Below are 57,008 nucleotides of genomic sequence, written 5' to 3'. Positions count from 1 at the left end.
CTGAGTGTGCTGTTGATCCTGTTTTCAACGTCAGTGGTATTCTCAATCGCCATTGCCTGATTGAGGATTATCTGTTTACAACTGTCGGCCAGGGCCTGAGACTTTATCCCTTCCTGTTCCTCGCTGCATACGCTGAATGATTTGTATTTACTGTAAAGGTTTTGCAGTTCAGAAGAATATGAACTGTTTTGCGTGGTCAGCAGATCATCCAGTGAAATACTGCTCTTACGGAGATTATCAATATCGGTTTTCAGGCTTCGGGCATCGCTGAGAAAACCCTGAATATCCCGCACGCCGGTTGCAGTAGCTAACTGTTTTTTATACGCATCAAGTTCACTTTTATAATGGGTAACCGTATCCTCCCATTGCTGTAATTTCTGCATCCACTGGTTAATGGATTCGGTATTCTGCACGGCGTCGAAAACCGGTATTCCGGCGCTGAACGTCTGCGTCGGGAAAAATAACGATAATGCCAGAAAGGTATATCTGGTACGCATATCAACGACCTCCGTATTAATATCAGATTGCCCGCTCAAGGAAGGTTTCTTTCCATTCATCAGGTCGCATACCGTCCTGATAGATGGCATCGAATATTTTCAGGTTGTCCTCACTGCCGCTGAGGAGCCGGGTGAGTTTACCCAGCCCGGACAGATCCATTTTTGCCAACGCCACAAACGGGCGGGTTTCCCCGGCCCGCAACGGTGTTTTCAGGATGACCATATAATGCTCGCCCGGATCAAGGTTCCTGACAGTCTCATAAACGCTGTCCGGCACTTTCATTTTCTCCACGTAATCCGCATGACTGGCCTTCGGGTTGGCGAGGAAAATCTGGGTGCCGCACTGTTCAATAATCGCCGGGGCGATGGGATGTCTGACGATTTCATCCGGTGACTGTGTTGCGGGGACGAATATGCCGTTCAGCTTGCGGATAACTTTCAGCATATTGAGCGAGAAACGGGAAAATTCGACATCGGACAGCCAGCGCCAGAACTCATCCATAAACATCACCAGGCGGCGACCGTCCAGCAGGCTGGTCACGCGATACAGCAGGTAAAAGGTCACGGGGCCGCGAATATCGTCATCATCCAGAAATTCGGTGCCGTCGATACCAACGTTATCGACATCGCTGATGGTGAAAGTATCAGCCTCGTTATCAAACACCCAGCCGAACTCGCCCCCCTGTGCCCACTGTTTCAGGCGGATACGCAGCCCGTTGGTGCGGGCGTCTGTGGTCGGCGGCTCCGGCAGCACTTCCAGCAGCCGGGTGATTCCGAACCGGCGGTACTCCGGCGGATAGTCCAGCATGATGGTGTCAACGGCGGCACTGATCCGCTCCTCATCGCGCGGATCGAGCGGCTTACCGTTGCGGCGGCACAGCATGCGCACCAGCCGTTTGATGAAACTGATGTTCCGGCGGGTTGGCTCCAGCGCAAACGGGTTGAAGCCGGTGGGCTCGCCGGTACGGATGCGGAAATAACGCCCGCCCGCCTGGCGGATCGCCATCTCCGCCGCCCGGTCCTTATCGAAATACACCGTGGTCAGCCGTTTGAGGGTGGCAGAAGGCGCAAACGACGCCGGGTTACGGTACTTCTGCATCAGTTGTTGCAGGATGGTCATCAGCAGGGTTTTGCCGGAGCCGGTTTTCCCGATAATCGCCGTATTTCCCGGCGTTTTCTCACCGGTGTCATCCCGTCCGGCCTGGCTGTCGTGAAGGTTCAGGTAATACCCGCCACCGCCGGGCGATGTGAGGATGGCGATGGCTTCCCCCCACGGATTGCCGCTGCGTTTGTGGGGATGGAAGTTATGCAGGCAGGCCATATCGGCAAAATTCTGGCTGCTGACGGCCACCAGTCGGGGACGCAGCGTATAGACGCCCGGCAGTTGCGCCAGATATGCGGCGGGCAGTGACAGGGTGGAGAGCGTCGTCATAATACCCAGATCGGCGAAGGGCTGGGCCAGAACGTTAGTGTCCTTCACCACCTGCCCGGCACTGTCTGAGGAGATCAGCAGGGAAAAGTGGAATTTACCGCACGACACATGCCCGGACTGGAGCAGGTCGCGCAGGACAATCAGCTCTTCGCGCTGGGAAATCGCGTCGTCGTCCGCTGAGTTCAGCCGTTTTTCCGCCAGCCGGATATGATCCTGCGCTTCATCCCGCGCCATGCAGGTAAAGGACTGCGTCAGAACATACTCGCTTTCGGCGTACAGCAGTGCGTCCAGCATACCGGTATGGGTTTCCGGGGAATAATCCTTAATCTCGAGGCTGCGGAAGAAGCGGGAACCGCTGACCGTCTGGCATTCACCGGTGTCGGTGGTGAAAAAGACGTCTGGCGTACTGAGCGTTTCATAAAATGGTGAGCGCGTTACGGCCACTTTCTGCCACTGGCCGGTAAGCAGACGATGAAAGAACGCCAGTTGTGAGGAATACACCCGCTCGTTTTCTTCATATATCCCCAGCGGCATTGCCATATAGCGGGATAACGCAGACTCCAGCGCGTCGCGGTATTCCAGCATGATTTTGAGCGCGTCCTCCAGTGCTGGCTGGCGTTTACCGGGCGGCTGCGCTTTCATGGTTTTTTTCTCAATCGCAGAGAACGGCGCGTAGCAGACGGTAAAAAACAGCCGGTGCCGCCAGAACGGTTTTTCTTTTACCGGCTGGTAATACCGCCGTGTTACCTCATCGGAAAAGGGAATACCCGAACGGGCTTCAAAAGTATCATGGTATTTTTCACGGAGCCGGTGAATATAGAATGTTACCGGCAGCCCCTCATACGAACGAATAACGTTATTCAGGTGCGTGGCCATCAGGGTCAGGTGATGTTCGTCTTCACATTCAAAGACTGTGCCGCCCAGCTCCCAGGTGGCAACAAAATCACGGTGACGATTTCTGATGACGTAGGGGTGAATATGGGAGGAATACGGAATATATTTATCCAGCGTAATACGCTCGTTTAATTTCATTTTCTGAATAAACTCCGAGACATCAACATTATCGTACTGGTTTGCCAGAAGGGCATTCGCGCCAAAATGGGTATTGGTGAAAAGCCGTCCACGGGTTTTAAACGCCAGCCAGAGCAGGCTGAAATAATGAATATCCTTTCGGGCTTTATTTTTCATTTCCGCCCAGGCAGGAATGAGCAGAACCGCCAGGTAATAGCTGACATAGACCGCCAGCAGGACGATGGCCCCGCTGACAAGAACGAACGGCACAAGAGGAATACCCATAATGGCGGCAGGCCGCGTAAGCGCTTTATTCAGCGTAGCCATCGTTGCCTCCCTTATGACGCCCAGTAGGCACCGAAGCCGGATGCACCGACAATCAGGATCGCGCCGATGATGACGTTACGCATGTCGTGCAGGCTCTTGCCGTCGAACAGCACCTTGTAGCCCACCCACATGGTCGCCAGCGTGATGGTGACGGCGGCCAGTCCCAGCAGGCCGGTCGAGGTATTGCTCAGTGTTTCATTGGCCTTGTTAAAACCACTGTCCGCCGCCAGCACCGGGGAAGACAGCAGCACGGAAACAACAGCGGAGTAACGGCGTTTACGCATGATCATTTCTCCTCATCAGGGATAACAGGGATAGCGCCGCGAATGACGGAACCGGGATAATGCAGGGAAGTCAGGATCGGCGCAGTGGCACCGGCAGGCTCGCCGCGCAGCACAACGGCGGGATAACGGACAGACGGCTGTGCGTTCCGGTCAGGGGCACGCTGCCGGTCTTTCCGCGTGGACGGGACGACATAGCCAATGCGCTGCACGTAGCTGGTCTGGTTAAAGGCGGATTCCGGCCGCTGGCCGGTTTCAAAGTTGCCGGAGTAGTAACAACTGAGCGCCCGTTTCAGTGTTCCGCCGCGCCGGTAACAGTCGGCGAGAATGCGCTCAAATACCGACAGATTGATGCAAGGGTTAAGCAGGTCGCTGGCCGTGACGCCGTAATGGCGGAAATTGATGCTGGTGATTTGCATCAGGCCGACCGAATAGCGTCGGCCCTGTGCAGCCAGCTGTCTGGTAAGGAGGATCGCCTCCGGCAGGCTCGAGGGGAAATGTGAAATCACGCCCCGGCTGTCTGGCAGGATTTCAGCAATGGCGTAGGGGTGGAAGCCGGATTCGACCCGTGCGACATCAAGTGACGTGGACGGGTGAATACTGGCGGCGCACTGCACCGCCAGTGCCAGAAAGGCAGTGGTGGAAAGCATGCTGGCCTCGCAACAGAGAGACCGGCGGCTTACAGAAAAGTACGCCGCCGGGTGAGAAGAAGAGAAAATGGATTAAGTGGCAGCGGCATCCTGTGAAATGTCGCTTTCTTCTCTCGGTTCGAGCAGTACCAGCCTGCCGGAAACCGCAATACCGGGTATCAGCACGATATTCAGACCGGGCTTGCCGTTATGCGCGAAGGCCACGCCAACTTTTGTCCAGTACGTGTTTGTTTCGCCCTGCACATCGGGCTGGCTTTCCTGGGTAACAAAGACGTGATAAGCGGGTTTTCTCATGGAATTTCCTTTGATCAAAAACAGTAAATGAAATAAACCAGTCACATCCCGGTTCTGCATTCCGGTTTTAACGGGTCAGCGAGAACATTCAGCGGCACCCTGAATTGTGGTTACGTGACAGCCCGATCCATTTTGTTAAAGAGCAATACCCTGTCAGGACGAATTAATGTCCATAGGGGCGACTAATGCTGTAATGGCGTTCTCAGATTCGAATATCTGGTGAGGGATATAAATGAGAAACTCAAAACAAAAAGAAGAGAGAAAAATAGTGGAGTATTTAAGATGCAGTGAGAATAATGAGGATTTAAAAAACACGAGAGAGTGGTATTAACATTCACCGTGAATAATAAAGACATGCAGAGATATAACATCTCTACACGTCCTTTTTATCCTGTCAGCGGCTACTACGTTCAAGTTTTTCCTGACATTCCGTACAGGTGGTTACACCCGGCAGTGCTTGCCGTCGCTTTTCTGGAATGGGTTTACCACATACACGACAGTGAAATAATGATGGTGTCGACCCCGGCTTAAAACGACTCTGTTCAATCATCTCCTCCAGGCGCTGCTCATTAAATTCCTGATCGCGATCGATCTCATCCGGCATGTGGTGCCCTCCTGTTAGCGGCAACTTCCTTTTCACAAAGCGTGATACGTCTCCATACCATGGTGAGTGATAGTCCCAGGGAACTTGGTAGCAGGAGTTCAGTAACCTGCATCATGGCCATCAGCGCGTCGGGGGATTCAAGGCTTTCCACCCGGCACTTCTGCCATTGCCGCCAGATCTCGGCATCTGTCTCTTCATCCGGCTCAGGTGTACGTCCATATGGCACGCTGACACCAAGCAGCCGTCGGCGAAGGCAGACATCATTAGACGTCAAGCCAAAGTAGTGGTTGAGCAACGCGATAGAACCGCCCAGCCGGATAGCCCGGTTAATCTGCTGCTGTTGTCGGTATTCCTGTCGGGCCTGCGCCAGTAAATGATGCAGGACATCATGGCGGACACTGACCGAAACAAAGGGAGCCGTCGCCCGGCTGACAGCAAACAGTTCATCGAGTGATAACTGATTAAGAGCATTCATTTCGTCGAAAGTGAATCCGAGGGACTCGCAGTGACGAATATCCCCAACTTTCAGAGCGTGCAACGCATCAGTTAAGATGGTGTAATTAATTAATGGAATCATTCTGTTATCTCCTCAATCTATATGGAAAAGTTGAGCAAATAAACGGACATTTTTAACTGTTTGAACGTCCGGCCAATTTAAGGCTGATCCATTCATCAATTTCCGATTCGAGCCAGGCCACACTGGCCGGGCCAATTTTTATTGAACGTGGAAAGGTTCCATTTTTCATATACAGGTAAATTTGAGAGCGTTTCAAACCGGTTTTTTCTTCGACCTGTTTTAAACGTAATAACTGATGTGATGTCATTGTATTCTCCTATTGTGGAATGACTGGTGCATGTCCAGAGAAAATAAAAGAACACAGCAGTAAGCTTAGGAAAAGCCGATAGCACCTTATTACTGATGGGAAGATCCTTAGTACGGTTTTGTAGTGAATAAATAATAAGTTATTAGTTGTATAAGGATGTGGAGAAGGATAGTTGTGCTGCTGTGTAGTTTTCAGCGTTTCGCTGGTGCAATGGTGTCATGACTTAGCGTGATAATGAGGACAATAAAAAGATGCGGTTAAATACATTCATTGTGAATTTCAGTCAGGGGGGGCGTTACCACTCTGGCGGTAATGCGCTATGAAGCATCGCCATAGAAGTGTTCTGTGTGGTCGAAACATATATGCTCAACTACTTCCTTAACACAATGCTGAATTGATTGTGCTTCCCGATCATGTATAGACCGATCCAACAGATATAATAAAGTCCTTTGATTCTTGTTATCGTTAAGGCGGCTGAGGCAATATAGTCTTGGCTGGAGGTTCCATGCCGTAAAGATTCTGTAGTGTGATCCCCCGCACAGGGAGACGGATATGGCAGCTCTATGACTCACCTATGGTTTTTTGGATAACCTGATGTCGCTAAATATCGGTTAAGTGTGCGCTTGTTTTCCGTTCGGCAAAATAGTGCGCGGGTGTACTTCCCATTGTTTTTTTGAACATGGTGATAAACGCATTAACCGATTCATACCCCAGATTAGCTGCAACATTCTGAACCGAAACGCCGCTAGCCAGTTCCCGGAGAGCAATTATCAGTTGCAGTTGCTGACGCCAGCGTCCGAACGTCAACCCGGTTTCGCGCAGCATTAAACGCGCGAGAGAACGCTCGCTAAGCGCCAGTCTTTTTGCCCATGTTTTGAATGTGCTTCGGTCATCAGGTTGACTGACCAGAGCATCGGCCATGGCGCGGATTTTAGGATGCGACGACACAGGGAGGCTCAGTTTCTGCTGAGGCATGGTGGCTAATTCATCAAGTGTTACTCTGGTCAGTCTGGCGAGATGGCTTTCTGGTGGGTATCCGACGCCCTCGCGGGTTAAACGGGCAACAAGTTCTTTAATCAGACTGGAAATTGCCAGAGTACAGCATCGCTCCGGCAACGCGGCGGCTCCGGGTTCGATAAACAGATAGTTGAGATGCGCATTCCAGGTAGCTTTGGCGCTGTGCGGCACTCCCCCAGGGATCCAGACGGCACAATCAGGCGGCACGATCCAGATATCATTTTCGGCGCGACAAATGACCGCCCCATAGAGGGCAATAATCAATTGCCCTTTGCGGTGCGTATGCACAGGCACTTCGGCCGCGTAATCGACAAAATCCAGATGACGCGCGACTGCGGGACAGGGGGTGGCATCCGGATCAAACAGCGTATTGGCGAGTGGGGGTAACATAGATTGGCAACATTTAGGTATTTTTTGACAGAATAGAGTATTTAAGTGGATATGCAAGCCGGTAATAATTTCCGGCATGAAAAAAATTAACGCGAGTTACTTTCATTTTTTACACACGATATGCCAACGTCTTCGCGGTATGGCTTCTCCTTCACTACTGAATGATGCGAACGCTCTGCTCTATTCCGCGAAGAGTTTTGCCGCAGCGATGCTCGCATACTACATTGCACTGTCAATTGGCCTGGAGCGGCCTTCCTGGGCAATTATCACCGTGTATATTGTTTCCCAAACCTCCGTCGGAGCATCGCTGAGCAGAAGTCTGTATCGTCTGGTGGGAACGGTAGTCGGCGCGGGCATAACGGTATTAATTGTACCCACGTTCGCGAATTCCTCCGTATTTTGCAGCGTGATATTGACAGGCTGGATTACCTTCTGCCTCTATTTATCCTTGCTGGAACGCACGCCCCGGGCCTATGGTTTTGTCCTGGCTGGTTACACTGCGAGTCTGATTGGCTTCCCTGCGGTATCCGATCCTGGCGCGATTTTTGACATCGCTATCACTCGGATACAGGAAATCATGATCGGTATCTTCTGCGCGGCACTTATTCATCGCTATGTATTGCCCGCGCGCATCTCAGGCCAGTTCAACAGTAAATTGTCGCAGACGCTACTCGCGGCGCGACAGCGTATCGCAGAGACTTTAGCAGGCAAACCCGACGCTGCTTCCGGGCCGCTGCATATGGCACTGGCATTACAGTTCCTGCAGGGTATCAGCCATCATGTCCCTTATGATTTTGCGTTCTCTGTACCGGTCCGGCAAGCGAGAAAAAGGCTTCATGACAGGCTTGCGCGATTAGTCATTGTTAACTGTGAGTTACGCGACCGTTTAGCGCTGATAGCGACGATACCTGTCGATGTGCAAATTCTGCTGGGTGATGTTGAGGTCTGGTTGGCCTGCAAAGATGAAGGAAAATTCAAAAGCGAGGGTGAAGCGCTCAAAAAAAGCAGTGAAAAATTACTGCAGCGCTATTCAGTGTATGAGCTGACGCTTGAAGAAGCGCTGCGTGTAAGTTTTATGCGCTACCTGTTAGAGGCCATTGTCCTTGTGCAGCAGTGCTATCGTCTTTCGGACGCCATTCATCACGCGAAGCAGACGCCTGCGCAATCGGAAAAGAATACCGTGAGAGGGTATGTATTCCACCGCGATTCTCTCACTGCTGCCCGCACCGCTCTGGGCGCTTTCACCATCATTCTGAGCGGCTGCATGGTGTGGATTTTCTCGGCATGGCCTGATGGCGGTACGGCGGTTTCTATCCTTGGCGTTTGTTGCACACTGTTTGGCGGCTTCGATACGCCTGCCCCGCATATTGTGAAATACATTATCGGCTCCTTCTGGGGCGTTGTGATAAGCCTGATCTACAGTTTCGTTCTACTACCACAAGTCAGTGATTTTATCGTGCTGGTAACGGTTTTAGCTCCGATCTATCTGCTGGCTGGATCGCTCCAGGCCAGACCGCCTACCACGTTTATGGCGATGGGGATCACACTGACGCTGCCTATTTTGTGCGAGCTGGGTGCCCACTACAGCGGGGATTTTGCCGTGGCGGTGAATACCGCAATCGCACTATTTTCTGCAACTGGCTTTGCGGTATTCAGCATGGGCTTTCTGCAAACTGTACAGGCAGATGCGGCAATAAATCGCCTGCTTCAATTATGTCAGCGCGATATTAACCGCAGCGTGAAAGGTGTGCTGAATACTGATGAAACTCTCTGGATCAACCTGATGATCGATCGGGCTGCGTTGATACTGCCGCGTTTGCAGCGCAGCGGACAGTCACCGGAACGGGCACATCATTTGTTGTACGCCCTGCGCATAGGGCTGTGTGTAATGCGATTACGCCGATGTGATGCGCATGCGAACAAAGAAATAAAAGAAGTACTCACCCTTCTTACACACTCGACAGATATTGACACCTTACTTCAACGGATCGCCATTCTGACTGAGCGCAGCTTGAGCGTAACAGATGAACTATCGCGACATTATGTCGATCAACTGGTTGATCTTTACTGCGCATTAAGCGTTCAGAAAATGGAGCCTGCTAATGATCAATGATTTCAATATTGAGGGCGTTTTTGTACCCGGTCTGTTGGTAATTGCCCTCATTGCACTGACATGTACGCTATTTATCGTACATATCTTGTCATTCAGCAAGGGTTACCGCCGCTTGCCCTTTAGACCGATGATCGATTTTTCCGTCTTCATTATTACTTTTTACCTGCTGCTGCAGGGGCTGACCGAACTGGGGTTTTTTAAATGAAATCGTTACTTTCTCTACTGGGCCGCTACGTGCTGACGCTCAGCGCTGTGGCGGTGGCTACGCTTTTGGCTTTTATTCTCTGGAAACATTATGCGCAAACCCCCTGGACCCGCGATGGTCGAGTTCGTGCGGATGTGGTACAGATTGCGCCGGATGTCTCCGGACCGGTGCTGAATGTGGCCGTCCGCGATAATCAGTGGGTTAATCGGGGCGATGTGCTCTATTCCATTGACCCGCACTGGTTGAGGTTGGCCGTGGTCAGCGCACAGGCTGATGTTGAGGCGAAACGTCATGAAATGCTGATGCGCCAGGATGCGGCGAGACGACGCTCTCAGATTAAAGGGGTAATTTCCAGCGAGGATTTACAACAAACAGCCAGCGCAGCCAGCGTCGCTGCGGCTAATTACCACGGTGCACTGGCTGCGCTGGACCTTGCAGAGCTTAACTTATCGCATGCTATTGTTCGGTCTCCGGTTACGGGCTATGTCACACATTTGCGGCTTCGCCCTGGTGACTATGCCACAGCGGGAGAAACTAAAGTTTCCATCATTGATGCCCATAGTTTTTGGGTGGTTGGCTATTTTGAAGAGACTAAGTTGCAACATATCCGCACGGGAAATACTGCACACATTACGCTGATGGGATTTAAGCCGGTGATCACGGGTCATGTTGAGAGCATCGGACGCGGAATAGATGATAACAATGACGAGACCGGGGGGCTTGGCCTGCCTAATGTCGAGCCAACCTTTAGCTGGGTGCGGCTCGCGCAGCGTATCCCGGTTCGGATTCATATTGACAGATTGCCGGAGGGAATTGAATTGGTGGCTGGACTGTCTGCGAGTATATCCATCACACCATAATAAAAAGTATGGTCTCTATTGAGGATTTATGCAGAACTTAGGGATTGTCAGCTCTTGATCTATATGCCTGATGAGAATGTGTTTCTGTTAGAGTAATTCTGAGGTTTCGGTTATGAAAAACAGGAAAGATATTGTAAATGACTTAATTGTTTGGATAAACAAAAATATAGAGATGCCACTAAAAATTGATGATGTGGCTATCAAGTCCGGATATTCAAAATGGCATTTGCAGAGATTGTTTTTTTCTGAAACAGGGCAGAGTCTAGGAGGTTTTATCAGAGAGAAAGAATTATATCTTATTTTAGAAGCTGTTATCACAACAAATGAATCTTTGATAAACATCGCGATGCGATTTGGCTTTGACTCTCAGCAATCATTAACCAGGGCATTTCGAAAAATATATAATGTCCCACCACACCGGTATAGAAAAAATGCCGTAAATATTAAAAGCAAGTCTTCTTTGGAGTAAGGTAATTACTCGTATCATAAGGTGAGCTTTTAAATCTTTAGTAACTATCTGGATTATGGACGGGGTTCATCTGGTAATCATGGTCTTAGTACCTCAGTTATAGATTTATTGAACGAAATGAAATCACTCATTTATTTCATTGAAAAGAATCTAAGTCTTCCTGTGCAATGTATGCTTTCGTGTTTTTGCATGTGTAATGTATTGGTAAGTAAATTCGTATTCATTAATTGGAATATAATTACGAGCCCATGTATGTATTTAATGATTGGATAAATTAAGGTTAATCTATTTCGTGCATTTTGGATTCGATCGAACCTATGCAATTCGACTAAACCCTCCTTTAATAAGGAGTGGCTTTAATGTATATGCGTGGTTGCGAGCATTTAAGTACTGTTTTGCTTTTACTTTTCTAATGCTTGATAATTGATGATATGTATTGATACCAGTAGTACAGAAATACAATGTCCCTTGAGGTGACAAGGAAAAAAGAGTCAAAAAAACTAATTATGTCCGTATTACTGATTTTAGAGTCCTTAATACGGACATTTGGGTTTGGTAAAATTCACTTGCGTCAATCCGACATTGATGTGGGGGAACCGCGTACGAGTGCAGTTTTTAACGTATCACCACTGAGCCTGTCGGTAATGCCTTCGTCAGATGCCCATTGTTCGAAAATAGATAGTAGTTTGTACGGTTTACTAATTAATGGACGGATGACTTCATTGTTTTTACAGGCCAGCCAGAAAAAACGAGATAGTGGTGTTGATATTCGCGTTGCAGATAATGAGGGCACTCTGCTATTGGTTATGATGTCAATGACTTTATCAAGTTCAGCATGTCGAATAACAAACCAGGCATCCCGAGGTAAAATATGAGCCGGGAAATACTCTTTCCCCAGGTAATTATTTATCCTCTTTGAGAATATCTCTTTATGTACATATGGTGAAATGTTTTTAGGGAGTTGCATAATTTTTTGTGTTATTCTTTCTTCCCATGTCATTTTATCGAATAGTTGAAATGGTTCTCCTTGTAAGCTAACTGTTATGCCATGATTAAAATCAATAGCTCCTGTTACAGGTAATGGTATTTTAAGAGATCGGGAAAGTAATTTTTGCACTAGAACATATTCATATCCAATCAATAGAGTGTCAATCACTCTCTCTGTGGGAATGATATATTTGCCAGTAGTGCTAACAATAAAATTATGTCCTTCAATAAACGCTTTTTTGTCAAGAAGGCATAAACGATTTATTGATGACATATCACATGGTCTGAGCCTTACTTTGTAGCTCGATCTCTGTATTTTTCGTAATGTAATTGGCGACTGAAAGTAAATAGAGAGATGAATGCTGCCATGTAATGCATGCCTGTAAATGTCACTTTTTTTTAATTTTCAGTCCTTTTTTATTTATCACTTCGACTGCTTCACGGATAGTCAGCCAGTCAGGCGAACTATAGTTTGTATTTGATAGTGTTTGTTTTTTTGACATAGTGGTTTTCCTCTATTTCTGTTTTTTAAAAAAAATACCATGAATTTTCCAGTGAAATTAATTTCATGGTGCGGGATCTATTACGTTATAATATTTGGATTATATTGATACGGGGGCTTCTTAGCGTTTCAGTCCCCCATATCCGGCCTCATATTTCGCAGTGATTGAAAAGAAGAACAAATATCAGGTTAAACTAATTCAATTCTCAAACATTATTTAAGTTGAATGGAAGACATTACATAAATCTGTCTGCTCCGCCTGATGCTTCAATTGTCTGTCCAGTAACAAACTGATTCCTCCCAGAAAGTAGGAACGTAGCAATTGCAGCAATATCTTCAGGAAGTCCAAAGCGGCCCACAGGCGTTTTCTCTTTACCCAGTAATGCCATTACCTCTTCGTCTGTTCTGTCAGCCAGTTCAGGACGACGATTGCGAACATTCGGTAGCATGTTCTGCGCCCAGTTATCCGTCGCGACAGCACCCACTCCGATCGCATTGACCAGAATGCCATCCGGAGCCACGCTAAGTGCTAAACTACGGGTCAGGTTGTTGATAGCGGCGCTCAGTGCGTGTGAGACGGTAAGTTGCGGATTAGGGTAGATACCGCCAATGGATGAGATATTGACAATACGCCCCCAGTTTTGTCTCTGCATCCCGGGGATGATTACCTTACAAAAACGTCGCATGGCGGAGAATTTGGTCTCAGTCATTATCTGCCAGTCTTCTTCCGAAGTGGTTAACAGCGTGCCCGCATGGGCTCTTCCGGCATTGTTCACCAGTAAATCAATACGCTGAAAAACTTTTTCCGCTTGTTCAACCACTAAAGAAGGTAGTTTGGGATCAGTCACATCCCCGGCAATAGGCAGCACCGAAACACCGTATTTCTCTGAAATTTTTTTCGCAGCAAGAATCAGCTCAGGTTCTCGTCTGGCCACCATGACTAAATGCACACCATTCACGGCCAATTCTTCACAAATGCTGAAACCAAGTCCGGTATGGGCTCCAGTTACCAGAGCCACTTTTCCAGTCAGTTTTAAATCCATTTGTTGCTCCTCAAGTTAAGCACAGTCAATAACATGAGCAGTATTAGTAACAAATCTCTTTTTCAGGAGCTTGTGCATCAGAATTCAGATGTCTGAAAAAAGCGGTCAAAGAGTTGGGTGTCGCCTTTGCTTATACTCCAGACAATATTGAGTTTAGTGCCAGGAGTGGTCAATGCGTTCGGACAATCACGAGCTTTCTTCTACCAGGATTCTTATGCTGGGGATTATTTGTTGTATTGTTGTGGCTAATATTTATTTTAATCAATCTGTCCTGAATTTAATTGCCGGATCCTTTCCCAATGAATGGGGAGCTGTTTCTTTGATCCCCATGGTCACCCAGGTAGGCTATGCGGTGGGCTTATTCTTTCTGATCCCCCTTGGCGATTATATTGAACGTCAGTGGCTTATCCTGCGTCAAGCGCAGGTGCTTTTCCTGGCAATGATCGGCATGATGTTATCCCCAACGGCGACAGTGTTGGTGTTCTTCTCCTTCCTTACCGGGATGGCTGCAACAGTAGCTCAACAGATAGTGCCGCTTGCCGCCTCGCTCTCAAGAACTTCTGCACGAGGTAAAACCGTTGGTACGGTGATGAGCGGTGTCCTGGCAGGTATCCTTGCTGGCCGGGCTATCGGAGGCCTTATTGGTCAGTATTTCGGCTGGCGTGGCGTCTTTTTATCCGGCGCGATCATGACATTGCTGGCTATATTTTTCATCTTACGCATTTTGCCTACTCAGTCGTTGTCAACGCCAAAGTTTAACTATCTGGCGGTATTACGTTCATTAGGACTGCTGTGGAAAAACGAGCCGCAGGTGCGTGGTGCAACTCTTACACAAGCAATGCTGTTTGCCTCCTTCAGCGTGCTGTAGACCGTGCTCCCTTTCTGGTTAGCTCATCGCTACGATTACGGTGCAGGGATAACCGGCGCCCTAGCTGCTTTGGGGTTAATCGGTATTCTGTGTGCGCCTCTGGCGGGAAGTTTCAGCGATCGTCAGGGACCATTCCGAATGGTTGTTTTTGGTGTGATACTCATGCTGCTAGCCTGGACTGTTTTTTGGAGATGGAACAGTATTGTGGGTATGGTGGTGGGCATTCTACTACTGGATGCGGGTGAGCAATGTGTACTGATAGCTAATCAGCACACGATTTATTCTTTGCGTCCGGATGCCAGAAACCGTCTTAATACATTATTTATGTGCGTTATGTTTATTGGCGGAGCATGTGGCTCACTGACTGCCACCTGGTTATGGGAGACAACTCATAGCTGGGCGCTGATTTCTTCAGCAGGGGGCGGACTCGTGATCATGGGGATGTTGATAGCCGTAAAACGTAAATATTCAGGCCCCTATTCGGGCACATAGCGCAATAGCACTTCTTACATCCGTCGCATTGTCTGAGTCATCAACATCATGTAAAGCGTCCTGTATCAATTGTTTAGCAGCCCATTTTTCCCCGGCTTCAGCCTGCAATGTCGCCAATGAATAAGCAATACGGAGGGCCCAGCCATGAGCCTGTTGCTGACGCGCTTTGTCCAGGGCCTTCTCCAACAGCAGGCGTTGCTTCTGAGGAGGTAATTGAGTGGCAGAAAGACGCATCAGCTCAGGCGTGCACCAGTTTTCATGATCCTGGCGGGTGGCTCTCAGCGATAACCCGGTATCAATTTCTGACAACAAGGGGGAATATTGCCAATCTAATCCCATCGCCCGCAACGAGCTAAACAGTGTGGTTTGACTAACATCGGTATGACTGAACTGTTTGGCCCAAACAAGAAACAGCTCGCCGTATGTCTTCCAGAAATATAAATCATGCCTTTTTGCCAGATGAATAAGCCAGTTTGCGGCCTTTATAACCCAACGCGGATTACGATCCAGTGCTGCTGTCATACAAGCGCCTTCAGCCAGTGCACAGCAAAGAGAACAGACATGCTGCAAACGAGCGGCTTTTTTAACACCGCGCCATGCCATCTGTTTCGCGGCCTTATACTCACCCTGTAACCAGAGTAAACGAGACAGAAAGGCCTGACCGGCGCTCTCTTGATCAAGACCAAAACGGAAAGAGTGACTTAATTCGCCATGTTCATACCAGTCAAGAGATTGCTGGAGATAATCACGCCCGACATAATGACGCCCCAAAAAATGCAGGGATACACCGAGAATACGCAGCCCGGTTGCCATCGCCTCCTCGTCACTAATGGACCGTGCCAGCTCGCACATAGATTGCGCATGCTCAAGCGCTTTATCCAACTCGCCAGTACGCAGATAATACAACCATAATCCGTAATGAGCCTGTAAACGTATTTCTTTGTCGTCGAGCTTTTCTGCAAGTGCAAGCGCGGTTTTCCAGGCTGAATGTGTTTCAGGCGTAGGGCCTTTTGCCCAGGTTGACGCCTTACCTGCTACAGCGCTGAGATTCATTCTCTGGCGTAGCGTTAATACTACCCGAGAAGTATTTTCATAAAGCAAAGGATAGATATGGCGCTGACATTCATCGTAGAGTGAATATTCAATCCAAAAAGGGGTCATCGCTTGTAAGATCTCAAGCCCCTTAGAGGGAGCGGCCCCTTCAGCCAACGTTTGCTGTAATATGCTCCGCAAATCATTAAGCATATGGCTATAACGTTCACGCCACTGTCCCGTTGGCAGCATAAACCAATCACCTTGGGCCTCTTCTACCAGAACTTTATAATAACCGGTAAAACGGGCTTCAAGAACAGTATATTCACCCTGTTGCCTGAGTTTATCGCATGCGAACTGGCGCATGGTTTCCAGCAGGCGGAAACGGGTCTCTGGTACCTGAGTACTGACCTGAATCAGGGATAAAGACAGCAATCTTTGCAGATCGTCAACAACCTGCCAGCGATGCTTGTCTTTAATCAGCAGAAGGTCACTTACTGATTTCACACTGAACATATCGGTATAGATCCCCAGAGAGCAAAATAATCTTTGTTCACGAGTGTTGAGTAACTGATAAGTCCACTCCAGCGTGGTCAGTATTTTCTGATGTCTGGGCACCAGAGAGCTGTGCGTATTGCTCAATAGCTGGAAACGGTCTTCCAGTCGGCTATAGATCTCTTTGACACTCATGACTGGCAGACGGGAGGCCGCAAGTTCAATCGCCAACGGCAGACCGTCAAGATGACGGCATAACTCGCCAATCAACGACAGTTCGCTGGCTGATGGATGGAAATTATGTCGGTTGGCCTGCCCACGTTCGATAAAGAGGCGGACACTGTCAAAAGTCAGTAACTCGTGGGTATCAGCCTCTTCGCTCTCAGGAACTTGTAATGGCGGTAGTAGATATTGTTGCTCGCCGGCAACCTGTAACGCTACCTGGCTGGTCAACAACAGTTTTATATGGGGAGCCAGGCGCAGGAGCAACGTAATCACTGGTTCCAGTTCACTAATTACATGTTCACAGTTATCAATCAGCAGTAAACATCGACGCCGTGCAAGCTGTTGCCGTAAATCGGCATCATTATGAATGGCAGCTAATGGAAGATGGAGCGCTTGTGAAATAACAGATAGCAAGCTGGATGCTTCGGTGATATGCGCCAGTTCAGCCACACATATTCCATCAGGAAAATGCGAGTGTGTAAGGCTGACGACTTCCCATGCCAAACGAGTCTTACCCACGCCCCCTGAGCCTGTAACCGTCACCAGACGGTATTGATCCAATAAGGTGCATAATTCCTGCACAGCTTTATCACGCCCCAGAATCGATGCGAGAAAAGGGGTAACAGCGGGCTCAGGTATTTCTGATTTAGAGAGCGGTTTAGTTGGCAATTTGTTGATATTAAAGCGATAACCACAACCAAATTCAGTAATCAGTAGATGGCGGTCATGTCCCAGTATGCGGCGTATAGCAGAAATTTGTGCCTGAAGATTATTTTCTTCGACGATTTCATTTCCCCACACTTGAGTAAGTAAAGATTCTTTACTTACCGCTTTACCTCCAGCACTCACCAGAACAACCAGAACATCAAAAGCTCTGGCAGAAATTCTTACTGGCTTACCCCGATGTAACAGAATCCTTAGCTGTGGCCAGATTTGCCAGTCAGCAAAGTGAATCTCATCAATTGATATCATGGTGTTGAGATCTTCTGTTTTGAGCATCACGAACTCTCGGTATGGAGTAAGCCATTTCTAACGAAAGTGGTCATCAGAATCAGGCTACATGTTGAATGTGCTGCATCGGCGTATAACTATTCAATACCACTTTTACCGTTAATGATTATAAAGCCAATAGTGCTATGTGGCATAGCTTTGCGATCAAGCTGGTGATGAAAACTGAATTTCGACGAACGATCCACGCTGACAATAAGACGACGATTGGCATCCAACGAAGCGATCAAAGGCTAATTATTGCGATGCCGGTCAGCACCACCACTGCACCGGCAATCCGGCGTGCCAGATGATTTTCACGAAAAAGCCAGTACGAAAGAAGGGAGCCGACAATAATGGATGTTTCCCTGAGAGGAGCGACGAGTGCCAGTGGCATGCTCTGCATGGCTGTCAGTACAAGGATATAGGCAAGGGGAGAGCATACAGCAATGATAAGGATTGGGATGATATCCACACGTACAGCAGTTGGAATGCGATTTCGTCGCCGCATCGCACCAGGGGTAAGAATCAGACTCTGTAGCAGGAGTGTGCTGGCGTAGTAGCGCACTGGATCCAGGTGCAGAGAGATTACCGAATAACCGTCCCAGAGTGTATAGCCAGCGATGGCGGTGCCTGTCGCTGCCCCCCAAAGCATTCCCTGTAGTGGTCGGCTTCCGCTCCTGAACGGATTGCCGGTGACAACGAAAATACCAGCGATAACGATAAAAGCGCCGAGTAAAGCGCCTGGTGAAATCCGTTCTCCCATGAGAAGGGTTGCAAACAGTATCGTCAGAACTGGTCCACTTCCTCGGGCAATCGGATAAACAACACCCAGTTCGGCGCGCTCGTAGCCAGCCTGCAAGATTAGAGAATAAGCGATATGAAGTGCAGACGAGATAACTGCGCCGACAGCGAGTCTCCAGTCGAGTTCCTGTTGTCCCTCAACTATCAGAATGAGGCTGAACGGGACCCACAGCAATGATGAGGCACAGCTGTACGCCCAGACGAACACAAGAGTGTCTTCCCTCTTGTATTTTGAGGCTATATTCCATACTGCATGAGCTACCGCAGCAGTAAGAATCATTGCTACCGTGCTGAACTGCATCAGGACATATCGGGCAAATCAATACCCGCCCGTTCAGCCCGGCGACTTTGTTCTTTATCCCGCAGAGTGAGAGCAGCGACCAGCGTATCAATAACGACGAGCTGGGCCAGTCGACTCCCGGCAGCGGCCATCTGTGCCGGGAGTGGCATTCCGCCAACAACGAGCGAAACGTTGGCGAGTGTCGCCAGTGGGGTATCGTACTGGTTAGTTATTGCAATAAGCGATGCTCCTGCCGAGGATGCTGCATCAGCGATGGAGAGTGTGGATGATGTGCGCCCTGTTGAACTGACGACGATGATGACATCGCCTGGACCGAGTAGACGAGCAGCAATCATCGCTGATAAATAATCCTGGATACTGACGGTTATCACACCCGCCGTCCGCAAACGAAAGACCGCATCAGCGGCAACCGTCGCAGAGGGACCAGCACCAAATGCAAATACCTGGCGTGCGCTCTGGATTAAATCGACCGCCTCATCAAGTGCGGAGATTTCGATAGCACCGCTGAGCGCAGTCAGTGCGTCTACACCAGCACGAATTGATGTTTCCAGCACTGATGCCAGCGTCGCATCCGCTGTAAGAACTTCAGGCGGGGCAAAGAATTGGGCAGTGCCACGAGCCCGGGCAATCTCTATCTTAAGTTCAGTGAACCCGGTGAACCCGATCGCTCGTGCAGCGCGTATTACTGTCGGCGGTGATACACCAGCACGGGTGGCAACCTGTGCTGCCGTGCTTGTACCGACAAATAAAGGATCGACAAGCAGGAGATCGACAACTTTAGCCTCACTTGCAGCGAGGTCGCCGCTTCGGGCGTGAATGCTGCCAAGCCATTGCTGTAACCGCTGCTCACCTTCTGAAATTCTATTACCATTTTCTTTATTCATATGTAATATATTACATGTCCTTTGGGAAGGGCACAACCACCACGTAATTAGATTCTGTTGCAAGGAGTCCACATTCATGAACACTGAAATCAATACAGTTGTTGCTGTTTTAGGTCCAGGTGCCATCGGCACAACAGTCGCGGCGGCGTTACACGAAGTCGGCCGCACACCATTGCTGTGTGGACGTACTCCCCGCGATCGCCTGACCTTGCAAGATGGCAACCGCTTTATCACCGTACCCGGTCCGGTACAGACGAATCCGGCACAAATCACTCGCACGGTTGATCTTATCTTTCTGGCAGTCAAGTCCACACAAATCGACGCGGCAGCAGAATGGCTCAGGGCGTTGACTGGCCCGGAGACGGTTATATGCGTGCTCCAGAATGGGGTCGAACAGTTGGACAGGCTCGCTACGTACTCTCTGCCCGGACAGATCGTTCCCGCTGTCGTGTGGTTCCCTGCTCAAGCGCAGTCCGATGGCTCGGTACGCTTGCGTGGTGAGGCGCGCCTCAGCGTGCCAGACGCACCAGCTTCCCGTGTAGTGGCCGCAGCGCTGCAAGGCACGTGGTGCTCCGTAGATCTGGCCGCGAATTTCAGCTCCCTGGCCTGGCGCAAGCTGATGCAGAATGCGGTGGCTGGACTCATGGCACTCACGCACCGCCGCTCAGGCATGTTTGGCCGTGCTGATATCGCCAGGCTTACGCTGGCTTATCTGCAGGAATGCCTGGCCGTGGCACGTGCAGAGGGCGCTGAACTCGGAGACGAAGTGCCGCAGGAGATCCTCGATAAGTTCCGGGCGGCTCCTGCAGACATGAGCACCTCCATCCTCACGGATCGAGAAGCTGGCCGACCGCTTGAATGGGATATCCGCAACGGCGTCATTGCGCGTCGCGGCCGGGTTCACAGCATTCCAACGCCGATCAGCGACATCCTGGTACCGCTTCTTGCGGCTGCGAGCGATGGCCCTGGTTGATCTTAAAGCCGATGATTGCACTCTTACTTCTCTTCTTCGTCGCTCTCGGTGCCGGAGTACTCAGCGGTGTCGTCGGCACTGGCTCGTCGTTAATCATGCTGCCCGTCCTCGTCGCCACGTACGGGCCACGGATTGCTGTGCCTGTTATGGCGATCGCCTCCCTTTTCGGCAACATCGGACGGGTGATTGTCTGGTGGCATGAGATTCGTTGGCGACCGGTGTTTGCCTATTCGTTGGCGGGAGTTCCTGCGGCTGTTCTCGGGGCGCACACGTTACTTACGATTTCTCCTGGCACAGTGGAGGTATTCCTGGCAGCTTTCTTCCTTGCGATGATCCCGCTGCGCCGTCTCATCAGACGATCGAACCTCCACTTGAATCTCTGGCACATGAGTTTTGCCGGGGCGATTGTCGGGTTTCTGACCGGATTCGTGCTGTCCACCGGGCCGCTCAGCGTGCCGGTATTTACCGGGTACGGAATGAGTGGAGGCGTATTTTTGGGATCAGAGGCGGCAAGCGCAATCCTGCTCTACGCTGGCAAGCTAGCTACGTTCGGTATATCGGGCGCACTCGCGCAGCCTGTCCTCACACATGGACTTGCCATCGGCATCGCATTGTTCGTCGGTTCGATGATTGCGAAACGTCTCGTCCAGAAACTCCAGACGCATACGTTCGAGCTTCTCATTGATGCCGTTCTCGTCGCTGGGGCAGTAGGGATGATCCTTGCTCTCAAATGAAATGGCACGCCAGGGCTGACGGCGCAAGCGTGTTGTTGTTGTGTAACAGCTTTCTACAGGCAGCGACGGGTCGGGGTGGAGGGGTTGGCAAGCCATCAGAAATGAATAAAGCCGTACCAGGGTATGCTGATACAGCTTTTTGTTATTGGTCATGCAGCTTCGTTGTTTTTATCCCGCCCTGTGTTAAAAGGTGGTACGTATGCGACCCGGCATGTATCGATATAATCTGACCACCACTGCATCATCGCCTTGCGGGCTTCCAGATGCTCAGCCTTATGAATGTAAGCCAGACGCACGGTGTTGCGCTCCTGGTGACTCATCTGGCGTTCCACTGCATCCTGCGACCATAAGCCAGACTCCATCAGGGCACTGCATGCCATTGCCCGAAAGCCATGTCCGCAGATGTCCTGTTTCGTGTCGAATCCCATAAGGCGCAGTGCTTTATTAACCGCGTTTTCGCACATCGGCCTGTACGGGTTATGGTCGCCGGGGAAGACCAGTTCGTAAGCCCCGGATATTTCCTTAATCCGTTTCAGAATAGCTATAGCCTGCTGTGAGAGGGGCACGATATGAGCAGTGCGCATTTTTGCACCGCGCCCTGAATAACGCACACCCACAATGGCTTCGCGTGTGGCGGGTATCGTCCAAATTCTGTTTATGAAATCAATTTCTGACCAGCGTGCAAAGCGCAGCTCACTGGAGCGAATGAACAGATGCAGCGTCAGCAGGACAGCAAGCCGGGTCAGTTCACGGCCCTGATGATATGCTTCAATGTGTTCAATCAATTCAGGCAGCCGCTCCAGCGGCAGGGCGGGATAGTGGTGTCTCATGGGGGGAGCCGTCACGCCATCAAGATTTGCTGCCGGGTTGGTGTCGATAAATCCCTGATGGACCGCATGGCGCATGATGTTACTGAGGTGCTGCCGCGTGCGGGACGCGACTTCCAGCAGGCCCTTTTCCTCAATACCTTTCAGCAGGTCAATGAAATGATGGGGTTTAAGCTCCGTGACGGACAGATGACCAATTACAGGAAAGATATGGTTGTTCATGCTGGCAAGCAGACGGTCAGCGGTGTTCTGCGACCACTTTTTATTGTTTTTATGCCATGCCAGCGCCACTGTTTTAAACACCTTCTCTGGTGTGCAGGCTCTGCGTTCAGCAGCCCTCTGCTGTGCCGGGTTGATGTTCAGCGCCAGCATCTTACGGATACCTTCGCGCTGCTGGCGGGCATCAGACAGGGAGACGGCAGGATAGGCACCCAGTGCAATGCGGGATTCTTTGCCGTTTATACGATATTTAAGATACCAGTGACGTGAGCCGCCTGGTTTGATAAGAAGGTACAGACCGTTAGAATCAGAAACTTTGAAGGGTTTTGCGGATGGTTTTAAAGTGCGGATTTTTGAGTCGTTAAGGGACATTTGGGGGTCACTCCGTCATCGAACTAACCTGACCCCAGATTTGACCACCAATTTTTCCCGATGCGGAGGGTAAAATCAAAATGCACCGGGAAGAGTTTTCACGCTAACCTCTTGAATCAATATCAGATAAGGATTCGCAAAGATGCATGCAAACAGGAAATTGGCTCCTCTGACTGGGTCGCATTTGCGAGCATGGGGCTATTACAAAAACCAATATGACTAACTAGCAGTAATCCTTAGTTCTCGGGCGGAAGACGAAATGTCATGCTGTTTCGGCAGCAATCCATATAGATTCATAAATTGACATTTTAGCCTCCACGTCGGCAGCGGTGTTGGGAGCAGAGGTTCTACATCTTAAACTGAAGCATTTAAGAAACATTGGCTTCTGGCTGAGTCATTGCCACCGATAAATACCACAATGAGTAGCTACGCTACTTGTGACGTTTTCTACCCCCCCAGGCTTCAACGCATAACGGTAGTCGCGTTACACCCATGGTTATGTCTATCTACAGAAGGGCGAACTGAAGCTTAAATTTTAGAATAACAATGTAGCTCTTAACTATGGCGCAAATATTGCATATTAAAATTAGATAGAATGAGACTATTTAGAATGTTAACGCGAAGATATTTTATAAAGGTTTTTTCATGACACATTTCACACTCAAGCAACTTAAATATTTCGTCACTGTGGTTGAGACCGAAAGCATCGCCGAAGCGTCACGCCAGCTGCATATCGCCCAGCCTTCGATTTCGGTCGCCATCAAAAACCTTGAGGACGCTTTTGAACAGCAGCTGTTCATTCGCCATCATGCACAGGGCGTATCGCTCACCTCCAGTGGGAGACGGTTCTACGAAAAAGCAAAGGAGTTGCTGCGGTTGTCCTATGAGTTTGAGCAAAGTTCACGCGCAGAAAATGAGCTGGTTTGCGGCACCATCGCCGTGGGTTGTTTTGAATCGGCGGCTCCGCTGTATATGCCCAAGCTGATTGCAGGTTTCAAAAAACTCTATCCGGAAATCAATATTCAGCTGTACGACGGTGAACAGCATGAGCTGATGCACGGTTTACATCGTGGCCGTTTTGACATGGCATTTCTCTACGATCTTGACCTGGACAACGCGATTCAGAAAGAACCGCTGAATGCGCCGCATAAACCCTATGCGCTGCTACCGGCGGCGCATCCGCTGGCGAAAAAAAGTGCGGTGACATTACAGGAACTGGCAAGCGAACCGATGATCCTGTTGGATGCGGTACCCAGCAAAAATTACTTTATCAGCATTTTCAAAGAGAATGGTTATTACCCTGAAGTGGCCTATAGCTCTCCGTCAATTGAAATGGTGCGGTGCATGGTCGGGCAGGGGCTGGGCTTTTCGGTGCTGGTGACCCGGCCCTGTTCGGATATGACATACGATGGGCAGCGCTTGGTGCAACTGGATATTATCGATGAAATGGCGGCATCGACGCTGATTATGGCTTATCTGCAAAATAATGAACCCACGCGGCCCACGCGGTTATTTATGGATTATTGCCGCAGTGTTGAATTAACTCCGGCCGTCAGCAGCCATTAAATTGTTACTCTACCCGTTGCGGGTAGAGCAAACGTCAGTTGTATTTAACGTAATTCAAGCCAGGTGGTTTTTAATTTGGTGAATTTATCAAAGGCATGTAAAGACAGGTCGCGGCCAAAACCCGATTGCTGATTGCCACCAAAAGGAACGGTCACATCCAGCGCATCAACGGTGTTGACCGACACCGTTCCGGCGTTCAGTTTGCGCGCCACACGATGTGCCTGATTCAGGTCGTCCGACCATACAGACGCAGCAAGGGCGTAAATATGATTATTCGCCAGTTCGATGGCTTCCGACTCATCATCAAAGACTTTTACCGCGAGCACCGGACCGAATACTTCATCACGCCATAAGTTAACGTTTTCGCTTTCAATCTCAATCACCGTCGGCAGGATGTAGTTAGCGACTGTCTCGATTTCGCGTTGCTCGCCACCCGCGCGCACAATACCGCCCTGAGTCACTGCGGTCTGAATAAAATCCATCACCTTATCTTTATGCGCAGTCGAAACCATCGCGCCCATCCTCGCATTGGGGTTAAGCGGGTGGTCAGGTTGCCAGCCGTGCAACTTCGTGATCAACTTCGCCATAAAGTCGGGATAGATCTTACGCTCAACTAATAATCTGGAGTTAGCTGAACAAACTTCACCCTGGTTGAAACAGATACCGAAGGCGGATTTTTCGGCGGCTAAATCGAGATCCTGGCAATTGGCAAAAATAATGTTGGCGCTTTTGCCACCACATTCCAGCCACACCTGCTTCAAATTGGATTGGCCGGAATAGGCCATAAAGGCTTTGCCCACCGCGGTTGAACCGGTAAAGGTCAGCACATCAACATCGTTATGCTGGCCCAGCGCAGCACCGGCTTCGATCCCCAGCCCGGTAACAACGTTTAACACCCCGGCGGGCAACCCGGCCTCCAGCGCTAGTTCTGCCAGTTTCAGTGCGGTGAAAGGCGAATTCTCCGAGGGTTTCAGGATCACACTATTTCCGGCTGCCAGCGCTGGGCCAATTTTCCAGGCGGCAATATCGAGGGGAAAATTCCACGGCACAATGGCGGCAACCACGCCGACAGGTTCACGGGTGATGGTTGCCAGGGTACCCGGACGGGTGGGGGCAACCTCGTCATAAATCTTATCGATACTTTCTGCGTACCAGGCCATCACATGAGCAGCACCAGGCACATCAACGTTATAGGCATCGAGCACCGGTTTCCCCATGCTTGCGCTTTCCAGCAGCGCCAGTTCTTCCCGGTGCTCCAGCATCAGCTCCGCCAGCCTGCGCAGCACGGCTTTGCGTTGCGCTAAAGGACATTCAGACCAGATACCAGAGGTAAATGCCTGGCGTGCTGAACGCACCGCAGCGTCAATATCCTCAGCCTGGCAAGCGGTGACGTCCGCTAACACTGCATTGGTGGCGGGATTCACCACCGCCCAGGTTTTCTCCGCTTTGGCGAAGTAAGGTTTACCCCCGATAAGGGCATGCGTGCTAAAGCGTTGTTGGTTCAGCAGACCTTGCCAGTAATCACGATTATGCATAAGCGTTCTCCTTATTCGTCTCGGTCTCAGCTACCGGCGTTCCTTGCAGGATCATGCTTGCCGCACGTTCGCCAATCATAATTGAAGGCGCATTGGTGTTGCCGCTGATAAGCGTCGGCATAATTGATGCATCTGCCACGCGCAAATTTTCCACGCCATATACCTTGAGAGTGTCCGGTGCGACAACACTCATTTCATCCCGCCCCATCTTGCAGGTGCCAACCGGATGGAAAACCGTGGCGCAATATTCTTTGACGTATTGATGCAGCTGTTCGTCAGTCTGGATATGTTTGCCCGGCAGCATCTCTTCGCCATGCAATGCATTGAATTCCGGCTGAGCCAGAATATTCCTTGCCACTTTTATCCCTTCCACCAGCACGCTGGCGTCATAAGGATCGGCGAGGAAATTAAAATCAATAGCGATCTGCCCATCACGCTTTAACTGCAACGCGCCGATCGACCGCGGACGTAAAACGCAGGTGTGAATCGCATAGCCGTGGCCCCATTCAAATAAACGGCCACGATGGCTGCGATAACCCGGCACAAAATGGAACTGAATATCGGGTTCATCGCTACTGAGTTTTGTCGCGGCAAAGCCACCGGCTTCAACATAATTGGTGGTTAGCCAACCTTTGCGACGAAAGAGATACTGGAAGGGGGATGTCAGGATCGGTTTCCAGGCGGCGAGGGAAAAACCAAGCGTCAGAGGGTTTCTGGAACGCACGGTGACCAGACCATCCAGATGGTCCTGAAGATTTTTGCCCACCCCGGGAAGAGGGTGCACCAGCGGAATACCTGCGGCCTCAAGTTCGGCAGCAGGCCCGATACCTGATTTCAGCAGAATATGCGGTGAGCCGATCGAGCCGGCCGAAAGGATGACTTCATGGCGGCAGAGAATTGACGTGGGTTGATCGCGGCCATGCTCAGTTATTCGCACGCCTTTGACCGCTTTGTCTTCAATGATCAACGTTTGCACGGTGCAGTCAGTCATCACGGTCAAATTGCTGCGCCCAATATGGGGATGCAAAAATGCACGATAGCATGATAACCGTTTGCCATCCTTTTGCGTGACGTTGTAAATGCCGACCCCCGCCAGCGATTTACCGTTAAAGTCGGTGTTCTCCGCTAATCCGACCCGCTTGCCCGCCGCGACAAACAGCGCTGATACCGGATTGGGATCGCGCGGTTTATCGACCAGTAATTCGCCGTTAAAACCATGATATGCCGGGTCCTGAGACAGCAGATTCTTTTCCGATCGTTTGAACCAGGGCAGGACATTATTCCAGCCCCAGCCCTCACAACCTTGCTGTTCCCAGCGGTCATAATCAGAAGGTAATCCGCGAATATAAATCATGCTGTTCATGGATGAGGAACCACCCAGCGCCTTGCCGCGCGGGACGTGGATTTGCCGTCCCCCCAGGCTTTTTTGTGGCGTTGAATAAAAGTTCCAGCTGAACTTTTTGCTTTTATACAGGGTGATGGTGCCCGCAGGCGTCTGGATACGCGGGGTTTCATCACGGCTACCGGCCTCGATAAGGCAGATCTTGAGATCTGCCTGCTCTGCAAGCCGGGCGGCCAGTACTGAACCTGCGGAACCACCACCAATAATGATGTAGTCATAGGTCTTGCTATTGTTCATAGTCATTCCGGTGATTATTTAGCAACAGAGGTTTGCGCCACTGCCTGAGTACGGCAGAGGAAATAATAAACAGGTGAGACGATGGCTAAACCAATAATCCAGGAGATGTCGGCACCACCTAACATATTTGCTGCCGGGCCGGTATAGATGGCGGTAGACATAAAGGGAATCTCGACGATGATGCCCAGCAGATAACAGAAAATGGCTTTTGAATTGAAGTAACCGTATATGCCACCGTCGCGACGGAAGAATGAAGCGACATCATAATTACCGTGGGCCACCAGATAGTAATCAACCAGGTTAATTGCCGTCCACGGCACCAGCACATACAGCAGCATCAGAATAAAGTTGGTGTAATTGACCAGAAAGTTTTCCTGACCATAAATCGCAATCAGCACTTCGATAAGGATGGTGACAATCGAAACCACAATGCGGGCGCCAGAAAGTGGCGACCATTTAGGCAGGAATGTCTGGCCGAGCGTCAGGGTGCAGAGCACGCCGCAATAGAGGTTCATTGCATTGGTCGCGGCAATGCCTAAGGCAAACACAATAATTACGGTGGAGGATAATCCGCCGGTCATATTCACAATGCCGGTGATTAAATCACCATCCACGATGCAAATAGAAACCAGAATGCCAAGAATCATCGGGAACAATGAACCCAGTACGCATCCCAGGTAGCTACACCAGAAGACACTTTTTTCGCTGATATCTTTTGGCATGTAGCGGGAATAATCGGATACATAAGGCGCATAGGCCAGCTGCCATAACGCGGCGATGGAAATGGCACCGAGGAATCCGCTGAGATTAAAGCCATTACGTGCGAGAAAATCAGTCGGCAGACCATGCACGAAAACAATCCACGCAAAGGCCGCGAGCAAAATAATACCGGATACCCACGACATCACCTTGGTGTAGGCATGAATCAGGTTATAACCGAAGGCACAGGCGACCAGGCTGAGTACCGCAGAAACCAGGATGCCGGTATCGGTAGAAACCGGTGCGTAGATGGCGTGCAGTGACTGACCGCCCAGCACCAGGTTCGATGCCAGAAAGCCGATATACATGATGACGACTAACGCCACCACCAGCACGGAACCATAAGAACCAAACTGGCCGCGGGTTTGCACCATCTGCGGCACACCTAATTGTGGCCCCTGCGCGGAATGCAATGCCATAAACAGCCCACCGGCAAGGTTACCAATCAATACGGCGAGGGTGGCCCACATAAAAGATAAGTGGAAAATACTCACCGCCAGCGCACCGGTAATCACGGTAAGCAACATGATGTTTGAACCAAACCAGATGGTAAAAAGATCCCGTGGCTTGCCATGACGTTCATGCGCGGGAATGGGCTGGATGGTGCTCAACTCTATTGTGGTTGCAACAGCATTATCTTTTGGGTTGTTTGTCATCATAGTTATCTCAACAAAGTCATTTGCAGGCTTGCCGCATGGCTGCGGTTATAACCACCCAAAAAATTGGGAGGGGTGAAAATAACGTTGATGGGATGTTGCAACAGTTGGCTATAGAGAGAAATGAAGAAAAATATAGCCAACTAATATAAAAAAAAGATGCAATCTCGCTTATGGATTGGCTGCCCCAAATTGGAACGTTAAAGAATGACAGGTGAGATATTTTTGAATCTAATTAACTATTTGATTATTAACATCTAAAATGCCACGTTCTGGCTGAATGCCTTATTTTGGTGCGCGTCTGCTCGTCACTGAAGCATCGTTGGCAATATTAAATATCGTCAATTTTGCAAAATTAATAAGTAAAAATGTTGTCTGTGAATCGCGTTAATTTGATTTATCTCAGCACCTTTTTATCTTGCCTGTGCAGAGCGGATGCGGCTTTAACAGGGCTTTGTATTTTATTTCGGCGGACAAGGTTGCCAGCAGGTTAAATATTTTCTATCCAGACGCTCACTTTATAATATTTTACCGCCTGCACGTGCTCCAATAGTCTTGGGTCCTTCTTAAGTGGTTAATCCCCTGCGTGATGCGGGATGAAGGACGTTGAAATGACATCATTAAAAACTGAAACAGATACGCTGATTATTGGCGCGGGTCAGGCGGGGGTTGCCATGAGCGAACACCTGACGCGTCTGGGCATTCCGCATCTGGTAGTGGAGAAAAATCGGATTGCCGAATCCTGGCGTAGTCGTCGCTGGGATTCGCTGGTTGCCAACGGTCCGGCCTGGCATGACCGCTTTCCGGGGATGGAGTTTCCCGGCTGCTCACCTGACAGCTTCGTGGCGAAAGAACAGGTTGCCGATTATTTTGTCAGCTACGCCGCCATGAACCAGTCACCGATTCATACTGGCGTCGAAGTGTTAAGCGCTGAACGCAATCAGGGGCGCAGTGGTTTCACCGTCACCACCTCCGCAGGCGTGATCAATGTGCAGCGTATCGTGGCCGCTACCGGTCCTTTCCAGCGTCCGGTCATCCCGGCGATTGCTCCTCAGCATAGCCAGGTACAACAGCTGCACTCGGCAGACTATAAAAATCCGCAGCAGCTGCCGCAGGGGGGCGTGCTGGTGGTTGGTGCCGGTTCTTCCGGCGTGCAGATTGCTGATGAGCTGCAACGTGCCGGTAAGCCCGTATGGCTGTCGGTGGGACCGCACGATCGTCCACCACGTTCCTACCGTGGCCGGGACTTCTGCTGGTGGCTTGGGGTACTCGGTCTGTGGGATGCCGCAGCCAGCCAGCCGGGCAAAGAGCATGTCACCATCGCCGTCAGTGGCGCACGCGGTGGGCATACCGTCGATTTCCGTCGTCTGGCGGCGCAGGGCGTTAACCTCGTTGGCCTGACTGAAAGTTTCACCGCTAACACCGTACGTTTTCAGGATGACCTGGCGGTGAATATTGCGCGCGGCGATGCTAATTATCTCGCATTGCTGGATGCTGCTGACGCGTATATCGACCGTAACGGTCTTGATTTACCGCCTGAACCGCAAGCACGTGAGTTCCTGCCAGACCCCGCCTGCGTAACCCATCCGCAGCTGTCACTTAATCTGGCCGAAGCTGGCATCACCAGCATTATCTGGGCGACGGGCTACGTGGCCGATTACAGCTGGCTGAAGGTTAATGCCTTTAATGACCAGGGCAGACCGCAGCATCATCGTGGTGTTTCCAGCGAGCCTGGCGTCTATTTTCTCGGCTTGCCGTGGTTGTCACGTCGTGGTTCCACCTTTATCTGGGGCGTCTGGCACGATGCCAAATTTATTGCTGACCAGATCGCTATCCAGCGCCAGTACCAGCATTACCGCGCTCCCTCTGACTCGCTTTAAGGAACTGTTATGCCTACTCATCAACGTATTCGTATGTTCAACACCAAAGAAACCTATCCGAATCAGACGCTGGACAACGATCTCTGCCAGGCGGTACGCGCTGGTAATACCGTCTACGTGCGCGGCCAGGTCGGTACCGATTTTGCAGGCAATCTGGTCGGGCTGGGCGATCCCCGCGCTCAAACCGAACAGGCGATGAAAAACCTCAAACAGCTGCTGGAAGAAGCCGGTAGCGACCTGAGCCATATCGTGAAAACCACCACCTATCTTACCGATCCACGCTATCGCGAGCCGGTTTACCAGGAAGTGGGCAAATGGCTGAAAGGGGTGTTTCCGATTTCAACTGGTCTGGTGGTTTCGGCGCTGGCACAGCCGCAGTGGCTGATGGAAATTGATGTGATTGCGGTGATCCCGGATGACTGGGAGGCGAAATGACGCTTTCGATTGCCGCACGCTGTGCGGAGTCCGGCCAACTCGGTATCGCCATTAGCTCGTCGAGCATTGCCGTCGGCGCGCGTTGCCCGTGGCTGGTGGCCGGAGTGGGGGCGGTATCCAGCCAGAACATTACATTACCGGCACTGGGGCAGCAGATTCTGGCGCGGCTGGAGGCGGGGTTAGCGCCGGAACAGGCACTGAAAAGCGCGCTGGCAGAAGATCGCTTTAGCGAGTATCGCCAGGTGACTGTCATTGACGCCAGCGGTCGCAGCGCCGCCTTTAGCGGTGACAAGACGCTGGGTATTTATCATGTGGTGCAGGGCAAAGAATGCGTGGCCGCAGGCAATATGCTGGCGGAGCAAGCGGTGATCGCCGCAATGGTGACGGCTTTTGAAGCCACCACCGGTGAACTCACCAGTCGTCTGATTACGGCGTTGCAGGCGGGGATCGACGCTGGTGGTGAGGCGGGGCCGGTGCATTCTGCTGCCGTGAAAGTAGTCGATGATTACACCTGGCCGCTGGTGGACCTGCGCGTCGATTGGGCAGAAGAAAACCCATTGGCAGAGCTGCACAAGTTGTGGCTGGCGTATGAACCGCAGATGCAGGCTTACGTCACCCGGGCACTGGATCCACGCGATGCCCCGAGCTATGGCGTACCCGGCGATGAGTAACGCGGTACGCGACATCCTCGCGGCACTGCTGGCGTTTGATACCACCAGCCGCGAATCCAATCTGGCGTTGATTGCCTGGATTGAAGATTTTCTGGCGCAACGGGGTATCGCGTCGCAACGCATCATGGATGACAGCGGGCGCAAAGCCAATCTGTATGCCCGGCTGGGACCGGGCGGTGACGGCGGGGTGATGTTGTCCGGTCATACCGATGTGGTGCCGGTCGATGGTCAGCAATGGACGCTGCCGCCGTTTGCCCTGACACAACAGGAAGGGCGCTACTATGGCCGTGGCAGTGCCGACATGAAGGGCTTTCTGGCCTGCGTGCTGGCATCGCTGGATAACTTTCTGACCCAGCCGTTGCGCCTGCCGCTGCATCTGGCTTTTTCCTATGATGAGGAAGTGGGCTGCCTCGGGGTGCGCAGCATGGTGGACTATCTGCGCGCGTCTGCGGAAAAACCCGCCATGTGTATCATCGGCGAGCCGACAGAAATGCGCCCGGTGTATGGACACAAAGGCAAGGTGGCGATGCGTTGTCAGGTGCATGGCCGCGCCTGTCACTCGGCCTATGCACCCTCTGGCGTCAATGCCATCGAATACGCGGCCAGGCTTATCAACCAGCTGGGCGCAGCGGCGCAGCAACTGAAGCAGATCGAGGATGCGCGTTTTGATCCCCCCTATAGCACGCTCCAGACCGGTATGATTCAGGGCGGCAGCGCGCTGAACATCGTGCCGCAGGATTGTCAGTTTGATTTTGAAATCCGCTATCTGCCGGGCGCTAATGTTCAGGGTGTGATGACCGAGGTCGAGCTGTTCTCGCAACAGCAATTGTTACCGCAAATGCAGGCGGTGGCAGCCGAGAGCGCGATCCGTTTTCAGCCGCTGAGCTACTATCCTAGCCTGCTCACCGATCCGCAATCGCAATTCGCGCAGTGGCTGGCGCAATGGAGTGGCAGCAATGATTTCTCAACCGTGGCGTTTGGCACCGAAGGGGGATTGTTTGATGAAGCGGGGATTGCCACCCTGATTTGCGGGCCAGGCAGCATGGCGCAGGGGCATAAGCCGGATGAGTTTATTGCTATTGAACAAGTAGAACACTGCATGAGTATGCTGGTAAATTTATGTAAATGGATGCGTACAGTTCCTTTAAAATGAAACAGTCAATAGTTAGTTAAACCTAATGAAGCTAACCGTAAAAACGGCTCTGGTAAAAAAGACCTCAAAACACCGACCGGTAGTTTTGAACTGGCACCACCGCGTGATCGCAACGGCACGTTTGAACCGCAACTGGTAAAAAAGCACCGGACCAAACTCTCCAACGGGATAGAACGTAAGATCATCCGCCTGTTCGCTCTGGGGATGAGCTATCAGGATATCGGCCGGGAAATTGAGGATTTATAAGCGTTAAGCGTGTCCAGCGCCACCATCAGTGCGGTCACCGATAAAGATATCCCCGAATTTAAACAGTGGCAGCAGCGACCCCTTGTGAAGGTCTATCCTTTTGTCTGGTTGGATGCCAGTCACTACAAAATCCGCGAAGAAAGCCATTACCAGAGCTAGGCTGTATATACCGTTCTGGCACTGAATCTGGAAGGCAAAAAAGAAGTATTGGACCTGTATCTGTCGGAAAGTGAAGGCGCTAACTTCTGGTTATCCATACTGAGTGGCATGCAAAACCGTGGCGTTGAAGATATCCTGATCGATTGCGTGGACGGACTGACCGGCTTCCCTGAGGCGATTAACAGCATTTATCCACAGACTGAAGTGCAACTGTGCGTTATTCATCAGATACGCAACTCGATCAAAGACGTGGCATCGAAGTATGAATAGACCCGGGTTTCGTAGACACTTTTTTGCCTCATTGGAGTGACCCCGAGCCCATAGACAAAACTGACCTATATTTTGAGCATAGGAGGAGTCTATGGGCACACCACGTTTTACCCCTGAATTTAAAGAAGAAGCGGTCCGCCAGATCACTGAGCGGGGCTATTCTGTTGCTGACGTTTCAGAACGCCTCGGCGTGTCGGCGCACAGTCTTTACAAATGGGTCCGTTCAGTAAAACCTGATAATAACGGGCATCAGGCTCAGGACTTACTGGATGCCAGAACGGAAATTCTCAGGCTGAAAGCGCAGCTTAAGCGTACTGAGGAAGAACGGGATATTCTTAAAAAGGCAGCGCGGTACTTTGCCAGAGAGCCCGACTAAAGTACCGCTTCATCAACGATCACCGTGATATATGGTCGATCGCCGCGATGTGTCGGGTTTTGAAAGTTGCCCGTGCCGGATTTTACGTCTGGCTTCATTGTCCTGTCTCTGCAGGAGAAAAGGATAACCAGCGATTGTTGAAATTAATCCGCGACTCTTATGCACTGAGCGGCGGTGTTTACGGCTATCGCAGGGTTCACTGCGACTTACGTGAAGTCGGTGAAGCATGCAGCAGAAACCGGGTAGCCAAGATCATGAAGCAAAACAGGATACGGGCCGTACATGGCTACAAGATACCCCGTGGGACCAGAGGGCGTCCGTCACTGATAGCACCTAACCGCCTGCTGCGGGAGTTCACGGTTGTGAAACCCAATCAGGTCTGGGTAACGGATATTACCTATATACGGACCTGGCAGGGCTGGCTCTATCTGGCCGTGGTCATCGACCTGTTTGCCCGTAATGTGGTGGGCTGGTCAATGAAACCGACGCTGTCGCGTGAACTTGCACTGGATGCGCTGCTGATGGCCGTCTGGCGGCGTAAACCTGCCGAAAGCGTGATAGTGCACAGCGATCAGGGCAGCCAGTACGGCAGCGATGACTGGCGACGGTTCTGCCAGGCTAATAACCTGTCACCCAGCATGAGCCGGCGCGGCAACTGCTGGGATAATGCCGTGGCAGAATCCTTCTTCAGTTCGCTAAAAAAAGAGCGCATCAGAAAGCGGATATATAAAACCCGGGACATGGCCCGGGCTGATATATTTGATTATATCGAAGTGTTCTACAACCGGACCCGACGCCACAGTCACCTGGGAGGCGTCAGTCCAGAGGCCTTCGAAAAGGCCTCGTCGTGAGGACAGCGAATGTCTACGGGAATGGGGTCACTCCACCAGAAGCTTTTTCATATTTTACCTCCTGAGAATTGTTCACAGAATAATACTCGACATGCTGATAAAACGAGCTTTGCATCTTATTTGCATGACAAATCTCCAGCAGAGTTGATGTAACCCAGGAAAGACGAACCTGCCGTATTGTTGGACTGACGGGATGCATCTGGATCTTTTGTGCAGCCGCTTGTCTACGACGTTTCGTCATTTGGCCTTTTGTCAGCTGTTCGCTCGAAGCAGCCTGATGGGCTTCGCCTACAGCAGTTTGGTGCCATGAGCGGACATCTGAACTTAGCTTTGACAAACAATGTAACAGCAATACTCTGGTATCACTTTTAACCCATTAGTGATGCTTTTTTGACGGTACTTCATACATCCTCTGACATTGAACAGCCCAGAGAATATTGCGCGGGCTGTTCATGCCAGATAGCGAAGGGGGTTAGTGACGAAAAGGCAGGAAAAGTCGCCTTATTGTTTGCGTCCTCTACATCGTCAACACAATTTTTCCGACATTGAGGCCGTCTTCCATACGCTGGTGAGCTTTGCTGGCTTCAGCCAGCGGAAATACGCTGTCAATCACCGGGCTCAGCCCATCTTTACCGAAGCGAGTTAACCAGCACTCTTTAAAGCGACGGGACATCTCATGTTTCACTTCTTGCGAACGCGATTTCATTACCGTACCGATAATCTGCAGATGGCGGTACAACACCCGATCCAGCGGGATCTTCGCGTTTTCAATCCCCCCCATGATGCCAATCTGCACCAGACGTCCACCAAAGTTGAGTGCATTCACGTTTCGTTCAAAATAAGGCGCGCCAATAAAATCGAGAATAAGATCAACCCCCTTGTTATCCGTACTGCTGGCGACAACCTCGGAGAAGTCTTCTGTCACGTAATCAATGGCGTGATCGGCACCCAGACGGCGAACGAGATCGTGTGCTGCAGCATTCGCGGTGGTGATTACCGTCGCGCCTGTCGCATGCGCCAGTTGCACGGCGGCACCTCCCACACCGCCGGCCCCGGCGTGGATCAGTACCGTTTCCGTGGGCTTCAGTTTCCCCAGATGGATAAGCGCTTCATGCGCGGTTACAAAGACCTCGGCAATGGCCGCCGCATGGATATAGTCCATACCTTCCGGCACTGGCATAGCCATCCGGTAATCAATGCGGGCCATTTCAGCGTAAGCCCCGCCCCCGACGATACCCATAATACGGTCACCCAAGTTGTAGCCTTTTACATTCTCCCCGACGGCAATAACGTCACCGGCGATTTCCAGCCCCATAATCGTCGAGTCGCCAAAATCAGGGCGGCCATACCCGCCGCGTCGGTGAGTTAGATCGGCCCGGTTGACCCCCGCTGCCCGCGTGCGAACCAGCAGATCATTGGGGCGCAGCTGTGGGTCTGCGACTTCACTGATATTAAGTACATCGGCCGGACCGAATTGTTCAAAAGTGATTGCTTTCATGATTCTCTTTCCCGAAATAAGAAGATGGATAGCCGTCGTTCAGGCCTGTTCTTCAAACGTGGCATTGGCATAACCAGAAGCGGTAATCGCTGCCGGGAAGCCTGCATAAAACGCCATGTGCGTAATCAGGGCGGAAATTTCTGTTTTGGTCAGCCCGTTTTCAATGCCGCGACGCAGGTGGGCCGGTAGCTCATTGGAATGATTCAGCGCGATAAGACAGGCGATGGTAATCAGACTACGGTCGCGTGGTGCCAGGTCCGGATCTGTCCAGACATCGGAATACAGTGGTTGCTCAACGAAGCCGGACAGTTTAGGAGTAAATGCGCGTGCAGCTTCACGCGGGCGAGTAAAATCAACAGCTTTCATGGTCAGTTCCTCTTATATTCTGTCATTAGTGCCAGTGTGTTTTAGATTTGGCTGATGAATTTATTCACCAGATAATGGCTGAGACCTTCCCGACCGCCCTCCGAACCATGTCCGCTTTCTTTCATGCCGCCGAAAGGCAGTTCCGTCGCCACCATGCGGTACTGATTAATGCCGATCATTCCGGCCTCAAGGCCATCGCCAACATCCAGCACGGTACGGGCGTCACGCGTAAAAGCGTAAGCTGACAGGGCATACGGCAGACGGTTTGCTTCTGCCAGCCCGTCCTCAAGCGCGTCGAACGGACGCATCACGGCGATCGGGCCAAAGGGTTCTTCGTGCATGATCCGTGCTTCCATCGGCACATCGGTAAGCACCGTAGGTTCAAAGAAAAAGCCAGGACGGTTGAGCCGTTTCCCTCCAGTGAGCACTTTCGCGCCCAGGGCAACAGCATCGGCAATCAGCGATTCCATTTTTTCCAGTTGGCGGATATTCGCCAGCGGCCCCACCTGAGTGCCTTCCGCTATGCCATCGCCGATAATCAGTTGCTCCGTCGCACTCACGAAGCGTTCGACAAACTGTGTGTAAACACCTCGCTGAATAAGAAAACGGGTTGAAGAGATACAGATTTGGCCGGTGCCCCGAAAACGGTTAGCCGCTCCGCCAGTTGCCGCCGCATCAATGTCGGCATCGGCAAAAACCAGCACCGGTCCGTGGCCGCCCAGTTCCAGGGTAATCGGTTTAACACCGGCGGCAGCACGCTCAGACAGCAGTCGACCTACCGGTACAGAACCGGTGAATGCCACTTTGCGAATAACCGGTGAGGCGATCAGCGTGGCGGAAACCTGATCCGGTACGCCAAACACAATTTGCAGTACGCCTTCAGGCAGACCGGCATCATCCAGGCAGCGTGCCAGAGCCAGCGCCGTCGCCGGGCTCTCTTCACCGGGTTTCAGGATCACGCTACAACCTGCGGCCAGCGCCGCTGATAATTTGCGTGCCGGGGTAATGGCCGGGAAATTCCACGGAGTGAAGGCGGCAACCGGGCCGATGGGCTCTTTTTTGACCAGTTGCAGTACACCGGGGCGATTTGACGGTACAACGCGCCCATCAATGCGGCGGGCTTCCTCCGCAAACCATTCAAAATAGTCGGCTGCACGCAATACTTCGTCGCGGCTTTCAGCCAGGGGCTTCCCTTCTTCCAGCGTCATCAACGAGGCAATATGTTCAGCGCGTTCGCGCATCAGGGCAGCGGCATTCTTCATGATGCGGGCGCGTTCGGCAGGCACGGTACGGCGCCAGATGTCAAAGCCAGAACGGGTGGCTGACAGGGCACGTTCAAGGTCGGCGGCGGTCGCGAGCGGCAAGCGGCCGATAGTGGCTTCGGTTGCGGGGTTAATCACAGCGACAGTGTCGCGATTGCCCGCTTCAATCCAGTCACCGTCGATGAATAGATAAAGGGGATCGTATTGATGATTTTGCATGGTCGTTATCCTCAGTGTGTGCGTGTTTGTGTAATGTCATTCGGCTGAGGGGATCTTAAGTTCAGCGCACATCACTGATAAGATGGCTTCTCCCCACAACAGCTATGCAAGAAATGCACAGATGCAATCAGAGAAATTTGCCGAGTTCCTTGGAGTCTTTGTCGATGTCGCCCGTGAAAGCAGTTTTTCGGGTGCTGGTCGCCGTCGCGGACGCACGCCCTCCTCGATAGGACGGCAGATTGATGCGCTGGAAGCATACCTCGATACCCCGCTTTTTTTGCGATCTACACGGCATTTAACCCTGACGGATGCCGGGGAAATGTTGCTGATTCGCGCCAGACGGATCCTCGATTCACTGGAGGATACGCAGCAGGAACTGGCGTCAATGAAGGGCGAAGTAACCGGTGTGCTGAGAGTGGCGTGTTATCCCACATTTGGTAAACGCTATGTGCTGCCGGTTATGGCAAAACTCTCCCGACAGTATCCGGCGCTGAGCTTCGATTTGGATCTGACCGAACGGTTGGCAGACCCCGTCGCTGAACGCCTTGATGTTGTCATCCGTATTGGTAATATGGCCGACAGCACGTTGATTGCCAGCAAAATAGCAACGCAAATACGTGTGCTGTGCGCAAGCCCTGCCTATCTGGAAAGCGCGGGGATTCCCGCCTCGCTGGACGACATCGCCTCACATCGGTTAATCGATAAGCTGTACGGTGCGGATCTGCTTTGCTGGTCGAGCGTGATTGGCCATCCGGCCAGAGAAAACTCGGGCCTGCCTATGTTTGGCTGTGATGATTTCGAAGCAATGCGTCAGGCAGCGGTCGAAGGGATGGGGATCGCGTTCCTGCCGGACTGGGTGGCGGGAGATGAGATTAACAGTGGCGCGCTGGTACAACTCTTTCCGGAAATGTCATCGCAACCACATGTATCTACAGGAATATATGCGCTACGCGCGTTACGTCACCCACCTGCCAGAGTCACGGTATTTCTCGACGCATTGCGTGAATTCATCGGACATCCTGCAAAATGGTCAACATTTCACTGCCAGCTCTGACGATGTAAGCAACATTGCCATTTTTATTCTATGCGAACTTCCGCTGTTCGCTTATAGCGGACATCATACTCCTGAGCCTGTCCGCTCCGAGCCCAGACTGTGTGAAAACTGTTTTGGTAGATTAAACTGCGACTAAAACAGGGCTGAAAACTGCGCTCATACGTAAACTAACCAGTCGAGCAATTCCAGATTTTGCGTAGATGCGCGCACTTCAGTTCTAGGGCAGAGTTTTCACACAGCCTGTGCCAGATATAGTCATTCGAACCCAGAGAGTTACACTTTTAAGTGATTCAGGGTATGCGCTTACTGGTTACGAATATTGTGCCAGAATCATGCGGTTTGATGATTGCCGCTTTGCTTTCGAGCCAGTAAGTGCTCCACGTTCGCTAACTATTTTGCTGGCATTGGAAGAGCGAAAATCGCTCTTACTGATGCCGTAAAAAGCTTGTCAAATGTCTCAGGGCGTGAAGCGGACGTTGCTGACAACAGTTTGAGTGATTCAACAGAGCGTCAGTCATCATGTATTATCAGGACAAAGATGCCCGCTGAACCAGTCAACAACCCTATTTATGACAACGGGTTGATACCAGTGATCATCACCGTGTTCTGCACCTTCGATAAGTACGTAGTCCGTTTTGTTCCCCGATTCCAAAAGGGCTTTGTAAAGCGTTGCGCTCTGCTTAGGCGATACTAATGTATCCTTACTTCCATGCATTATTAGGAACGGAGGTTTACATCCTTTGAGACGTCCTATGGGGCTTGCATTTATCGCTTTTTCAGGTACAGAACTGATGGAGGCACCTGCAAAATTCTTGAAAGCCACACCATTAATTAGCAGTGACTCCGCGACTGCAGGAGACTGATGCACTTTTTGTCGGTGATCCGGAAAACCGTCACCTATGTTACGCAGATCTGATATTCCGTAAAGCGTAGCCACAGCCTGCACATCAGCGGACTGGCTGAGAAAATCGCCGTGATCGAATGATTTATCGCCATTAGTGGTACCAAGCATCTGCGCCAGCCATCCTCCTGCAGAATCGCCAAATACACCAATTCGTGAGGGGTCAATTCCATAATCGTGGGCATGTTGACGAAGGTATCTTACTGCTGCTTTAGCATCTATCACTGGCGCAGGGAAAGTATCCGGAATTGTCCTGTATTCTGCCGCTGCAACAACAAAGCCAGCCTCCGCTAAAGCCATGCGCATTTCCACAAATTTATTGTGCTCAGCTGTCATAAATCCTCCCCCAGGAAAATAGATGATGGCTGGTTTCAAAATTTTGGTACGAGGAACCAGAAAAGACATATGCAATTGCCTGACAGAACGAGTGTTTTTCACTGTCTCATAAACCACATCACTGATATTGTCTATAGGGTGTTTAGTCAAAGCGACTTGGATAATTTTCGCCCCATGAATATAACCAGGCAGATCATGATAATCAGAAGAGACTTCACTATTTATTTTAGGAATCATAAAAAATCACCAGTTTTTAAAATATTGTTTCGCCAGTCAACCTATTATTCTGAAAGGATAGGTCATCCTGTCAGATAATTTTTAAGGCCGAATTAATGGTGGCGAAAATCAAATTCGCTATAACACCCATTTGAAATATGCACCGACTGATATTGATGATAGAGATACGTAAAATCTAATCCTCTTTAATTACACCATCCCGGCCGAGCCCGGTGAAATCGGTTCTGTCTCCGGATGACTACTGTATACATACATATCCGAAGGCTTATCTATTCAGATACTTGTATTCGTTACAAACCATGAAAAGTGATGTTTTATATTCATGGCCAGTTACGTCCCCGGGTTACTGTTATTTTTTTCATATCTCAACCGGTCTTCACGAAAGCGATCAGCATTATCGACAATCCAGGTCCACAGCGGGATCATCCGTACAAGTAACTCCATACCTGTATCGGACAGTTCGTATTCGACTCGTGGCGGGATTTCACTGAAATCATGGCGGATAACCAGTCCGTCACGCTCAAGCTGTCGTAATGTACGCGTCAGCATGCGCTGAGTCACTCCGTGCATACGCCTGCCAATTTCGGCATGACGCAGTCTGCCATAAACGCCAAGCGTGTTGACGATACCCAGCGACCAGCGACTTCCGGCATGAGCCAGCACCTCCCGCCGCAAGCCATCATCATCGTCTCTCAGCCCCTTACAAACAGCCTGCGAATACTGAAGAATATCTTCCCGATCCATTTCATTGACTCCCGGTATCATACATGTACCTTCTTTTTTAGCCTGTTATGAATTGCTAGAGTGGTGCAACAATTCATGTAAGGCCAGATTATGAACAAAACAGATCTTAACACTACGTCTGAAAATATCCTCGTGCTCGGTGCCGGTGAGCTGGGCCTCCCCGTTCTGCGAAATCTTGCCCTTCGGGCAAAAGATGTGGAGGGAACGAAAATCAGCGTGCTGCTGCGCGAAAGTACCGTAACGTCAGATGAACCTGGAAAACAATTCGTTATCACGGAAATCAGAAACCTCGGTATTAATATAGTCACGGGCGATCTCGTCATGAGTTCTGTCGACGATTTGGCCAGCCTCTTTGCGCAATTTGACACAGTCGTTGGCTGCGCGGGGTACGCGGCCGGCATAAATACACCGATGAAACTGGCGCAGGCGGCCCTGCAGGCGCGGATTCCACGCTATTTTCCATGGCAGTTTGGTGCCGATTTTGATGCCATCGGACGCGGCAGTCCACAAGACATCTTCGACGCGCAGATTGACGTGCGTGATTTACTACGCAGCCAGCATGAAACTGAGTGGGTCATCATTTCGACCGGCATCTTCATGAGCTATTTGTTCGAACCAGACTTCGGTGTGGTCGATCTGCAGAACGATACTGTTCACGCACTCGGCAGTATTGACAACACCATGACGCTGACAACTCCCGATGATATCGGGATGCTGACGGCAGCGATCGTATTTAAAACTCCTCGCATCCGGAACGAAATTGTGTATATCGCCGGTGATACACTGACCTACGCAGAGGTAGCAGATAAGCTGCAATCAGCGCTTGGCCGTCCTTTCAGCTGCACGGAATGGAGCGAACAATATCTGATGGATAAACTCGCGCTCAACCCGCAAGACATGATGTCTAAGTATCGTGCCGTTTTTGCACAGGGGCGGGGTGTTGCATGGGATAAAAAGCAGACATTCAATGAACGCCATAACATTCCGGTTACCGACGTGGCAGCCTGGATAAATGCAAATCTGACCCCGGGCAGCTCATTATAATCGTATTTAAGCTGCTGTAATAAATACCAGAGTCTTTCTCCTGCCTAACCGAATATGGTGAAGAGAAAGACTCTGTTCCCCCTGTTGGCACTGATAGCAAAGCGGTTACGCTGTGTGCGCTGAAAACCGGCTCTCCGGTAAACCGGGGAATACGGCTGATTTCGCTCTTAGCAATGCTCCATCATGCCTTGACGGCACAGAAAGACCCACGCTGGCAATGGTACAATACAGCGTTGTGAATGCTTCTCCCGCGAGTGTCGGGCAAGTGCTCTGAACTCCTGGAGAGGGCAGGATACTCTCCGTCGTTCCGTCCGGACGATAACGTACAACACGGCTTCCTCCCCATTCGGCATTCCAGACATAGCCCATTGCGTCCACGCAGGAGCCGTCAGGCGCTCCCTTTCCTTCTGTTGCAGTGAACACGCGCTGGTTATTCATGGAGGGGTAATCACAGCACATTATACGGCCCTGCATCGAGTCACAGTAATACATCGTGCTGCCGTCCGGACTGAAACAGATGCTGTTCGGGATGGCCACCTCAGGCAGGGGTAGCGTCTCAATGCTGAGTGTCGCTGCATTTAGCCTGTGAAATCTTCCTATGATTTTCGCGGGGTATCCGTCATCCATGGTCCCGAAGACGAAATTACCCTCGCGGTCGCACCGACCATCCCCTGTCCGTGTTCCCGGTCCTCCCGGTGACGCCACAACCGGCGTAAAGATACCCGTATTCAGATCGCAGAAGGCGAATCGGGACGCCAGTCCCATCAATAAAACGTCAGAATGTTCAGTAAGAGCAAACGATCCGAGGCGTTCAGGCAGGGACCAGCGCATCACAACACTGGTGTCTTCTTCAAGGGCAAGCAGCTCGCTGCCTTCAATGTCAGTCCAGTAAATCCTGCGTGTCCTCTCGCACCAGATTGGGCACTCTCCCAGCAAATTTCTGGCATCAGCAGACACTGAAAACATGTTATTTCTCCCGCATATAAAAGTTTCGCATCGCGCCTGACCAAAAGCGTAAGGCCATCTGCATTATGGCAGACGGCAGTAACAAGCTATTCCCACCCTGTCAGGGCAAAAAACGCGCTGAAAGTTTGTCACCAAAAAGCATGATGGCGAGTCCTGCCAGCATGACCAGCATGCCCCCCAGTTTGAGTAGCGAAACCGGTCGCCGTACAGCACCCAGCAGACCGAAATGGTCAATCATCTGCGACGAGAGTAACTGCCCAACGATTGCCAGCCCGAGCAGGGCTGAAAAACCGATTTTCGGTGCCAGCACCACGTAGCTGAACAACGCACAGGCACCGATCAGGCCGCCCGCCAGACTCCATGCTGGCTGCGAAGGAATAGCAGCGAGAGAGCTAAATAACCCGCCACGTAGCAGCGAGTAAATCCCGAGGCTCAACGCCCCGGCCGTAAAGGAAAAGAACGCGGCGGTGACCGGATCGCCCCCGAGTCCTTTTGCGAGCTGACTGTTCAGGGTTGTCTGCAAGGTAATACCAAGACCCGCTGCAAAAGCTATTACGTAATAAATCGCGCTCATGCTGTTATTCCCTGTCAGTTTGCCTGTACCAGCGGCAGGAATTTCTCCGCAAAGATGTCCGGCTCATACCCGGCGGCGGCGAAAAGGTGTTCGCGTGATTCATCGATGGCAGCACGAAGACGCTCGCTGTCCACGCCCAGAACTTTGCCGTTCTGCTTGACGATGCGCCCGCCAATCATGACAGTATCGATGTTGCTGCGTTCAGTTGCATGCACCACCGTCCCGAAGGCATTCCCGTTCGGATAGAGATTGAGATCAGCAGCGTTAATCAGGATCAGGTCGGCCTGTTTGCCTGGCGTCAGGCTACCCACTTTATCCTGTAGTCCGGCACAGGTCGCACCATCGACGGTTGCCGACTTCAGCAGCTGCGCTGCCGGGAGCGTTGTCAGAGAATGCCCTGAATCACAGCAGTGCTGCTTATGCATACCCATTACTCGCTGCAGATAGAACGCCACGCGCATTTCCATAAACATATCTGTGCTGTAAGACGTTTCGTTATCCACGCTCAGGCCAGGATTGATGCCATGGCGCTGCGCGGCCTCAATGGCAAACATCCCGCTTTCAATGCCATAGTGCGAATCTGAGCGCGGACAGACGTTCACTCGTACGCCGGCTTCACGCAGGATTTCCCAGCCCTCATCAGGCAGTGCTGTGCAGTGATTGAAGATATTGTCCGGGCCCAGCAGGCCCTGCTGATGCAGTGATTTAAGCTCTGAAGCCATTTCAGCGCCAAAGAATTCGGTCACGATTGGCAGCCCGAGCCGGCGGGCCTCGGCCCACAATTCCGGCTCCAGCTGGGCCATGACGCCCAGAGAAACCAGTCCCTCAGGATTGTCTTTGAAATATTTTTCCTGCAGACGCTGCCAGTTACCCGGCCAGTGCGCTCTGTCCCATTCGCCTGCTACCGGCGCGCCGGAAGCATGAATAGCGCGAATTCCGGCATCAAGCAGGGCTTCAACGGCGGCGTCTGCATGTGCTGCGGTACGGCTGTTGTGCGAGTTATCAATCATGGTAGTGATACCCGCATCAATCGCGCCCAGCGCCGTCAGGAGATTACCGACATAGATATCTGCGGGCCGATAGTATTTCGCAAACGAGAAGTGCGTGGCATTGCTATAGTCGTCCAGACAGGTGGCGTTTGGGTTGATGCGGCGCAGCTGGCCTTCCCAGGCGTGACGATGAGAATCGACCATCCCCGGCATGGCAATCATATTTGTGGCATCAATGACGTGAGCACCCTCGGCGTTCAGGTCCTTACCGATGGCGGTGATGGTTGACCCTGTGACAAGAATATCGCCACGTTCATGGTTACCAACATTCTCATCCATACTCAGTATGGTTGCACCGCTGATCAGCGTTACCGGAGCATTTGCCGTCTGATTGTTAACAATATTTCTGCAGTAATCGGTCATTTGAATTGTCTCTTTCAGGTTCAGAAGGAAAACAATACGCCTCCTGTTTAAGCTGAAAAAGATGACTAACGTGTTTTCATCATTCAGAATTTGCGAATAATGATGGTTATCACCGTCACATGCTATTCAGGAGCGCAATCAGGTGGATCGTATTCAGGCTATGCAGGTTTTTATAAGGGTGGCTGAGGCCGGAAGCTTTGTCCGGGCAGCGGAAACACTGTCCCTGCCTTCTTCTACTGTTACCAGCACCATCAAAAACCTGGAGAAATATCTGCAGGTGCGTCTGCTGAACCGGACCACAAGACGTGTCAGCCTGACTCCGGAAGGTATGCAGTATCTGGCGCAGTGCCGGGAAATTCTGGCCTTAATTGAACATACGGAAGCCAGTCTGGCCGATTCGAACAGGCGCCCCCGTGGTCGTTTACGCGTTGATATGCCCGGCGGTATAGCGCACTTCCTCGTGATGCCAAACCTGAAAGAGTTCTACAGCCGTTATCCTGATATTTACCTGATGATCGGCGTCAGCGACCGGCAGGTTGACCTGGTTCAGGAGGGCGTGGACTGCGTGATCAGAACCGGAGAGTTACTTAACTCCACGCTTGTAGCCCGTCCGCTCGGAGAATTTCGCTGGATCACCTGCGCCTCTCCCGATTATCTCAGGGAGTACGGTATTCCGCAGTCACCTGAAGATTTATCTCATCACCGGGCTATTCATTATTTTTCCGGACAAAGCCGGCGTACAGACGAATTGCGTTTTGTAAAGGGAACAGAAACGCTGTCCGTACCCGTCAGGGGGCAGGCAGCCGTCAACGAGACGGGACTCTATATAAAAATGTGTCTCGAAGGATTCGGGCTGGCGCAGCTTGCTGAGAACGTTGTAGCAGAACACCTTCAGAAAGGAACGCTGGTTGAAGTCCTGGCCGACTGGCAGCCGTCGTCTGTTCCTGTCGCATTGCTTTATCCCCATCAGCGTTTTCTTTCACCCGCCGTACGTGCATTTGCAGACTGGATAGATGAAATATTCAGTTGATACGTCTGTCACAGCTCCCCGTTGCATACTAAAAGTCAGCAGTATTCAGGGGACCTGAAAGAACGGCAGACTTTATTTCGCGGATATGAGCATCCCGGAGCAGCGACTTCCCGGAGAAAGGCTGTACCCAGAAATTCACATCTCCGGTTTACGGGGGGACGCCGGCTAAGAGCGCCAGCCACATCCGGGCCCTCTTTTAACTAAAGTGTCTGAGTAAAATATTTTCAAGGATGTGAAAAACGGTCCTGATGCGCTGTGGTACCAGGGTCTGATAGGGCCGGTAAAGATAAAGCTGCCAGGTTTCCAGTTTCAGTTCCGGCAGGACATTCACCAGCCTGCCGTCTTCAAGGTATTCCCTGCAGGCCAGATTACTCGACTGAATCACGGCTTTACCGGTTAACGCAGCCTGAATCTCAGACTGGGAGTCGGTGGTAAAAAACTCCAGGTGCCGGGGAATAAAGGTATTGACGCCGTCGAGCATAAATTCAAACACCTTGCCGGTTTCAGGGTTAAGCAGACCGCTGAAAGGGTAACGCTGACGCAGGTCTTCAAAATTTTTCGGTGCGCCCAGCCTGTCAATGAGCCGGGGAGAAGTCATCAGGGCATGATGAACCAGCGTAATGGGCCTGACGATAAAATTCGGGTTTGGCTCCCGCTCTATACGGATCCCCATATCAATACGGTTCTGGACAGTATCCAGCTTCATCATGTCTAACCGCCAGTCAATAAACAGCTCAGGATAGGGATCGAGAGCGGTCAGAAGCTCATATAACACCTGCTCGTGGCCGGGAAACCGGAATAGCGTGATCCTCACAACACCCTTCATCTCATTGTCATCTCTGGCCGTCTGGAAAAGGGCCTCTGAGTCTTCAAGCAGCCGCATGGCACGGGGCAAGAAAAACTCACCAAAGCTGGTCAGCACAATGGATCGGGTATTGCGCTTAAAAAGCGGTTCGCCAAGCTGATGTTCCAGATCAGCAATCGTGCGTGTCACCACGGATGGAGAAATGGCCAGCCTGACTGCCGCTTCGCGAAAATTCATTGTTTCTGCAGCAGTAACAAAAAATCTCAGGGCATCGACTTTATTCATAATAATTGTGATTTTAGCAATTCTGATTTTCTAAATTAACAATTTTTCAGCAATAAATCCAACCGTATACTTAGCATCTAAGAATAGTTAATACCTTAAAGAAGGGTGAAATAATCGTGAAAATTAGAAGGTTAGGTAGCCAGGGGCTTCATGTCTCGGAAATGGGGCTGGGGTGCATGGGCATGGACCATGGCTATGGCTATTCAGTTGAGATCCGGGAAAGGACAAAGCTGATAGACAAGGCTGTAGAGCTGGGCTGCAACCTTTTCGACACTGCCCCCATTTACGGATTTGAAAACGAAAAACTGCTGGGGGTAGCGCTCAGCAAACACAGGGACAACGTTGTCATCGCGACCAAATTCGGCGTGACAGGAATGGAAAATAGTGATGGACAGCTGGTGCCGGTATTAGACAGCCGTCCGGCATCTGTCAGAGAGCAACTGGAAGGTTCCCTCAGGCGCCTGAAGACCGACCATATCGACCTGTTTTATCAGCATCGTGTCGACCCAAAAGTTGAGCCGGAAGTGGTGGCAGGATTAATGAAAGAGCTGATCGCGGAGGGCAAAATAAAGTACTGGGGCTTATCCAATGCGCCCGTATCTTACATACGCCGGGCTCATGCCATCTGCCCGGTCACTGCGGTTGAAGACCAGTATTCAATGATGTGGCGTAAACCTGAACAGGATCTGTTTAAGGTCTGCGATGAACTTGATATTGGTTTTATGGCCTACAGCCCGCTGGGTAATGGATTCCTGAGTGGTCAGGTCACAGCTAATACAACCTACGGGGAAGGCGATTACCGGGGCATGATGGGGCGCTTCAAACCAGAGGTGATGGAAAATAACCAGACGCTTCTTAAGCTAATCGCTGAAATTGCAGAAAGAAACAACGCAACTTCAGCACAGATTGTTCTTGCCTGGGAGCTGGCTCAGAAGCCTTACATTGTGCCGATCCCGGGAACAACAAAACTACACCGGCTGGAAGAGAATTTTCACGCCGCAAATGTTCAGCTCAGTGACGCCGAATTAAATGATATCAACGAAGCCTTATCCCGGCTTGAAATTGACGAAACATTCTTCTGAAAAAATAAGAGATCGCTATGAAAACAACAGTATTTGTTACCCATCCCAACATTAATCAGTCCCGGGTAAACTCAGCCCTGGCAAAAGGTGCAGCATCACTGACAGGCGTTGAAGTGCGTTATCTCTATGACCTGTATCCGGATGGCAAAATCGACGTGGCCGCTGAACAGGCTGCCCTGGAGAAGACGGATCGTGTCGTGCTGCAGTTCCCTATGCAGTGGTACAGCACGCCGCCACTTCTGAAACAGTGGCTTGACGATGTACTGACGTACGGCTGGTCACATGGTGGAGAAACACAGGCGCTGCACGACAAGCAACTCATGCTGGCAGTTTCGCTTGGAGGTGCTGAGTCTGCCTATCAGCCTGATGGCGCTGCCGGACATACGGTAGGAGAGTACCTGCTGTCTTTTGAAACCATCTCCGGGTATCTGGGTATGAACTACATCAAGCCGTTCATTACAGGCGGAAGCGCGACGATAACTGACGAAGAAATCGCAGCTCAGGCCGGACGATACAAAACGGTATTAGCCTGATTATCTTCAGGCGATCATCAGTGTATTAAAACGCCTTCAAATGTGCCGTTGCTGATAACGGCACATTTTTCATTTATGGGAAGGAGAAATCGTGTGTCTTTACAGCCAGTCGAACTGAACAAAGCATATCGATTATTGCAGGTCGGCCCAACTACAATGATTTCCGCTAAGCATAATGGTAATGCCAATGTGATGGCCGCTGCCTGGGTGAGTCTGGTGGGGATCAATAAAGTCATGGCGTATATCGGTCCGCAGGCTTATACCCGTGGATTGGTGGAAGAAAGTGGTCTGTTTGCCGTACAGATCCCCGTAGTCAGCCAGATGGAAACCGTTTTGTACGCAGGTGAGCACAGCTACCGTGACAGGCCTGACAAGAATCATAAAATACCGACGTTCTACCTGAAAGAGTTCGATGTTCCGCTGGTAGAGGGTTGTGCTGGCTGGCTTGTATGTAAGGTAATACCCAACGCGGCATATGAGCTGGAACATAATCTGTTTATGGGAGAAATTGCCGGCGCGTGGAGTGACGATCGGGTTTTTCGCAATGGACACTGGATATTTGATGAAGCACCTGACGAATTACGAACCATACATTATGTCGCCGGGGGGCAGTTTTATGCCATCGGCAAAGGAACCCGGTTTGACCATGGGCCGGGCAAAGACTGAGACGCGAGTGCTTTTTGTACTGATACAACAAACTGCAGGGACTTGTTGTTAAAATGCCTTGCTGTTCCCTCATGGCCAGCAGGCGATACCGCCTCTGAGCCAGCAAGGGAAGTCGCTTTTCGGCGCCTGCAGCCTGCCTTCTTATATGCTCCTGTTAGCCCGCAGCACTCATAAATGAACAATGGCATGTCACATGGAAGGATCAGTGTCTTTAATCAGAAAGTGACAGTTTTGTTCTACCCACCGGTTGAGTTCATTCGCTGCCTGCCAGAGGGACGTTCCCAGTTCCGTGAGTGCATATTCGACTTTGGGCGGTACTTCACGAAAGACAGTGCGCGTAACAAGATTCCTGCTTTCAAGTTCCTTAAGATTCTGTGACAGCACCTTTTCTGATATACCCTGAATTTTTCTTCGCAAATCACCCGGCCTTGATGCACCGTCAGAAAGGGCATGAATAATGAGCAATGTCCATTTGCTCACCAGAACCTCGAGAACTTCACGGGCAGGACATGCCTCCCGCAAAACATTACCGGGTTCTTTGTTGTCCAGTGTAAAACAGTCGTTGAATTTTTCCATACTTACCTTGAGGTGGGTACTTGAAGATAAGTTAGTCTAAATCTACTATAGCGCTGAAATCAAGAGATTTGCATGTGCCATGCTGCTGCGGCTTAACCATCGTAATTATTGAAATAACCAGATAATGAGTTGGTAATGCTGAGTTTGTGACACGATAATGTCATACGTTACGAACACTGATAGCCATTAGCCGCCAGCACGAACAAATAATTTTTTTGTGTAATAACGAAAATTTTATCAAATAAGCCGGCTTGCTATATAAGCGCCTGCGCTAATAACAATCAATCCTTATGAATCGGGTTATATCAATGAAATATCATGTACTTTCTGCTTCACTGTTATTTTCACTTCTCTTTACTACTGCTGCACAGGCGAAAACAGCGAGTTATAAACTTGATGAATCGCATACGTCTGTGGTTATTAGCTGGAACCACCTAGGTTTTTCGAACCCGACGGCATCCCTTCATCATGTAGATGGCACAGTTAAGTTCGATCCGGCAACAAAAATTTTATCACTGGTTGATATCAACATTCCTGTAGCCAGTATTGATACCGGCGTTCCAGCACTGAATAAAGAGTTTGGTCAGCCAGATTATTTTGATGCGGAGAAATATCCGGTCGCAAATTTTAAAAGCACCAGCATTGAAATGAATGGTGATAAGTATGACGTACGGGGAAATTTAACCATTAAATCCATAACCCGGCCGGTTATTCTTCATGCAACCCTGAACAAAGCAGGTTTTCAGGCTATGGAGAAGAAAAATGCGGTAGGTTTTAACGCCACCGGTGTGATTAAGAGATCAGACTTTAAAATTGATAAATACGTTCCTTATGTAAGCGATAATATCACACTGACCGTGTCTTCGGAGGCGTATTCAGATTAATAAGATGCGGAGCCGTTAATGCTTCAGAAGCGTGGGCTGATGAAGCATCTTTACTTCCAGTCCAAACTTTTAACAATGTCGCATCCTGTCCGTAATCCTTCGGAAAGCATGCACTAATGAGTCAGCGTGTATTATTGCATGCTGACCCTATCAGTCCAGTCAGAGGGCAAGACGGGGCAAATTACGATGTCAAACAATTCATCTGAGGGCTAATTCATGACAGGTAACTTTTTAGAGCTTGCCAGAAAACGACGCACCATTTATGTACTTGGAAAAGATATTCCTGTCCCGGAGAACGAGCTGATCGGCACTGTCATTGAGGCAGTGAAGCAGGCTCCTTCTGCTTTTAACTCGCAAAGCTCAAGGCTTCTGATTTTACTGGGTGAGCAGCACGCTCGCTTATGGGAACTCACGCGTGAACAGTTACGCAAAATCGTGCCTGCAGAAAGTTTCTCCGGCACCTCAGATAAAATAGACGGGTTTGCAGCGGCTGCCGGCTCAATACTTTTTTTCGAGGATCAGGATGTTGTCAAGTCACTACAGGAGCAGTTTGCGGCCTATGCGGACAATTTCCCGGTATGGTCTGAGCACAGCACAGGTATTGCACAGTATGCTGTCTGGCTGGCGCTGGCTGAAAAAGGAATTGGTGCCAACCTGCAGCATTATAATCCTCTGATCGATGAAGATATTCGCACTGAGTGGAATGTTCCTCCATCATGGAAACTCCGCGCGCATATGAATTTCGGTGCCATCCTTTCACCCGCCAGTGAAAAAGCCTTTATGAGTGATGAAAAGCGATTCATCGTTGCCAAACAGTCATAAGGCTTGTTTATTATATTATTACTGACCGCGATCGCCCTGAGCTTCAGGGCGGCCGCTGAATGTTACGCTCGCCCTGAGCGGCCTTTTCACCGAAAAGTCCGCTCATCGGGATAGTACAGATGGCTCCGGTACCATTAAGACGCTTCAGAACCTCGATGGAAAGCATCCGCCGCAGAGGATCAGCTGGTACCTTGCTGTGTAAACCCATTCAGCCCGGCTGCTGTACAGGTTCCAGGTGCGCATCTCGTCCGGCAGCCATTCCGGTGCAGGCTCCTGCAACTGAGATTGCTGTGGTCATCAGTAATGGCACCGTCCAACCTCCGGACAACTCCTGTACTTTACCCAGCAACAGCGGTCCCATCGCCGCCATCAGATAACCGATACTCTGCGCCATACCTGACAGCGCGGCAGCATCACCAGCGTTTGTAGTGCGCAACCCGATGAAGGTCAGACCCAGCATCATGCTGGCACCCGAGCCGAAGCCGAGGAGTGCAGCCCACAGCATCGCCAGATTTGGCAAATAAAGGATGCCAATAAAGGACACTGCGGTTAACAGGCTGACGCCAGCAGCGGCTAATTTCTGATCGTTAAGACGACGCAGCGTGGCTGCCAGAATCAGGCCGGGAATGGCGGTGGTGAGCTGAAGGATGCCATGTACCTCACCAGCCTGAGCTGAGGAGAGCCCACTGTCTGTCAGAATGGCTGGCAGCCAGCCGACCGCAACATAAAACGGCATCGCATTCAGGCCCATAAACAAGGTGACCTGCCACGCCAGAGACGAGCGCCAGACCGCAACGGTCGCTGCTTTTTTCTCACCTGCTACTGGCAGTTGATGCTTTTTCTTCAACTGCGGCAACCATAAAAGCAACGCAAGGAGCGGTGCAATAACCAACATGGCTAACGCGATGTTCCAGCCCCAGCTCTGCGTTAGAGGAATGACAATGGCAGATCCAATGGCGCCAGCGGCGCCCATGGTGATGGAATATGCTCCCGTCACGGAAGCCACGTTGCCGGAAAAGTCACGTTTGATCAGGCCAGGCAGCAGGACATTGCCCAGGGCAATCCCGATACCAATTAACACTGTTCCGCCATAAAGCGCCCAGACGCTGTCTGTTGAGCGAAGCAGAATCCCCGCTGAAATCACGACCAGGGCACCAAAAAGGGTGCGTTCCAGGCCGTACTTGCGGGAAATCGATGCGCTCAGTGGAGAAAAGGCGGCAAAGGCCAGTAAAGGAAGCGAGTTAAGCAACCCAACGGCTGTGATACTTAGCCCAAAATCATGGCGAATGGACTCTAAAACGGGTGCTATAGCGGTAAAAGGAACACGCAGGTTAATGGCGATAAAAAGGATGCCGGTCACAAGTATGATTGAAGACCACTTGTTCGTAGTGTGGGACATAAGTTTTGCTTTCTCTGAAAAAAGAAAGACTTTAAAGGACGCATGAGTTACAGAATATAGATAACCTGACAACATATAGCTAAATCATGCCAGTTAATAAAAAATCTGTGACCTCGCCGGAAGAGTTTAATGCCGATGATTTCAGTCAGGCCGCTATCGCCCTGCATGTATCATCGTCAGGTGAGTATGCCGGGCAAAGTCCGCACGCTCATCGCAAGGGGCAACTTATTCTCTCTTTGCGCGGTGCAGTGCGCTGTGAGGTTGAGGATGCGCTGTGGCTTGTTCCACCAGGACATGCCGTCTGGGTTCCGGGAGAAATCCCCCACCGTTGCCGGATCACGAAGAATGCAGACACGTGCCTTTTATTCATCGAGCCCGGCACGGCAGCGATGCCGAAAATCTGCTGTACCATAGCGATTACACCTCTGGTTCGCGAGCTTGTTCTGTATCTTGCAGAGCAGGAACATGCTTATTCTCCTGACAGTAAAACCGCCAGGCTTGCAGCGGTGCTGCTGGAGCATATTCCGGATGTGCCGGTTGAAGCACTCCATCTTCCTGTATCAGATCATCCTAAAATCCGGATTATGGCTGAGGCACTTTTTAATGAGCCAGATGACCGGCGAACGTTAAAGCATTGGGCTGCTCATCTGGCCATCAGCGAACGATCTCTGGCCAGGCTGATAAAAGAGGCGACAGGAATGAGCTTTGGTCGCTGGCGTCAGCAGCTGCATTTGATGATTGCCCTGAGCCATCTGTCTGAAGGTCAGCCCGTGCAGCGCGTAGCCGGAACGCTGGGATATGATTCGGTCAGTGCGTTTATTACGATGTTCAGAAAAGCGCTGGGTAAATCACCGACGCAATATTTTTCTTCCCTGGATTAGTGCACAAGCACAGAAGCCGGATTTATTCAAAGAACACCAGCGTCCGCTTCACGCCCTGAGACATTCAACAAGCTTTTTATGGCTTCAGTAAGGGCGAGTGTCGCGCTTCGAGAGCCAGCAAATACTTCGCTTCATCGTACCGAGTTTGGTCTTCCAGCAGCGGTAAATGATCGTTATCCATTTGAAAGCAAGAGCCCGGATTGCAGATTGGTGCGATTTCTCTTTTTCTCGCAGTCCCTGATAATAAAGTCTGGCCCAGTATGATGAGTTAACCGTCTTGGCAGCCCATTCAACAAAAGTCTGCCTGACGAACTTAGCACACTGCCATCGCCAGTGAACCCAGGATTTCTGGCCACTTCGTTCTGTCACCGGTGCAATACCTGCGTAGTTTTGAATTTCTTCAGCGCTGTTGAAGCGGTCGCGGTTATCACCCAGTGCGGCAAGCATCCTTGGACCCATGCACGGTCCCATTCCAGGAAGTGATTTGAACAGTTCTGCATCCGGAAGCGTACCGAATAAGGATTCAATACGTTCGTCGTAGGTTCTGATTAGGTCGCCTGCCAGTTTGATTTGAGATGCGAGTGCTGTTGCCATCAATGCATTTGCCTCTATTACACTTTTATCTGTGGTCAGTGGAATAGCATTGGCAATACTTGCAACCCGCTGTTCGGTATATGCAACAGCAGGACCACCTTTAGCGTTCATAAAATGACGAACAGTATCGCTGCGAGCCCGTTTGAGTTGTTGCAGGCTGGGCCAGCGAATGATTAGCTCGCAGAACAGTGAATTGTCCCGATGGGAGAACCATTCCAGGGGCAGGGGGTAATACTGCTTAAGCGTGTTGATGAGCCGATTTACAAAGCGACGCTTGTCTTCGACCAGCAGTCGGCGCTGCTCAACTAATTGCTGGAGTAACCGGATATCTGCGTTGTCGGGTTCAATGGCTTTTATCTTTTGGGGATAGCGTAGCATTAACTCTAATGCTAGCTCGGCATCCTGCGGGTCATTTTTAGCGCCGCTGGGTGAGAAGGCTTGCCGGTAACGAGCCAGGGACAAAGCGTGGACGGAGAAAACGGTGATAAAGGGATATTTTTGAAGAGCATATACCACGGGGCCCTTCTTCAGCTCGAGAGCTATTGCGATTCTGCCTTTTACCTTCTGGTGTAACTCAGTAAGCCAGATATCAAGCGCTTCTGCCGTATGTTCAATCACATGGAATACGCGTTCACCGTTTTTGAACTGAACACAGACATCGTGTTTTTTATCTGCCCAGTCCAGACCAACATGTGCAGCAAATTGATTAGTCGCAGTCATCACCAACTCCTTTCATCGGGGATTGGTATGCATTCCACGCTCTTCGAAAGAAATATAGTCAGCAGTGTATCTGCATGCCCTGAGTATTCGTTAGCGAACGCGGAGCACCTACTGGTTCGAAAGAGAAGCGGCGATCATCACATGATTCTCGCTCAATATTCGTAACCAGTAAGCGCATACCCTGAATCACTCAAAAGTGTAATTCTCAGGGTTAGAATGACTATAGTTCGCTCATAACTGACCCAATCCGTTTCCGTGGATAGATCTAAATGATAAGCGGACCTCACACTTTCGATTCACGCAGGTCAATTCGGTTAAAGATGCTCATAAACGGCTTAACAATTTCTCCGAGTTGAAGCCAGAAAAATGCCCTACCAGTACAGACTGATACGGCTTTTTTTTGTGGCTTATTCTGTCAGAGGGGTTATCCCATTGTGTAACTGATTTCCTTCCCACAAATATAAGGTGGGGCATACGCTTTCCTGCACATATCCAGATAATCCGACCACCATTGCATCATCGCTTTACGGGAATCGAGATATTCTGCTTTATGGATGTAAGCCGCTCGAACGCTGTTACGCTCCTGATGACTCATCTGCCGTTCAACCGCATCCTGTGCCCACAGGCCAGACTCCATCAGGGCACTACAGGCCATTGCCCGTAATCCGTGGCCGCAGATTTCATTTTTTGTGTCATATCTCATCAGGCGCAACGCCTTGTTGACGGTGTTTTCACACATTGGCTTATACGGATTATGGTCACCGGGGAATATCAGCACGCGATGCCCGGATATTTCCCGTATCTGTTTCAGAATAGCGATGGACTGACGGGAGAGTGGAACGATATGTGGAGTGCGCATTTTTGCACCACGCCCAGAGTAGCGGACACCGGAGATGGCCTCGCGAGTGGCAGGAATGGTCCAGATTCTATTTTTGAAATCGATCTCAGACCAACGGGCGAAACGAAGCTCGCTGGAACGGATGAATAGGTGAAGGGTGAGTAATACGGCCAGGCGGGTTAACTCTCGTCCTTGCTTGTAGTCCTCAATGCGAGCCAACAGTTCCGGTAGCCGCTCCAACTGAAGGGCGGGGTAGTGACGTTTAACGGGCGGGGAGATGATACCCTCCAGATTTGCTGCCGGATTGTTCTCTATCAACTCCTGATGTATGGCATGACGCATGATGTTGCACATATGCTGCCGGG

The 57,008-nt window shown here is 50.8% G+C and carries 52 protein-coding genes and 3 pseudogenes (2 of these 55 cut by a window edge); 24 read left to right on the top strand and 31 right to left on the bottom strand.

All coding sequences use genetic code 11. From position 1 onward, the window contains the following. From GUC32_RS15815 to GUC32_RS15775, 9 genes are all read right to left on the bottom strand, one after another. Window positions 1-497: the 5' portion of a type IV secretion system protein gene (locus GUC32_RS15815; protein WP_040206876.1), read on the bottom strand. 232 nt of this gene lie to the left of the window's left edge; only the first 497 of its 729 coding nucleotides appear in the window; the start codon lies at window positions 495-497; the stop codon falls past the left edge of the window. Between the two features lie 22 nt (window positions 498-519). Continuing rightward, entirely contained in the window at window positions 520-3,267 is a 2,748-nt protein-coding gene (locus GUC32_RS15810; RefSeq protein ID WP_087051070.1) for a VirB3 family type IV secretion system protein, read from the bottom strand. Window positions 3,268-3,278: 11 nt separating this feature from the next. Further along, window positions 3,279-3,557 carry a TrbC/VirB2 family protein gene (locus tag GUC32_RS15805; protein WP_032754832.1) on the bottom strand — a complete coding sequence of 93 codons (279 nt, stop codon included), beginning with the start codon at window positions 3,555-3,557 and terminating at the stop codon, window positions 3,279-3,281. Next, entirely contained in the window at window positions 3,554-4,198 is a 645-nt protein-coding gene (locus GUC32_RS15800) for a lytic transglycosylase domain-containing protein (RefSeq protein WP_032754830.1), read from the bottom strand. Before GUC32_RS15800 ends, GUC32_RS15805 begins: the two co-directional genes overlap by 4 nt. Window positions 4,199-4,270: 72 nt before the next feature. Then, the gene (locus GUC32_RS15795; RefSeq protein WP_048762577.1) at window positions 4,271-4,492 is read right to left on the bottom strand and encodes a hypothetical protein; all 222 of its coding nucleotides are present in this window, start codon (window positions 4,490-4,492) and stop codon (window positions 4,271-4,273) included. Window positions 4,493-4,886: 394 nt separating this feature from the next. Further along, the gene (locus GUC32_RS15790; RefSeq protein ID WP_022065314.1) at window positions 4,887-5,096 is read right to left on the bottom strand and encodes a TraR/DksA family transcriptional regulator; all 210 of its coding nucleotides are present in this window, start codon (window positions 5,094-5,096) and stop codon (window positions 4,887-4,889) included. Beyond that, window positions 5,086-5,673, bottom strand: coding sequence for a DUF2857 domain-containing protein (locus GUC32_RS15785; protein ID WP_032754824.1), 588 nt, complete (start codon window positions 5,671-5,673; stop codon window positions 5,086-5,088). The genes GUC32_RS15790 and GUC32_RS15785 overlap by 11 nt, the downstream gene beginning before the upstream one ends. A gap of 52 nt (window positions 5,674-5,725) precedes the next feature. Then, window positions 5,726-5,920 carry an AlpA family transcriptional regulator gene (locus GUC32_RS15780; protein ID WP_032754823.1) on the bottom strand — a complete coding sequence of 65 codons (195 nt, stop codon included), beginning with the start codon at window positions 5,918-5,920 and terminating at the stop codon, window positions 5,726-5,728. Between the two features lie 600 nt (window positions 5,921-6,520). Continuing rightward, entirely contained in the window at window positions 6,521-7,327 is an 807-nt protein-coding gene (locus tag GUC32_RS15775; RefSeq protein WP_032754820.1) for a helix-turn-helix domain-containing protein, read from the bottom strand. A gap of 76 nt (window positions 7,328-7,403) precedes the next feature. Between GUC32_RS15775 and GUC32_RS15770 the strand changes: the two genes are divergently transcribed. The 4 genes from GUC32_RS15770 (at window position 7,404) to GUC32_RS15755 (ending at window position 10,974) form a co-directional block, all read left to right on the top strand. Then, on the top strand, window positions 7,404-9,440 hold the full coding sequence (locus GUC32_RS15770; protein WP_032754817.1) for an FUSC family protein: 2,037 nt from the start codon (window positions 7,404-7,406) through the stop codon (window positions 9,438-9,440). Then, window positions 9,430-9,645: a DUF1656 domain-containing protein gene (locus GUC32_RS15765; protein ID WP_032754814.1), complete on the top strand. Its 216-nt coding sequence runs from the start codon at window positions 9,430-9,432 to the stop codon at window positions 9,643-9,645. The genes GUC32_RS15770 and GUC32_RS15765 overlap by 11 nt, the downstream gene beginning before the upstream one ends. Next, on the top strand, window positions 9,642-10,505 hold the full coding sequence (locus GUC32_RS15760; RefSeq protein ID WP_032754812.1) for an HlyD family secretion protein: 864 nt from the start codon (window positions 9,642-9,644) through the stop codon (window positions 10,503-10,505). Before GUC32_RS15765 ends, GUC32_RS15760 begins: the two co-directional genes overlap by 4 nt. 112 nt (window positions 10,506-10,617) lie before the next feature. Beyond that, window positions 10,618-10,974, top strand: a complete 357-nt coding sequence (locus tag GUC32_RS15755; RefSeq protein WP_197826471.1) for a helix-turn-helix domain-containing protein — start codon at window positions 10,618-10,620, stop codon at window positions 10,972-10,974. A gap of 571 nt (window positions 10,975-11,545) precedes the next feature. Here the strand turns inward: GUC32_RS15755 and GUC32_RS15750 are convergent. Together GUC32_RS15750 and GUC32_RS15745 are read right to left on the bottom strand one after the other, a co-directional pair. After that, window positions 11,546-12,464: pseudogene (locus GUC32_RS15750) on the bottom strand (hypothetical protein). Between the two features lie 235 nt (window positions 12,465-12,699). Next, window positions 12,700-13,506: an SDR family NAD(P)-dependent oxidoreductase gene (locus tag GUC32_RS15745; protein WP_197826472.1), complete on the bottom strand. Its 807-nt coding sequence runs from the start codon at window positions 13,504-13,506 to the stop codon at window positions 12,700-12,702. Window positions 13,507-13,678: 172 nt separating this feature from the next. Between GUC32_RS15745 and GUC32_RS15740 the strand changes: the two genes are divergently transcribed. Both GUC32_RS15740 and GUC32_RS15735 read left to right on the top strand, forming a co-directional pair. Beyond that, window positions 13,679-14,374 (top strand): MFS transporter, encoded by a 696-nt coding sequence (locus GUC32_RS15740; protein ID WP_244995237.1) that lies wholly within the window; start codon window positions 13,679-13,681, stop codon window positions 14,372-14,374. A 3-nt stretch (window positions 14,375-14,377) separates the two neighbouring features. Then, window positions 14,378-14,866 (top strand): MFS transporter, encoded by a 489-nt coding sequence (locus GUC32_RS15735; protein ID WP_332069942.1) that lies wholly within the window; start codon window positions 14,378-14,380, stop codon window positions 14,864-14,866. Here GUC32_RS15735 and GUC32_RS15730 read toward each other — a convergent pair. From GUC32_RS15730 to GUC32_RS15720, 3 genes are all read right to left on the bottom strand, one after another. Then, window positions 14,843-17,617 (bottom strand): winged helix-turn-helix domain-containing protein, encoded by a 2,775-nt coding sequence (locus GUC32_RS15730; RefSeq protein ID WP_048762579.1) that lies wholly within the window; start codon window positions 17,615-17,617, stop codon window positions 14,843-14,845. The two genes, GUC32_RS15735 and GUC32_RS15730, sit on opposite strands and share 24 nt — an antisense overlap. Before the next feature lie 235 nt (window positions 17,618-17,852). Beyond that, complete coding sequence (locus GUC32_RS15725; RefSeq protein WP_032754802.1) at window positions 17,853-18,710, bottom strand: DMT family transporter; 858 nt, start codon at window positions 18,708-18,710, stop codon at window positions 17,853-17,855. Beyond that, window positions 18,710-19,594, bottom strand: a complete 885-nt coding sequence (locus GUC32_RS15720) for a MurR/RpiR family transcriptional regulator (protein ID WP_004899254.1) — start codon at window positions 19,592-19,594, stop codon at window positions 18,710-18,712. The genes GUC32_RS15725 and GUC32_RS15720 overlap by 1 nt, the downstream gene beginning before the upstream one ends. Window positions 19,595-19,670: 76 nt before the next feature. Between GUC32_RS15720 and GUC32_RS15715 the strand changes: the two genes are divergently transcribed. Both GUC32_RS15715 and GUC32_RS15710 read left to right on the top strand, forming a co-directional pair. Beyond that, on the top strand, window positions 19,671-20,567 hold the full coding sequence (locus GUC32_RS15715; RefSeq protein WP_032936819.1) for an oxidoreductase: 897 nt from the start codon (window positions 19,671-19,673) through the stop codon (window positions 20,565-20,567). Window positions 20,568-20,578: 11 nt separating this feature from the next. Beyond that, the gene (locus GUC32_RS15710; protein ID WP_040206044.1) at window positions 20,579-21,301 is read left to right on the top strand and encodes a sulfite exporter TauE/SafE family protein; all 723 of its coding nucleotides are present in this window, start codon (window positions 20,579-20,581) and stop codon (window positions 21,299-21,301) included. Between the two features lie 149 nt (window positions 21,302-21,450). On the opposite strand, the gene GUC32_RS15705 is transcribed toward GUC32_RS15710, so the two are convergent. Then, window positions 21,451-22,719, bottom strand: a complete 1,269-nt coding sequence (locus GUC32_RS15705; RefSeq protein ID WP_048762580.1) for an integrase arm-type DNA-binding domain-containing protein — start codon at window positions 22,717-22,719, stop codon at window positions 21,451-21,453. Window positions 22,720-23,364: 645 nt separating this feature from the next. On the opposite strand from GUC32_RS15705, the gene GUC32_RS15700 reads away from it, so the two are divergent. Beyond that, window positions 23,365-24,285, top strand: a complete 921-nt coding sequence (locus GUC32_RS15700; RefSeq protein WP_040206036.1) for a LysR substrate-binding domain-containing protein — start codon at window positions 23,365-23,367, stop codon at window positions 24,283-24,285. Window positions 24,286-24,329: 44 nt separating this feature from the next. Here GUC32_RS15700 and GUC32_RS15695 read toward each other — a convergent pair whose 3' ends face one another. From GUC32_RS15695 to GUC32_RS15685, 3 genes are read right to left on the bottom strand one after another with little or no spacing between them, the layout of a single operon-like run. Continuing rightward, a complete protein-coding gene (locus GUC32_RS15695; protein ID WP_048762581.1) occupies window positions 24,330-25,820 on the bottom strand; it encodes an aldehyde dehydrogenase in 1,491 nt (496 codons plus the stop codon). Then, window positions 25,813-27,459: a GMC family oxidoreductase gene (locus GUC32_RS15690; RefSeq protein ID WP_082144862.1), complete on the bottom strand. Its 1,647-nt coding sequence runs from the start codon at window positions 27,457-27,459 to the stop codon at window positions 25,813-25,815. The genes GUC32_RS15695 and GUC32_RS15690 overlap by 8 nt, the downstream gene beginning before the upstream one ends. Before the next feature lie 14 nt (window positions 27,460-27,473). Then, complete coding sequence (locus GUC32_RS15685; RefSeq protein WP_012541188.1) at window positions 27,474-28,877, bottom strand: cytosine permease; 1,404 nt, start codon at window positions 28,875-28,877, stop codon at window positions 27,474-27,476. Window positions 28,878-29,485: 608 nt separating this feature from the next. Between GUC32_RS15685 and GUC32_RS15680 the strand changes: the two genes are divergently transcribed. From GUC32_RS15680 to GUC32_RS15655, 6 genes and pseudogenes are all read left to right on the top strand, one after another. Further along, complete coding sequence (locus GUC32_RS15680; protein WP_012541189.1) at window positions 29,486-30,754, top strand: NAD(P)/FAD-dependent oxidoreductase; 1,269 nt, start codon at window positions 29,486-29,488, stop codon at window positions 30,752-30,754. Between the two features lie 9 nt (window positions 30,755-30,763). Further along, window positions 30,764-31,189, top strand: a complete 426-nt coding sequence (locus tag GUC32_RS15675) for a RidA family protein (protein WP_012541190.1) — start codon at window positions 30,764-30,766, stop codon at window positions 31,187-31,189. After that, the gene (locus GUC32_RS15670; RefSeq protein WP_012541191.1) at window positions 31,186-31,860 is read left to right on the top strand and encodes a DUF1028 domain-containing protein; all 675 of its coding nucleotides are present in this window, start codon (window positions 31,186-31,188) and stop codon (window positions 31,858-31,860) included. Before GUC32_RS15675 ends, GUC32_RS15670 begins: the two co-directional genes overlap by 4 nt. Then, a complete protein-coding gene (gene argE, locus GUC32_RS15665; protein ID WP_012541192.1) occupies window positions 31,853-33,013 on the top strand; it encodes an acetylornithine deacetylase in 1,161 nt (386 codons plus the stop codon). The genes GUC32_RS15670 and argE overlap by 8 nt, the downstream gene beginning before the upstream one ends. Window positions 33,014-33,040: 27 nt before the next feature. After that, a pseudogene (locus GUC32_RS15660) lies at window positions 33,041-33,685 on the top strand (IS256 family transposase); the annotation flags it as partial. A 94-nt stretch (window positions 33,686-33,779) separates the two neighbouring features. Beyond that, window positions 33,780-34,915 (top strand): IS3 family transposase gene (locus GUC32_RS15655; RefSeq protein ID WP_201794086.1). Its coding sequence is split into 2 segments (ribosomal slippage): window positions 33,780-34,026 and window positions 34,026-34,915, totalling 1,137 coding nucleotides; the frame shifts between segments, so codons are not numbered across the junction. A gap of 517 nt (window positions 34,916-35,432) precedes the next feature. On the opposite strand, the gene GUC32_RS15650 is transcribed toward GUC32_RS15655, so the two are convergent. Genes GUC32_RS15650 through GUC32_RS15640 form a run of 3 tightly spaced genes read right to left on the bottom strand, consistent with a single transcriptional unit; the run spans window position 35,433 to window position 38,260 of the window. Next, entirely contained in the window at window positions 35,433-36,413 is a 981-nt protein-coding gene (locus GUC32_RS15650; protein WP_048762588.1) for an NAD(P)H-quinone oxidoreductase, read from the bottom strand. 39 nt (window positions 36,414-36,452) lie between these two features. Further along, window positions 36,453-36,779 (bottom strand): carboxymuconolactone decarboxylase family protein, encoded by a 327-nt coding sequence (locus GUC32_RS15645; protein WP_014229939.1) that lies wholly within the window; start codon window positions 36,777-36,779, stop codon window positions 36,453-36,455. A gap of 41 nt (window positions 36,780-36,820) precedes the next feature. Further along, entirely contained in the window at window positions 36,821-38,260 is a 1,440-nt protein-coding gene (locus tag GUC32_RS15640; protein WP_014229938.1) for an NAD-dependent succinate-semialdehyde dehydrogenase, read from the bottom strand. Window positions 38,261-38,381: 121 nt separating this feature from the next. On the opposite strand from GUC32_RS15640, the gene GUC32_RS15635 reads away from it, so the two are divergent. Then, complete coding sequence (locus tag GUC32_RS15635; protein WP_048762590.1) at window positions 38,382-39,314, top strand: LysR family transcriptional regulator; 933 nt, start codon at window positions 38,382-38,384, stop codon at window positions 39,312-39,314. A 517-nt stretch (window positions 39,315-39,831) separates the two neighbouring features. Here the strand turns inward: GUC32_RS15635 and GUC32_RS15630 are convergent. Both GUC32_RS15630 and GUC32_RS15625 read right to left on the bottom strand, forming a co-directional pair. Next, complete coding sequence (locus GUC32_RS15630; protein ID WP_048762591.1) at window positions 39,832-40,788, bottom strand: alpha/beta hydrolase; 957 nt, start codon at window positions 40,786-40,788, stop codon at window positions 39,832-39,834. A 330-nt stretch (window positions 40,789-41,118) separates the two neighbouring features. Next, window positions 41,119-41,553 carry a helix-turn-helix domain-containing protein gene (locus tag GUC32_RS15625; RefSeq protein WP_196781243.1) on the bottom strand — a complete coding sequence of 145 codons (435 nt, stop codon included), beginning with the start codon at window positions 41,551-41,553 and terminating at the stop codon, window positions 41,119-41,121. 69 nt (window positions 41,554-41,622) lie between these two features. On the opposite strand from GUC32_RS15625, the gene GUC32_RS15620 reads away from it, so the two are divergent. Continuing rightward, complete coding sequence (locus GUC32_RS15620; protein WP_014229934.1) at window positions 41,623-42,576, top strand: aromatic alcohol reductase; 954 nt, start codon at window positions 41,623-41,625, stop codon at window positions 42,574-42,576. Window positions 42,577-42,681: 105 nt separating this feature from the next. Here GUC32_RS15620 and GUC32_RS15615 read toward each other — a convergent pair whose 3' ends face one another. From GUC32_RS15615 to GUC32_RS15605, 3 genes are all read right to left on the bottom strand, one after another. After that, window positions 42,682-43,542, bottom strand: coding sequence for an SMP-30/gluconolactonase/LRE family protein (locus GUC32_RS15615; protein WP_217331425.1), 861 nt, complete (start codon window positions 43,540-43,542; stop codon window positions 42,682-42,684). A gap of 100 nt (window positions 43,543-43,642) precedes the next feature. After that, window positions 43,643-44,116 (bottom strand): DMT family transporter, encoded by a 474-nt coding sequence (locus tag GUC32_RS15610; protein ID WP_012539997.1) that lies wholly within the window; start codon window positions 44,114-44,116, stop codon window positions 43,643-43,645. Window positions 44,117-44,130: 14 nt separating this feature from the next. Continuing rightward, complete coding sequence (locus GUC32_RS15605; RefSeq protein WP_087051067.1) at window positions 44,131-45,528, bottom strand: amidohydrolase family protein; 1,398 nt, start codon at window positions 45,526-45,528, stop codon at window positions 44,131-44,133. A 142-nt stretch (window positions 45,529-45,670) separates the two neighbouring features. Between GUC32_RS15605 and GUC32_RS15600 the strand changes: the two genes are divergently transcribed. Continuing rightward, window positions 45,671-46,558 carry a LysR family transcriptional regulator gene (locus tag GUC32_RS15600; RefSeq protein WP_048762594.1) on the top strand — a complete coding sequence of 296 codons (888 nt, stop codon included), beginning with the start codon at window positions 45,671-45,673 and terminating at the stop codon, window positions 46,556-46,558. A gap of 196 nt (window positions 46,559-46,754) precedes the next feature. Here GUC32_RS15600 and GUC32_RS15595 read toward each other — a convergent pair whose 3' ends face one another. After that, window positions 46,755-47,648, bottom strand: a complete 894-nt coding sequence (locus GUC32_RS15595) for a LysR family transcriptional regulator (RefSeq protein ID WP_197826475.1) — start codon at window positions 47,646-47,648, stop codon at window positions 46,755-46,757. Between the two features lie 116 nt (window positions 47,649-47,764). On the opposite strand from GUC32_RS15595, the gene GUC32_RS15590 reads away from it, so the two are divergent. The 3 genes from GUC32_RS15590 to GUC32_RS15580 all read left to right on the top strand — a co-directional run bounded on the left by GUC32_RS15590 (window position 47,765) and on the right by GUC32_RS15580 (window position 49,929). Further along, window positions 47,765-48,730 carry an aldo/keto reductase gene (locus GUC32_RS15590; protein ID WP_082144865.1) on the top strand — a complete coding sequence of 322 codons (966 nt, stop codon included), beginning with the start codon at window positions 47,765-47,767 and terminating at the stop codon, window positions 48,728-48,730. Window positions 48,731-48,747: 17 nt separating this feature from the next. Further along, complete coding sequence (locus GUC32_RS15585; RefSeq protein ID WP_014229928.1) at window positions 48,748-49,263, top strand: NAD(P)H-dependent oxidoreductase; 516 nt, start codon at window positions 48,748-48,750, stop codon at window positions 49,261-49,263. A gap of 93 nt (window positions 49,264-49,356) precedes the next feature. Further along, entirely contained in the window at window positions 49,357-49,929 is a 573-nt protein-coding gene (locus GUC32_RS15580; RefSeq protein ID WP_014229927.1) for a flavin reductase family protein, read from the top strand. Between the two features lie 189 nt (window positions 49,930-50,118). Here the strand turns inward: GUC32_RS15580 and GUC32_RS15575 are convergent, their stop codons facing one another. After that, on the bottom strand, window positions 50,119-50,505 hold the full coding sequence (locus tag GUC32_RS15575) for a helix-turn-helix domain-containing protein (RefSeq protein ID WP_014229926.1): 387 nt from the start codon (window positions 50,503-50,505) through the stop codon (window positions 50,119-50,121). Window positions 50,506-50,813: 308 nt separating this feature from the next. Here GUC32_RS15575 and GUC32_RS15570 point away from each other — a divergent pair, with 308 nt between their 5' ends. Then, window positions 50,814-51,389, top strand: a complete 576-nt coding sequence (locus GUC32_RS15570; RefSeq protein ID WP_048762607.1) for a YceI family protein — start codon at window positions 50,814-50,816, stop codon at window positions 51,387-51,389. 216 nt (window positions 51,390-51,605) lie between these two features. Further along, window positions 51,606-52,211 (top strand): nitroreductase family protein, encoded by a 606-nt coding sequence (locus tag GUC32_RS15565; RefSeq protein ID WP_048762596.1) that lies wholly within the window; start codon window positions 51,606-51,608, stop codon window positions 52,209-52,211. 208 nt (window positions 52,212-52,419) lie between these two features. Here the strand turns inward: GUC32_RS15565 and GUC32_RS15560 are convergent, their stop codons facing one another. Further along, window positions 52,420-53,610 (bottom strand): CynX/NimT family MFS transporter, encoded by a 1,191-nt coding sequence (locus tag GUC32_RS15560; RefSeq protein WP_014229922.1) that lies wholly within the window; start codon window positions 53,608-53,610, stop codon window positions 52,420-52,422. Between the two features lie 86 nt (window positions 53,611-53,696). Here GUC32_RS15560 and GUC32_RS15555 point away from each other — a divergent pair, with 86 nt between their 5' ends. Next, entirely contained in the window at window positions 53,697-54,491 is a 795-nt protein-coding gene (locus GUC32_RS15555) for a helix-turn-helix transcriptional regulator (protein ID WP_041165282.1), read from the top strand. A gap of 76 nt (window positions 54,492-54,567) precedes the next feature. Here GUC32_RS15555 and GUC32_RS15550 read toward each other — a convergent pair. Then, window positions 54,568-55,805: pseudogene (locus GUC32_RS15550) on the bottom strand (IS110 family transposase). A gap of 424 nt (window positions 55,806-56,229) precedes the next feature. Beyond that, on the bottom strand, window positions 56,230-57,008 hold the 3' portion of the coding sequence (locus tag GUC32_RS15545; RefSeq protein ID WP_014229917.1) for an integrase arm-type DNA-binding domain-containing protein. It continues 490 nt past the right edge of the window; the window shows 779 of its 1,269 coding nt (coding positions 491-1,269); the start codon falls outside the window, past its right edge; the stop codon is at window positions 56,230-56,232.

It is taken from the genome of Serratia sp. NGAS9, assembly GCF_009905295.1.
GTDB lineage: Bacteria > Pseudomonadota > Gammaproteobacteria > Enterobacterales > Enterobacteriaceae > Serratia > Serratia bockelmannii.
The sequence above is the reverse complement of the archived record's forward strand: the minus strand, read 5'-3'. Positions and strand labels throughout refer to the sequence as shown.

What these genes read in the sequence shown, in the direction of transcription:
- GUC32_RS15810 (WP_087051070.1), bottom strand. Translation starts at nt 3,267, where the DNA reads ATGGCTACGCTGAATAAAGCGCTTACGCGGCCTGCCGCCATTATGGGT.
- GUC32_RS15805 (WP_032754832.1), bottom strand. Translation starts at nt 3,557, where the DNA reads ATGATCATGCGTAAACGCCGTTACTCCGCTGTTGTTTCCGTGCTGCTG.
- GUC32_RS15800 (WP_032754830.1), bottom strand. Translation starts at nt 4,198, where the DNA reads ATGCTTTCCACCACTGCCTTTCTGGCACTGGCGGTGCAGTGCGCCGCC.
- GUC32_RS15795 (WP_048762577.1), bottom strand. Translation starts at nt 4,492, where the DNA reads ATGAGAAAACCCGCTTATCACGTCTTTGTTACCCAGGAAAGCCAGCCC.
- GUC32_RS15790 (WP_022065314.1), bottom strand. Translation starts at nt 5,096, where the DNA reads ATGCCGGATGAGATCGATCGCGATCAGGAATTTAATGAGCAGCGCCTG.
- GUC32_RS15785 (WP_032754824.1), bottom strand. Translation starts at nt 5,673, where the DNA reads ATGATTCCATTAATTAATTACACCATCTTAACTGATGCGTTGCACGCT.
- GUC32_RS15780 (WP_032754823.1), bottom strand. Translation starts at nt 5,920, where the DNA reads ATGACATCACATCAGTTATTACGTTTAAAACAGGTCGAAGAAAAAACC.
- GUC32_RS15775 (WP_032754820.1), bottom strand. Translation starts at nt 7,327, where the DNA reads ATGTTACCCCCACTCGCCAATACGCTGTTTGATCCGGATGCCACCCCC.
- GUC32_RS15770 (WP_032754817.1), top strand. Translation starts at nt 7,404, where the DNA reads ATGAAAAAAATTAACGCGAGTTACTTTCATTTTTTACACACGATATGC.
- GUC32_RS15765 (WP_032754814.1), top strand. Translation starts at nt 9,430, where the DNA reads ATGATCAATGATTTCAATATTGAGGGCGTTTTTGTACCCGGTCTGTTG.
- GUC32_RS15760 (WP_032754812.1), top strand. Translation starts at nt 9,642, where the DNA reads ATGAAATCGTTACTTTCTCTACTGGGCCGCTACGTGCTGACGCTCAGC.
- GUC32_RS15755 (WP_197826471.1), top strand. Translation starts at nt 10,618, where the DNA reads ATGAAAAACAGGAAAGATATTGTAAATGACTTAATTGTTTGGATAAAC.
- GUC32_RS15745 (WP_197826472.1), bottom strand. Translation starts at nt 13,506, where the DNA reads ATGGATTTAAAACTGACTGGAAAAGTGGCTCTGGTAACTGGAGCCCAT.
- GUC32_RS15740 (WP_244995237.1), top strand. Translation starts at nt 13,679, where the DNA reads ATGCGTTCGGACAATCACGAGCTTTCTTCTACCAGGATTCTTATGCTG.
- GUC32_RS15730 (WP_048762579.1), bottom strand. Translation starts at nt 17,617, where the DNA reads ATGCTCAAAACAGAAGATCTCAACACCATGATATCAATTGATGAGATT.
- GUC32_RS15725 (WP_032754802.1), bottom strand. Translation starts at nt 18,710, where the DNA reads ATGCAGTTCAGCACGGTAGCAATGATTCTTACTGCTGCGGTAGCTCAT.
- GUC32_RS15720 (WP_004899254.1), bottom strand. Translation starts at nt 19,594, where the DNA reads ATGAATAAAGAAAATGGTAATAGAATTTCAGAAGGTGAGCAGCGGTTA.
- GUC32_RS15715 (WP_032936819.1), top strand. Translation starts at nt 19,671, where the DNA reads ATGAACACTGAAATCAATACAGTTGTTGCTGTTTTAGGTCCAGGTGCC.
- GUC32_RS15710 (WP_040206044.1), top strand. Translation starts at nt 20,579, where the DNA reads ATGATTGCACTCTTACTTCTCTTCTTCGTCGCTCTCGGTGCCGGAGTA.
- GUC32_RS15705 (WP_048762580.1), bottom strand. Translation starts at nt 22,719, where the DNA reads ATGTCCCTTAACGACTCAAAAATCCGCACTTTAAAACCATCCGCAAAA.
- GUC32_RS15700 (WP_040206036.1), top strand. Translation starts at nt 23,365, where the DNA reads ATGACACATTTCACACTCAAGCAACTTAAATATTTCGTCACTGTGGTT.
- GUC32_RS15695 (WP_048762581.1), bottom strand. Translation starts at nt 25,820, where the DNA reads ATGCATAATCGTGATTACTGGCAAGGTCTGCTGAACCAACAACGCTTT.
- GUC32_RS15690 (WP_082144862.1), bottom strand. Translation starts at nt 27,459, where the DNA reads ATGAACAATAGCAAGACCTATGACTACATCATTATTGGTGGTGGTTCC.
- GUC32_RS15685 (WP_012541188.1), bottom strand. Translation starts at nt 28,877, where the DNA reads ATGATGACAAACAACCCAAAAGATAATGCTGTTGCAACCACAATAGAG.
- GUC32_RS15680 (WP_012541189.1), top strand. Translation starts at nt 29,486, where the DNA reads ATGACATCATTAAAAACTGAAACAGATACGCTGATTATTGGCGCGGGT.
- GUC32_RS15675 (WP_012541190.1), top strand. Translation starts at nt 30,764, where the DNA reads ATGCCTACTCATCAACGTATTCGTATGTTCAACACCAAAGAAACCTAT.
- GUC32_RS15670 (WP_012541191.1), top strand. Translation starts at nt 31,186, where the DNA reads ATGACGCTTTCGATTGCCGCACGCTGTGCGGAGTCCGGCCAACTCGGT.
- argE (WP_012541192.1), top strand. Translation starts at nt 31,853, where the DNA reads ATGAGTAACGCGGTACGCGACATCCTCGCGGCACTGCTGGCGTTTGAT.
- GUC32_RS15650 (WP_048762588.1), bottom strand. Translation starts at nt 36,413, where the DNA reads ATGAAAGCAATCACTTTTGAACAATTCGGTCCGGCCGATGTACTTAAT.
- GUC32_RS15645 (WP_014229939.1), bottom strand. Translation starts at nt 36,779, where the DNA reads ATGAAAGCTGTTGATTTTACTCGCCCGCGTGAAGCTGCACGCGCATTT.
- GUC32_RS15640 (WP_014229938.1), bottom strand. Translation starts at nt 38,260, where the DNA reads ATGCAAAATCATCAATACGATCCCCTTTATCTATTCATCGACGGTGAC.
- GUC32_RS15635 (WP_048762590.1), top strand. Translation starts at nt 38,382, where the DNA reads ATGCAATCAGAGAAATTTGCCGAGTTCCTTGGAGTCTTTGTCGATGTC.
- GUC32_RS15630 (WP_048762591.1), bottom strand. Translation starts at nt 40,788, where the DNA reads ATGATTCCTAAAATAAATAGTGAAGTCTCTTCTGATTATCATGATCTG.
- GUC32_RS15625 (WP_196781243.1), bottom strand. Translation starts at nt 41,553, where the DNA reads ATGATACCGGGAGTCAATGAAATGGATCGGGAAGATATTCTTCAGTAT.
- GUC32_RS15620 (WP_014229934.1), top strand. Translation starts at nt 41,623, where the DNA reads ATGAACAAAACAGATCTTAACACTACGTCTGAAAATATCCTCGTGCTC.
- GUC32_RS15615 (WP_217331425.1), bottom strand. Translation starts at nt 43,542, where the DNA reads ATGTTTTCAGTGTCTGCTGATGCCAGAAATTTGCTGGGAGAGTGCCCA.
- GUC32_RS15610 (WP_012539997.1), bottom strand. Translation starts at nt 44,116, where the DNA reads ATGAGCGCGATTTATTACGTAATAGCTTTTGCAGCGGGTCTTGGTATT.
- GUC32_RS15605 (WP_087051067.1), bottom strand. Translation starts at nt 45,528, where the DNA reads ATGACCGATTACTGCAGAAATATTGTTAACAATCAGACGGCAAATGCT.
- GUC32_RS15595 (WP_197826475.1), bottom strand. Translation starts at nt 47,648, where the DNA reads ATGAATAAAGTCGATGCCCTGAGATTTTTTGTTACTGCTGCAGAAACA.
- GUC32_RS15585 (WP_014229928.1), top strand. Translation starts at nt 48,748, where the DNA reads ATGAAAACAACAGTATTTGTTACCCATCCCAACATTAATCAGTCCCGG.
- GUC32_RS15575 (WP_014229926.1), bottom strand. Translation starts at nt 50,505, where the DNA reads ATGGAAAAATTCAACGACTGTTTTACACTGGACAACAAAGAACCCGGT.
- GUC32_RS15570 (WP_048762607.1), top strand. Translation starts at nt 50,814, where the DNA reads ATGAAATATCATGTACTTTCTGCTTCACTGTTATTTTCACTTCTCTTT.
- GUC32_RS15565 (WP_048762596.1), top strand. Translation starts at nt 51,606, where the DNA reads ATGACAGGTAACTTTTTAGAGCTTGCCAGAAAACGACGCACCATTTAT.
- GUC32_RS15560 (WP_014229922.1), bottom strand. Translation starts at nt 53,610, where the DNA reads ATGTCCCACACTACGAACAAGTGGTCTTCAATCATACTTGTGACCGGC.
- GUC32_RS15555 (WP_041165282.1), top strand. Translation starts at nt 53,697, where the DNA reads ATGCCAGTTAATAAAAAATCTGTGACCTCGCCGGAAGAGTTTAATGCC.